This is a genomic window from Photorhabdus hainanensis (assembly GCF_018448965.1).
Lineage (GTDB): Bacteria > Pseudomonadota > Gammaproteobacteria > Enterobacterales > Enterobacteriaceae > Photorhabdus > Photorhabdus akhurstii.
In genome coordinates, this window is record NZ_RCWD01000024.1 from 1 (window position 1) to 57,671 (window position 57,671).

The following is a 57,671-nucleotide window of genomic DNA, read 5'->3' on the forward strand; positions in this document are numbered from 1 at the left end:
TGAATTTCGAGACAACGTCTTCAAATTTTTCACCACAACGCTACCGGATATAGCGGACTCGCTGATGTCTAGAATTAACGACCATTTTCAGGTGCTAAAAACTGCATCTTGAAGTTTCTTGGGTATATATAATAATAGCCTCCCTATTTTCCACTTAAATATAAAGGGTGCCTGAGAACCAAGTCATAACAACATCTCAAAAGGCGGGAGTAAAAACCTCCCGCCGAAGGTTGCCTTACCTGTCGCTGGATTCGTAAGCCATGATTGCCGCAACCTCTGTATTACCTCGTTTGATATGGAGTTTACAGATTGAACCCCTGGTTATCCACGTGAATATAAGTAATGTCACACAAATAATGATCAAACTAAATATTGCGATTTTTTGCGGCTTCATCGCCTTCTCTCCTTGCTTTTTTTCAGGTAAGAGGCTAGCCTTATGTTGTCATGCATAGGAACAGCCTCATTTCGATTTATAGTCGGATGGGGCTTTTCTCTTTCTGCCTGGAACATAATGCTTAAGACAGAAAGTCTCAAGCACCCGGAGGCAGTATACTTTTATTCATCTAAGATGCAAGATATTGAAAATATTTATTATGGTCACGTAATACCTTCGAATTAAATTAGCCAGCTAGTCAAGCTATTAATAAGAAAAGGAAAGAATGGTGGAGGTGGAATATATAGATAAAATTGTTTCTTAATACGTTTAATTAATTGCGTCGATTAAATAGAAACTCTATTTGCATATATAATAATAGCCCCCCTATTTTCCACTTAAATATAAAGGGTGCCTGAGAACCAAGTCATAACAACATCTAAAAGGGCGGGAGTAAAAACCTCCCGCCGAAGGTTGCCTTACCTGTCGCTGGATTCGTAAGCCATGATTGTCGCAACCTCTGTATTACCTCGTTTGATATGGAGTTTACAGATTGAACCCCTGGTTATCCACGTGAATATGAGTAATGTCACACAAATAATGATCAAACTAAATATTGCGATTTTTTGCGGCTTCATCGCCTTCTCTCCTTGCTTTTTACTAGGTAAGAGGCTAGCCTTATGTTGTTGACCATAGGAGTAGCCTCATTTCGATTTATAGTCGGATGGGGCTTTTCTCTTTCTGCCTGAAACATAATTCTTACTTAGAACATAATGCTCAAGACAGAAAGTCTCAAGCACCCGGAGGCAGTATACGTTTATTCGCATGAGAATCAAGATCTTGAAAATATTTATTATGGTCACGTAATACCTTCGAATTAAATTAGCAAGTTAGTAAAATTATTAATAAAAAGGGAATAAATGTTGAAAATGGAATATATAGATAAAATTGTTTTTTAATGCATTTGATTAATTAAATAGAAAATATATAATAACAACCTCTATTTTACATCTCCGGTTAACGATGTTGCACTTATTATGTGAATCCAAGAATGGCAGAGTTTCAGTAGCTTTAATTTATGCTTAATGCCGCTTAAATATGAAGGGTGCCTGAGAACCAAGTCATAACAACATCTAAAAGGGCGGGAGTAAAAACCTCCCGCCGAAGGTTGCCTTACCTGTCGCTGGATTCGTAAGCCATGATTGCCGCAACCTCTGTATTACCTCGTTTGATATGGAGTTTACAGATTGAACCCCTTGTTATCCACGTGAATATGAGTAATGTCACACAAATAATGATCAAACTAAATATTGCGATTTTTTGCGGCTTCATAGCCTTCTCTCCTTGCTTTTTATCAGGTAAGAGGCTAGCCTTACGTTGCTAGGCATAGGAGTAGCCTCATTTCGATTTATAGTCGGATGGGGCTTTTCTCTTTCTGCCTGGAACATAATGCTCAAGACAGAAAGTCTCAAGCACCCGGAGGCAGTATACTTTTATTCATATAAGATGCAAGATATTGAAAATATTTATTATTGTCACGTAATACCTTCAAATTAAATTAGCCAGCCAGTCAAACTATTAATAAAAAGGGAAGAAATGTTGAAAATGGAATATATAGATTAAATTGTTTCTTAATGCGTTTAATTAATTGCGTCGATTAAATAGAAATTTAATTTGCATATACAATAATAGCAATCCCCATTCTTTATCTCCGGTTAACGATGTCAATTTTGTTTGACTGCTATGTCTGACTGCTATTTTCATACCGGTGAAGGAGTCATTCTCCGGTGTGTCTGAAAACTCACATTAAATTGGTATTTCTAATGAACTTTTTGTGCTTTTGTTTTACGCCAATAAGTAAAAGATAGCACAATTGATCAAACTAATAATTTATAGATAAAACAGTAAATTAAAGAGATACCTTCATATGAAATGAACATAAATTATCGTATTCGAATAAAATTTAACCTTGTTAAGGTATATCCTCTTAAAACAAATGGTTGAAGTGATAAAGGTTATCATTACCATTATACGGAAGGAGAGCACTCCGATAACGGCGGCAAAAATAGCTATAGAACAAATGTGAGGCCAACTATGACAAACAGTGTTGAAACCTTTTCTCTAAATGAGACCGCATGGCAAGGAATTACCATCACCACGAGAGCCGCAGCGCAGATCCTAAAGTTGATGCAGCAAAACCCACAAAGCAAAGGATTATATCTGGGGGTTAAGCAGTCAGGATGTGCCGGCTTTGGCTATGTGTTTGAGATGGTTAACGAACCCGCGCCTGATGATCTAAGGTATGAAAATGAAGGCGCGTGTCTATATGTCCCTTTGAAAGCCATGCCCTTTATTGATGGTACTGAAGTGGATTTTGTTCGTGAAGGTTTAAATCAGATATTTAAATTCAATAATCCAAAAGCACAACATGCCTGTGGGTGTGGTGAAAGCTTTGGTATATAAGTGTACCAATATATGTCTCAGAGCAATGTAGAAATCAGCGATGATGTGCAGACTTGGCTTAGCGATCATCGCTATAAAGAAGGCTTCTTCACTCAGGTGGCGACGGATGAGTTGGCTAAAGGTTTGAGTGAAGAAGTTGTGCGGGCTATTTCCGCAAAACGCAATGAACCCGAATGGATGCTGGAATTTCGGTTGGAGGCTTATCGCCATTGGTTAGGAATGGAAGAGCCTCATTGGTTGAAAGCCAATTATCCCAATCTTGACTATCAGGATTACAGTTACTATTCAGCACCTTCATGTGGTGCTTGTGATGATAGTTGCAATTCACAATCTGGTGCTATTCAAGAGGCAGGAGCGGAGCAAGTTAATAGCTATTTAACCGCGGAAATTGAAGAAGCGTTTGGTAAGTTGGGTGTTCCTGTACGGGAAGGTGAAGCGGTTGCGGTAGACGCTATTTTTGACTCCGTTTCTGTTTCAACCACCTATCGGGATAAGTTAGCGAAAGAAGGGATTGTTTTCTGTTCATTTAGTGAAGCGATACAGGAATATCCTGGATTGGTCCGTAAATACCTCGGCAGTGTGGTTGCAAGCCACGATAACTTTTTTGCCGCGTTGAATGCCGCGGTGGCTTCTGATGGTACTTTTGTTTATGTGCCAAAGGGCGTTCGATGCCCAATGGAGTTATCCACCTATTTTCGTATCAACGCTGCGAAAACGGGACAATTTGAGCGCACTATCCTGATTGCTGATGAAGGCAGTTATGTCAGCTATATAGAAGGATGCTCCGCGCCGGTGCGTGATAGTTATCAACTTCATGCCGCTGTTGTCGAAGTGATTATCCATAAAGACGCCGAAGTGAAATATTCCACGGTACAAAACTGGTTCTCAGGTGGCGACAGTACAGGAGGGATTCTCAACTTTGTCACTAAAAGAGCGTTATGCGAAGGCGAAAATGCCAAGATGTCTTGGACGCAATCGGAAACAGGTTCCGCAATTACCTGGAAATATCCCAGTGTGATCTTGAAAGGAGATAACTCGATTGGCGAATTTTTCTCCGTTGCTCTGACTAACGGTACTCAACAGGCAGATACCGGCACCAAGATGATCCACATTGGCCGTAACACTAAATCGACCATCATTTCAAAGGGCATTTCTGCCGGTCGTAGTCAGAATAGTTATCGTGGGCTGGTCAAAATATTACCGGGAGCAGAAAACGCCCGTAACTATACCCAATGTGACTCCATGTTGATTGGTACTGAATGTGGCGCGCATACATTCCCTTATATAGAAGTACAGAACAATACGGCGCAACTGGAGCATGAAGCGACAACCTCTCGCATTGGTGAAGATCAATTGTTCTATTGTTTGCAACGTGGCATCAGTGAAGATGATGCGATTTCCATGATTGTTAATGGATTCTGTAAGGATGTGTTCTCTGAACTTCCCCTTGAATTTGCCGTTGAAGCACAAAAATTGCTGGCGATCAGCCTTGAACACAGCGTCGGATGAGCTTTCCCTGTTTCCCTTTTTTATGACAGAACGTTAAGTCGTTCGAAGGCATGTAATATGTTAAGTATTAAAAATTTACGAGTTAGCGTTGAAGGTAATGAAATCTTAAAAGGATTAAACCTTGAAGTTAAACCGGGTGAAATTCACGCCATTATGGGGCCGAATGGTTCCGGTAAAAGTACATTATCAGCGACGTTAGCTGGCCGTGAAGAGTATGAAATTGATGATGGTGAAATCACCTTTAAAGGTAAAGATTTACTTGGATTTGAACCGGAAGAACGAGCCGGGGAGGGGATTTTCCTGGCTTTTCAATATCCGGTGGAAATTCCGGGCGTCAGTAATCAATTTTTCCTGCAAACCGCAGTGAATGCTGTCCGCCAGTATCGCCGTCAGGAGCCGCTGGATCGCTTTGATTTTGCCGATTTTATCGAAGAAAAAATTGAATTGTTGGATATGCCGCCGGATTTGCTGACTCGTTCAGTCAATGTCGGCTTTTCCGGTGGCGAGAAAAAACGTAATGATATTCTGCAAATGGCCGCGCTGGAGCCGACGCTTTGTATTCTGGATGAGACAGATTCAGGGCTGGATATTGATGCATTGAAAATTGTGGCTAATGGCGTGAACTCTTTACGTGATCCAAACCGCTCATTCATTATTGTGACCCATTACCAACGTATTTTGGATTATGTGACGCCCGATTTTGTGCATGTACTTTATCAAGGACGAATTATTAAATCCGGTGATTTCAGTTTGGCGAAAAAGTTGGAGGAGCAAGGTTATGGCTGGCTTATTGACCAACAGTGAAAAAGCTGAACAGGTGCGGCAGGTTGCAGAACGTAACCAGCAAGCATTAGCACGTTTTGCAAATTTATATCGTTGTCGTCATGGTGAGGATTCATCGCATGCCAGTTTGCATTGGCAACGAGTCGCTCAAACCGGCTTTCCCCAATTCAGGCATGAAGATTGGCGTTATACTCCGCTGGATAAATTGTTAAATCAGCAATACAGCAGCAAAACTTGGGAATTGACAGTAGCACAATGTGAACAACTGGCGATTCCAATGGATTGTTGGCGTGTCGTTATGGTGGATGGTTGTTTTTCACCTTTACTGAGTTCCTGTGAATTTGGACCCTATCAGCTCAATTTACTGGATAATAAAAGTGGGCTTCCGGCACCGGTACAGGGTGAGATTTTTCTGCATTTGACAGAGAGTTTGGCTCAACAGCCTTTGGTTATTACGTTAAAGGCTGGACAAGTGGCAGAAAAACCCTTGTATCTGTTGAATATAACCAGTGGTCATGGTAGCGAAGAATTGAATACCAGTCATTACCGCTACCATATTGCCGTAGGCACGAATGCGAGTGCCAGCGTGATCGAACATTTCGCCAGTATTGATGGACAGCAACCCCATATGACAGGAAGCCGATTAACTGCGGAGGTGGGGGACAATGCTCATTTTTCCCATATAAAATTGGGGGTTGAGAATAGTGCGAGTTATCACTTTGCACATAACGATATTGTGATTGGTCGTGATGCTCAAGTAAAAAGCACCAGCTTTTTATTGGGTTCTGGGCTTGGCCGACACAATACCAGTGTTAAGTTGAATGGCGAAGGGGCCAATCTGTCGTTGAATAGTTTACTGTTGCCACAAGGAAAAGAGGTCGCCGATACTCGTACTTATTTGGAACATAATAAAGGGCATTGTGAAAGTCGTCAGTTGCATAAAACCATTGTGATGGATCAGAGCAAAGCGGTATTTAACGGCATGATCAAAGTGGCGCCTCATGCATTGAAAACTGACGGACAAATGACCAATAACAATTTGTTGCTAGGTAAACAGGCAGAAGTGGATACCAAGCCCCAACTGGAAATTTACGCTGATGATGTGAAATGCAGTCATGGTGCGACCGTTGGTCGGATAGATGAAGAACAACTGTTTTATCTGCAATCACGCGGTATCAACCGACATGATGCAGAGCATATGATGGTATTTGCTTTTGCTGCTGAACTGACTGAATCTATTGCAGATGAATCCCTGAAAAGCGCGGTGATGAAACATATTAAGCACCGCTTAGCGGGGGTGGAAAAATGACTTTTTCTGTAAAAAAGGTGCGACAAGATTTTCCGGTATTAGCTCAACAGGTTAATGGACATCCACTGGTTTATCTTGATAGTGCAGCCAGTGCTCAGAAGCCGGTTTCGGTTATTGAACGAGAAAGTGAATTTTGTTCACACCAGTATGCGTCAGTTCACCGGGGAATTCATACCCTGAGTTCTGCGGCTACTCGGATGGTTGAAAATGTGCGTCGCCAAATGGCGCAATTTATTCATGCTCGAAGTGATGAAGAGATTGTGTTCGTCAAAGGTACGACGGAAGGGATTAACCTGGTTGCTAACAGTTATGGCCGCAAATTTATCAATAGCGGCGATAATATCGTTATTACTGAAATGGAGCATCATGCCAATATCGTTCCGTGGTATATGCTGGCGGAACAGATTGGTTTTGAAATCAGAATATGGCCGTTGAATGAGAATGGCGAATTGGATCAAGCAATTTTAGCCTCTTTGATTGATTCACGTACTAAATTACTCTCTTTCACTCACCTTTCTAATGTGCTTGGCGCCGTGAATCCTGTACGTCAAATCATCAAACAGGCAAGAAAACTGGCTAATGAGCAGGGAAGTCGGTTACATATTTTGGTCGATGGCGCTCAAGCCATTATGCATAAGAAAGTTGATGTGCAGGATCTGGACTGCGATTTTTATGTTTTTTCCAGCCACAAATTATATGGTCCAACAGGCATTGGTGTGCTTTATGGGCGTAAATCCCTGCTGGATGCTATGCCGCCTTGGGAAGGGGGGGGCGCGATGATAAAACAAGTTAGCCTGCAAAAGGGGATAACCTATGCAGAGCCGCCGTGGCGATTTGAGGCGGGAACCCCAAATATTACGGGAATTATTGGGCTTGGCGCTGCTGTCGATTATGTCACTTCACTTGGGTTGGATGAAATTCAGCAATATGAACAGGCACTAATGGATTATGCAATGGCACGGTTGAAAGAGGTCAGAACCCTGAAATTGTATGGTCCTGAGCGACGTCAGGGGGTTATTGCGTTCAACCTTGGTCGGCACCATGCTTATGATGTGGGAAGTTTTCTTGATCAATATGGAATAGCGATCCGTACCGGACATCATTGCGCCCTTCCTTTGATGGAGCATTATCACGTTTCCAGTATGTGTAGGGCGTCATTGGCGATTTATACTACGCAAGAAGATATTGATGCGCTTGTTGTTGCATTGCGGCGAATAGAACAGTTACTGGGTTGACCTGGTATAGATCAAAAGAGTGTAAGGAAAAAGTCATGGCAAGTTTGCCCGACACAAATAAGTTGTTACGTAATTTTTCCCGTTGTCAGAACTGGGAAGAAAGATATCTCTATATGATTGAATTGGGGGCGAGGTTGGCTCCTCTTACTGACGAACAACGCCAACCTGAGAATTTAATCGCAGGTTGTCAGAGTCAGGTGTGGATACTGCTGAGAACGAATCACCAAAACAAAGTGGAATTTATTGGCGACAGTGATGCCGCTATTGTTAAAGGATTGGTTGCGATTGTCTTTATCCTGTTTCAGGATAAAACGCTCCAGGAGATTTTGGCTTTGGATGTGACTGAATATTTTGGAAAATTGTCTTTGGAGCAACATCTGACACCCTCACGCACGCAGGGGCTGCATGCGATGATATGCGCCATCCGAAATAGGGCAAGTAAAATGGTTTAAATACTAGTCTTACGAGTTTCTTTCACTACTGATAACATATACGGCCGATAAGGCTTCAACCTTTTACACTTAAATTTATTCGATAACCATTCAGAAGTCATTCCAGGAAGCAAGCATGAAACGAGTTTTAACGTTTATTGGCGTGTTATTGTTAAGTGGGCTAGCTAACATCGTTAGCGCCACAGAATATACTTTGCCAGCGGCCAATAGCCGTTTAATTGGCGAAAATGCGACATTGGTTGTACCCGATGATGGGCGTTCTTTGGAAGCCATTGCTGCCGAATATGAAATTGGTTTATTGGCAATGCTGGAAGCTAACCCTGGTACCGACCCTTATTTGCCTACTCCGGGTTCTGAACTGATTATTCCGTCACAAATGCTGTTGCCTGATACACCGAGGCAGGGGATTGTGATTAACCTTGCAGAACTCAGACTTTACTACTTCCCTAAAGGAAAAAATAAAGTCATCGTTTATCCGATTGGTATTGGGCAACTTGGTCGTAATACGCCAGTGATGACAACATCTGTCAGCCAGTTAATTAAAGATCCAACTTGGACGCCGACTAAGAATATCCGTAAACATTATGCTGAACAGGGGATTACCTTACCTGCGGTTGTTCCTGCTGGTCCTGAAAACCCAATGGGCTTATTTGCGTTGCGCTTAGCTGCCGGGCGCGGAGAATACTTGATCCACGGCACGAATGCTGATTTTGGTATCGGCATGCGGGTGAGTTCCGGTTGTATCCGTTTACGTCCTGATGATATTGAAACGTTATTCAACACTGTGCCCCGTGGAACGCGAGTACAAATTATCAATGAAGCGGTTAAGTATTCTATAGAACCAAATGGTGAGCGTTATATTGAAGTACACCAGCCGTTGTCTAAGAAAGAGTATGATGATCCACAGACATTACCTATTGTCCGATCAGTTGATTTGAACAAGTTCATTGATAATAGCAAAACGGATAAAAACATTGTTGAACAAGCGATAGTCCGCCGTTCTGGTATGCCGGTATTGGTAAGTAAAGGCATAGAACTTGAAACACAACAGGAGTTGCAGGAAGAGAATATCGTGAGGGTAGAGGATGATGTTAAAGGTGCTGAACAAGCAGTGAATAAAGATATATCTGAATCGTTTAAATTACCACCGTTATATCAGCCTGGGCCTATCTATCGGGAAAATTAATATTTTATTGCGGACAGGGAAGTCAGCAAATATTTATCTGACAGAATCCGATGATAAAAAACGGCGCACAGATAGACTGTGCGCCATTTTTGTACATAATTACAAAAAATTATTTTTTGTAGGAACGAACTTGATTATCCAGACGCTGATTCGCACGAGCTGCATCGTCTTTAGCGGCTTGAATGTCAGTACGTACTGCGTTCACGTCATTGCTCAGTTGATCAACTTTTGCATTCAGAGTCTGAATGTCAGAAGTCAATTGGTCAACTTTAGCAGTGCTTGAACAACCAGCCAACAGAGTAGAAGCCAGAACTACTGCACCCAGTACAATTTTAGTACGATTCATTATAATACCCTCTAGATTTAAGTTAATCTCCAAGTAGCCATGTAAGTATTACACAAAGTTTTTTAGAAAGAGAATAAATTTTTATCATGAAAACCAATTATTTCAATTTTTCTCTTTAACGAGTGGATAATTTTTATCTGAATGTAAAAAAACAAAACCGTTGAGTAACATTTTAATCAAAAAAAGCCTATTCCATGAGGGAATGATATTCTTCGAAATAATTTTAGTTAAAAATTCTTATAAATAAAAAATACAACAACCAGATCATCTTGCATCTATTGAATCATCAGGACATCTCTGTAAGGAAGCCATTTTTTATACATAAATTTAGGGGTTTTCTTAAAACAAATTTGTTAACTGAATCTTACTGTAGATGAACAACTTGACAATGTTCAGGTTGAATCCTAGGCTCAAATGCAAACTGGTAAGAGGAGTTTGTTATGTTAACTGATAAATCTAACGAATATTTTAACATCAACATTGACAACGGAGTCGCTCATTTACAACTCAGTCGTCCCGAAAAGGCAAATAGTTTGGCGCTTGGGTTCTGGAAAAGGTTTCCTGAGGCAATAGAGCAACTTAGTCGTTCAGGTGAAGTTCGGGCAATGGTGATCTCAGCACAAGGAAACACATTTTGTGGTGGGCTTGATCTGCAAATTTTTGCTTCTAGCAAAGAGGCTAATACGGCTAATCCTAATGAGCGGGAATCGATGCAGTTCAGCTTATTACAAATGCAGGAGGCGATAAGCGTATTGGAGCGTGCGCGATTCCCTGTTATTGCCGCGGTGCAAGGCGCCTGTCTTGGCGCAGGTTTTGACTTAATTGCCGCATGCGATTTTTGTTTTGCTGCTGAAAATGCGAAGTTTCGCATAGAAGAAACCAATATCGGTATGATGGCTGACTTAGGTATTCTTCAACGTTTGCAACATTTGATCCCTGGGGGTATGGCCCGCTATCTTGCCCTTACGGGAGATACGCTGAATGCGGCTCAAGCTCATGATTTGGGGCTGGTGGTAAAAGTATTCCCTTCTACAGAGGCATTAATCGAAGGCGCTCTCGCGACTGCCCGGCGTATTGCTGATCGGCCCCCAGTTGCCATTAACGGGATTAAACGAGCTATGATTTACAGCCGTGATCATGGTGTTTATGAATCGCTGCAACAAATAGCACTTTTGCAAGCTTCGATTTTTAGTCGCCAAGATATTCTGTGCTCGATTCAAGCGAAAGCGGCCGGAACAAAAAGTGAGTTCCAGAATTTAAGTGAAGTCGGTAAAGCTTTCGATGAACCATGATTAAGGAAAAGATATTGATGGCATACAAACCGTCGCGATGCATCTTGAAATCCATAGGGTATAGTGCTGTAAAATGCCATCATTGTTGAAGCTTAAGCCATTTTCTGACCGCAAGAAAACAGAGAATGGCAATCATTATCATTTCTGGCGAGGTTATAATTTTTACAAAAAAATCAACAAATTATATATATTAATAATATTCTTATTTATATAATTCTGATTTAAAATATCTAAGGCGTTGATAAAAGATTGTCTTTTTTTCATTTCATTTGACACTCTTAATTAATGTCTGGATTATAGAGATAATAGTTAATGATGAATTTTTTAATAATACTTCATTATAGATTACAATATTAGAAGATATGCTTTTGAGGCGTGAGTTAATATATTTTTCATTTCTATCAACTGAGCTTCTTGCATGTTGCGACTAAAATATGAAAACCAATAAAACTGAAGGATAATCTGTATTTACCGTTAGTTTTATGGATAGAGATCTAGGGTAGCGGCAATGCCAATGATATAAAAGATATCGAAAGAAGGAAGTAAAATAGAGCGTCTTATTATTTCATTTGAGTTAATGGTACTCGTTGTTTTTGAAATATATTTATATATGGTTATATATTCTGCCTGATTATTAAATCTGTTCTATTTAAAATGGGAGTTTTAAAAAATCAGAATTAAAAATGGTGATTTTAAATTTGTGGTTAATGGTAAATAAGATTATTTTGTCACTCATTTAGATAGATAAGATATAAATAAATTAGCAATTATAATTATTGGGAAGATAATTTGGTATTACATCAGTTGATGAAGAAAATCAGATAGTTAATGTTCTGAAATACCGCCATATTTGCGGTATCTCAGAAATAAAACAACTTATTAAATTAAAGTACGTGAACAGACGAGGTGTTGGTTGTGCCGCTTGGAACCAAGGCGCCGGATACCATAACCACGATTTCACCTTTCTCCGCCAGGCCACTGGCTAGTGCTGCTTCTTTACCAATGCGGTAGAAATCGTCGGTAGAGGCGATTTCTTTAACAATTTGGGTAGAAACGCCCTTAACAAGCAGTAATTGGCGGGCAGTCACTTCATTCGTGGTTAGTGCCAAAATAGGGGCGCCGGGGAAATACTTACGAATGGATTTGGCAGACTTACCGCCATAGGTTGCGACCACAATCAAAGGAGCTTCCAGTTTTTCTGCTGTTTCAACGGCGCCACGGCACACCGCTTCGGTTACGCGCAGATTACGGCAATTGACGGCTTCAATACGGCTTGGCATTACGCGGTCTGTACGTTCACAAATCGTTGCCATGATAGTCACTGCTTCTATTGGATATTTACCTTTTGCACTTTCACCAGAAAGCATAACTGCATCAGTACCATCCAAAATAGCGTTAGCGACGTCACCGGCTTCCGCACGGGTAGGGCGCGGGTTTTTAATCATGGAGTCGAGCATTTGAGTTGCAGTGATAACAACTTTGCGAGCGATGTTACATTTTTGAATCATCATCTTCTGGGCGAAGATTACTTCTTCTACCGGGATTTCAACGCCCAGATCACCACGGGCAACCATGATCCCGTCAGAAGCTTCCAGAATTTCATCAAAATTGTTCAGACCTTCCTGATTTTCAATTTTAGAGATGATTTGAATATTTTCACCGCCGTGCGCTTTCAGATGTTCACGGATTTCCAGAACATCGGAGCGTTTGCGGATAAAAGAAGCGGCGACGAAATCAACACTTTGCTGGCAACCAAAGATCAAATCTTGTTTATCTTTTTCAGCTAGGGCAGGCAGACTGATAGAAATACCCGGCAGGTTAACCCCTTTATTTTCACCTAAGTCACCATTGTTCAAAACTTGGCAAATGACCTCTGACTTAGTGACTTCTTTGACTGTCATGCCGATCAAACCGTCATCGACTAGCACGGTATTACCGGGAGCCAGATCCGCAGGGAAACCACTGTAAGTGACAGCTACACGGTCTTTATTACCGATAATGGAAGTGTCAGTGGTAAAAGTGAAGGTCTGACCAGCGGTTAGAGTGACATCATTACCGCCTTCCAGCTTCATGGTTCGAATTTCCGGGCCTTTGGTATCCAGCAAAATAGCGGCTTGTTTGCCTGTCTTAGCCATAACTGAACGGATATTTTGAATACGCTGGCCGTGCTCTTCATAGTCTCCATGTGAAAAGTTAAGGCGCATAACATTCATGCCGGCATTCAACAGTTCGGTCAGTTTTTCTTCGGATTCTGTTTTTGGCCCGATAGTACAAACAATTTTGGTTTTTTTCATGACAATCTATCTACAGGTTTTAATTGGATAAAATAGTGAAACCGCCAACTTTATGGTTTGCGCAGATACCATATAGTGTTGAATGTTGCGCAACATCATTAAGGACAGGTGGCGGGGAAGACATGCGGTGCTTTTTGTGCAAGGTTAGGCACATGTAATTATGTGAGTTTATACATACGATTAATCTATAACTTTTCAGTGTTCGGCAAACTAATGAGCTGAAACCATTCAACTGTAAATTGCGCCGTATTATAGAGACTTATTTCTGTGAAATGAATCGAAAAATGATTATGTGAATTAATTATAACGATAATCTGGAAAAATGGGGCAGATCTTAACAAAGAGGAGTTATGACTCATTGCGGAAACTGCTTGTAAACAGCTAACAGTGTATTTTGACGCAGCAAGCAGATTGAGTACAACCAAGAGATAATAAAAGCAAGAAAAGAGATTTGTAGACTTGGTGCGTCCGAGTGGACTCGAACCACCGACCCCCACCATGTCAAGGTGGTGCTCTAACCAACTGAGCTACGGACGCACTAATAAGATTATGTTATCAACCAAACAATATTAACCAAATAATATTAATCAAATAATTGGTGCGTCCGAGTGGACTCGAACCACCGACCCCCACCATGTCAAGGTGGTGCTCTAACCAACTGAGCTACGGACGCAATCTAAATTGCATTGGCGACAACGGGGACGAATATTAGCGGCGAGTTAGCCTTCTGGCAAGGGAATAATACAAATTATTGTTTAACTGTTCGTATTTGCATCTACATACAGTGAATTTGTCGCTTATTCCACCAATTAAGTATTCGTCCCCGGCTTTATAGAAAATAAATCAGCGAGTTGAGCGTTGTAAAACTATCTCATCTGGCTGTTTTTGTATCCACAAAATGCGGGTAAATACCATCACTGCTGATGCAGTCAGGCCAATAATAAAGCCAATCCAGAACCCTTGCGGCCCCATAGCGGGTACGAAATAGTCAGTTAATCCCAGAATGTAACCGCTTGGCAGCCCCAAAATCCAGTAAGCGATAAAAGTGATATAAAAGATAGAACGCGTATCTTTATATCCACGTAAAACACCAGCCCCTACAACCTGTACGGCATCAGATAATTGATAAAGCGCGGCAAATAACATCAGATTCGATGCCATGATGATAACTTCAGGATTGTCGTTATACATCAAAGCGATCGGCTCTCGCAGAATAATAGAAAAAGCTGCGGTTAAACAAGCAAATACCAAACCAACCATAATTCCGGTATAGGCTGATATCCGGGCGTTATCGGTAGACTTTTGTCCTAAATTGTAGCTCACGCGGATAGTGGTTGCCGCAGCTAAAGATATTGGGAACATAAACATTAATGATCCGAAATTTTGTGCGATTTGATGCCCTGCGACAGCAGTAATGCCTAAAGGAGAGATCAGCAATGCCACTATGGCAAATAGGGTAATTTCAAAAAACATCGCCATCGCAATAGGAAAACCGAGAGCTGAAATACGTTTCAGAGTATGCCAATCTGGTGCGGCAAAACGATGTTTAGGGCGGATATCTTTTTGTGATGACGAATGTTTCACATACCAACGCATGAGTAAGAACATGGCCCAGTAAACACTAGCGGTTGCGACGCCGCAACCAACGCCACCCAAAGCGGGCGCGCCGAATTTACCGTAAATGAGTATGTAGTTAATTGGAATATTAATCAGCAATCCTAAAAAACTAATAACCATGCCTGGTTTGGTTTTCGATAAACCTTCACATTGATTACGCAGCACATGATAAAACAGGAAGCCTGGCGCACCCCACATGATTGCGTGGATAAATCCAACTGCTTTTTCGGCTAAAAGTGGATCTATATTATGTTGCCTGTCAATCAGGAATTTGCTGTTGTATAAAATAGCGATAATGATAATGGAGAGGAAAATCGCTAACCAAAATCCTTGCTGAGTTTGGTTAGCAATGAGATTCCTGCGTCCAGAGCCATTCATTTGCGCAATAATGGGTGTTAAAGCTAATAGTAAGCCGTAACCAAATAAAATAACTGGCAGCCAGATAGAGGTGCCAACGGCAACCGCAGACATATCGGTTGCACTGACGCTACCCGCCATAACGGTATCCACAACTCCCATTGCAGTTTGGGAAAATTGGGCAATAATGACGGGGATCCCTAGAGCGAGCAAACTACGCGCTTCTTTTAAATACTTCTGCACGCATCACACCTTATTTTAAAAGTAGAAAATATTAAGAAAAACGCCTGTATATAAGAAACGATTTTCGAAAAATCAACCGTTTACTAACCGGGGTATTGTATCTATTTGATACTATATTACAACAATCATGCTGAGTTTATATTCAAATGTTTAGGTGGTATTTATCAATGACAACTTGATATAAACTAATTAATAATTATACACAGTCATTAAGAGGTTCTTCTATGTTTACGGGCATCGTTCAGGGAAAGGCACCCTTGGTTGCTATTGATGAAAAGAGCAATTTTCGGACTCATGTTGTTAAATTCCCAGCTGAATTATTGCCAGGTATTGAAACCGGGGCATCGATTGCCAATAACGGTTGTTGTCTGACGGTAACCAAAATAGAAGGCGATAAGATTAGTTTTGACTTAATGAAAGAGACTCTACGTCTGACTAATCTTGGTGATTTGCAGCTAGGGGATTATGTGAACCTGGAGCGGGCGGCTAAATTTGGGGATGAGATTGGCGGGCATTTGATGTCCGGTCATATCATCACGGTTGCTGAGATAGCTAAAATTTTCACTTCAGAAAATAATCATCAAATATGGTTCCGTATCCGTGATAAGCAACTAATGAAATACATTTTACATAAAGGATTTATCGGCATCGATGGAATTAGCCTGACAATTGGCGATGTGGTTAATAATCGTTTTTGCGTTCACCTTATTCCTGAAACATTGGAACGTACAACATTGGGTAAGAAACGTCTTGGTCAGAGAGTAAATATTGAGATTGACTCACAGACTCAAGCGATTGTTGATACTGTGGAGCGCGTTCTTGCCCAGAGAGAGCGGGAACAGGTCCTCTCTCAGCAGCCAGAGACATTGATGGAAGAATGATCAATAAATGAGGAGCGACAGGCGGACCTCCACTTGTCGCTTTCAAACAGAATTAACGGCGTTAAAAAGGAGCATTGAACCAACGACGCTCCTTTTTGTGATTTATATTGCAGTGTCTTGCATATTTTGTTAACTAATATAGTTAATGTTGTTATTATTGTGTTAATGCTCTTTCTCGTAAAGCGCAGACTAATCTCCACGATGATATTTTAGAGGCTACTTTATGGAAAACCCGATTGAGTTAGATGAATGGCTTGAAGAACCTACACACGATGATGCTGTTGAAATGATGAATGCGCAAGCTGTCGTACCTTTTGGTACCGCACTTTGGCCTTAACGGTTTTTTATAATTAAGGTTCGTTATAATACTATATAAGTAAGGGGAGTCTCCCCTTACTTAAAAATAAACAGGATTGTCCTCATGGATAAAAGTCTTGAGAATATGTATCGTTGTTTATCGTATCATCCTGCGATTTCGGATAAAGTAAGAAATGATGAATGTATAAAAATATTTATCGGATCTGATACTGAGCATGGCGATATTGCGCAAAAGATGCATGTGTATAAAAAGCATTTCGATGTGAAATCTGATTTCGCTTTCTTAGAAAAAACGCCGCCAGACGATGTAAAACAAAAAATATCCGATTGTGATTTGTTTATTTTTCTTTACGCGTCATCAACATTAAAGAATGCATCTCCACAAGGGCCAGAATATCTAACCAAAATAAGAAGCTTTATTACTGAATCATGGAAGAAATCTGTACTGTTTAAAGATTATGGTCCGCATTTTATTGAAGCATTTAGTGAGCCGCCAGCATCAATAACAGAAAGGAATCAAAAACTTATTGGATTATCAAGTCGATCACAGAAGATTCAATATACAGATAATAAAGGGAACTCGATTGTAGGTTATTTAGAAAAGGACCATAAATGGACTTCCATTGATGGCAACGGAAATATTGATGTTATTCCTGGGGAAATAGCAAGTCATATAAAGAACCTTAACGGCAGTATTAGCTTTAGTGGTACCTTTTTGAGTACTGCGCCCTTTGCCATAAAGTATGGGGTTGTCAATGATATGATGACTATAAATATAAAAGAGGGTGAAATTATTGGGTTTGATTGTGAGAATGATGAATTTAGTAGAGATTTTAATTTATACCTAAATCATAATCACGGAAATAGAATTGTTGAAGAATTTGGTATTGGTACTAACACTGGAGTGAAAGCGCTTTATGGCAGAAATGCCGGTTTTGAAGAGCGGCATCCTGGCTTACATCTTGGTTTAGGTGGTGGCGTAAAAGGGAGCCATCATTTAGATTTGATATTTTCTGGTGGAAAAATAGCATTTGATCAAACCGTTTTTTTTGATAATGGTTATGTGGGTGATTTCCGTTAGTGAGAAATATACCCGTCATCTTTCAAGTTGCCTCTTTGTTGGCTGCACTCGCTCACCCCGGTCACATAGTTTGCTATGCTCCCGGGGATTCACTCCCTTGCCGTCGCGATGCATCTTGAAATCCATAGGGTATAGATATGTTGCATTGAATAAAAGCTACAGTGGAAACCTGTAGCTTTTGGTTAACTATCGGGCTACCCGTAATCCGCCTTCAATGCCTTTTAGACTGAATATGACTTGCCATAATTGAATATCGCGAGCACGAAACGCACCAGCGCAGGCATTCAGATAATAGCTAAACATGCGTTTAAACGTTGGACTATAGTTATCTTGTATTTCAGGCCAACTGGCGATAAATCTTTCATACCAGGCCATCAGTGTTCGATCATAATCTGCGCCAAAGTTATGCCAATCTTCCATAACAAAACAGTGTTTGCTGGTGTGGGCTATTTGCTCAATCGAAGGCAGGCAGCCATTAGGAAAAATATATTTGCTGATCCACGGGTCAGCGCTGGCTTTAGCTTTGTTGGAACCAATAGTATGTAGCAGGAATAAGCCATCAGGTTTCAAGTTTCTTTGAACAACGTCGAAGTAAGTCGCATAATTTTTAGGTCCAACGTGTTCAAACATACCGACAGAAACAATTCTATCGAACTGCTCATGTAAATCCCGATAGTCTTTCAGAATGATCTTTACATCCAGGTCTGTACATTGATTCTGTGCATATTTCTGTTGTTCGGCTGAAACCGTTATGCCTGTGACGGAAACGCCATAATTCTTAGCGGCATAAGCTGATAGCCCACCCCAACCACATCCAATATCCAGCAGGGTCATACCTGGAGAAAGTTCCAATTTCTCGCAGATGAGTTTCAACTTATCAAGTTGAGCCTGTTCCAGTGTTTTAGCTTGTTTCCAGTATCCGCAGGAATATTGCATATAAGGGTCAAGCATACGGGTAAAAAGATCATTTCCTAAATCATAATGCTGATAACCGACAATCCATGATCTTTTTGGCGTTTGCAGATTACGTAAGCGGGTTGTTGCGATTCTTACTATATCTTTGAGATTATTGGGCATTTTATTTTCTAATCCAGCGCGTAATACGCGATAAAAGAAAATATCTAACCGCTCACAATCCCACCAGCCATCCATATAACTTTCACCTAATCCCATCGAACCTTGTTGTAAAACTCTTTTATAGAAATTAGGATTTTTTATCTGGATATCATAAGGATTGTGACCATTAATTTGAATACCTGCTTCTTCTAGCATCTCATTGGCAATTCTCTGCCAGGAGTTAATGGCTGTTTTCGGGTTTTCAATACAGGATGAACTCATATACTCTCCAACGTTAGGGTGATGGAATACTGAGGAGCTCGTTTTAGCTAACAAAGCAGGATGCGAAGACGCAAAATGCAAAAAATAACAAAGAATCAAAGTAAAAAAATCTTAAAGATGACTAATCCATAAGTTTAATGGGGGCAATCATTGCTCCTCAAAACCTCAAATTCCAGGTTATTTGTAATAAAGATCTTTATTAAGTATAAAAGCGTAAAATTGTTTTATCAATTAATAAATAAAGGCCGCAATTAATTGATAATTAGCAGCCTTTATTGATATAAAAATTTGATTAATATCAGGAATTTTGTTCAACTGTTTGAATACAGCGATCAGCGTTTTTTTTCCACTGTATAAAATATCCTAATGTCATTGGAACAACGGTAGAAACCATGACAGTGGTTGTGGATATAAGTGGATTGCTAATAAATGCTGATACAACCAGACTGGCAATAAAACAGAGTCCTAATTGAAGCGTGTTTTGTAATGCAGTAGCTTTTCCACTGTCTTGTGGATAAGCGGATAAAGCGTTTGCTACTGCAATTGGATATGATGCGCCATTCATTGCAGCCATAAAGCAGAAAGGGATCAAAATAGTGAATAGCGTTGGCTCGCTAAATTTTGCAATCAAATAGAGCGCAATCATGCTGACAGCATAGCCAGCTAACAGATAAGGAAAAATAATCTCACTTTTTATTTTGGTTAAAATACTGCGACATCCATAACCTCCAACGATAAAGGCCAACGTTTGAGGGATATAACTCAGACCGATGTCATCGGGGGTATATCCCATTTCACCGAGAATTGAAGGGGAGCCGGTTAACCAGGCAAAAAAGCCGGCGCTGCATGATGCGAATATCAGAACGTTGCCATTAAACAGTGGTGATTTTAATAGCGTAAGGAAAGAGACATTATTTGTTTGCATTTGAATTTCACGGTTTTTGCGATTTTCTTGCAAAAACAGAGTAAAAAACAACAGTATTAATGTGATTGTCAATAAGACTAGGAAAATTATGCGCCAGCCCCCATGTTGCAACAGCCAGGCTCCCATTAAAGGCGCCAGGGCAGGGGAGAGTGCAACCAATGGCATAATCGTTGCGAAAACACGTTTGGTACGATTGGAATCGTAACGATCAATAACTAATGCTTGCCATGAGACGGCGGCTGAACAAACACCTATGGCTTGGACAAAACGCAAAACTAAAAGTTGAGTGGAGTCTGTTATCCACATCATTCCCAGACAGCCAATAGAAAACAGAGATAGGCCGGTGATAATAATCGGTTTTCTGCCAAAGCGATCTGAAAGAGGCCCCCACAAAAGTTGAGCAAAGGCGAAACCTGCAAGAAAGATGCTTAGGCTGGCGCTAATTGCGTTTGCTGATGTCCCTAATTCTTGTTGCATAGCACCGAATGCTGGCAGATACATATCAATAGCCAGATAGCCGAGCATACTCAAGCCTGCAAGGTAGAACATGAACTGACTTGAGTTTTTCATTTGATTACTCTCTTTGAATGTCATGATTGAAATAGTTTGCAGTGATAGGTAGATAACAATATTGACACATATTCTATACGTCGTGATTTTTACTTGTGAAATGGTAATATTTGCATAGTGCTGTGAAAAAAATTGAAAGGTAAAATTATGTGGTCGGAATACTCACTTGAAGTCGTGGATGCGGTTGCCAGAACAGGCAGTTTTAGTGCCGCGGCATCGGAGCTTCACCGTGTCCCTTCTGCGATCAGTTATACCGTAAGACAATTGGAAGAGTGGCTTGCCGTTTCGTTGTTTGAGCGTCATCATCGGGATGTGGAATTAACTGAGGCAGGCGCTATTTTTATCAAAGAAGCTCGCTCTGTTATCAAAAAAATGATTGATACTCGTCACCAGTGTCAACAAGTTGCAAACGGCTGGCGAGGGCAATTTAATATTGCTATTGATCGCGTTGTCAAACCAGAACGTAGTCGTCAGCTTATTCTTGATTTTTACCACCATTTTCCTGATATAGAACTTTTTATTCATCAGGAAGTGTTTAATGGTGTGTGGGACGCGTTGGTGGATAGTCGAGTTGATGTTGCCATTGGGGCGACCCGGGTAGCTCCAGCCGGGGAAAGATATAGTTTCCGAGATATGGGGTTTATGCCCTGGCTATGTGTGGTTAGCGCAGGTCATGAATTGACTCAGTTGCCGGGGCCGCTATCTGATGACCAAATGCGGCCTTATCCAAGTTTGTGCCTTGAAGATACATCTCGTAATTTACCGAAGCGTGACACCTGGAATCTGGATAACCAGCGCAGGCTGGTAGTTCCTGATTGGGAGTCTGGTCTGTCTTGTTTAAACGAAGGGCTATGTGTGGGAATGGTGCCTAAGCATAGGGTAATGCCGCTTATTCGGCAGAAGAAACTCGCCGTGCTGGAATTGGAACAGCCTTTACCAGACAGTCCATGTTGTTTGGCATGGGTACAAAATAGCCATTCTCCAGCATTAAGTTGGCTGCTTGACTATCTTGGCGATAGTGAAACTCTTAATGCTGAATGGCTTCAAGATGAATAAAGCGGGTTAACGGCGATAGTCGATAAATGGACCATCGACGACAGAGCGTCGTTCAACCAAGCGTGGATGTACTTCAATAGTTTGTGCATCTTCACGTTTGTTGATGATCCTATCCAATAACATAGAAAACGCCATTTGTCCCAGTCGTTCTTTTGGCTGATGAATGGTGGTCAATGCCGGAGAGAAATAACGAGCGTTGCGTATATTGTCATAACCGATGATAGAAATATCTTGCGGGACGCGTAATCCTGATTCATTAGCAGCGCAAATAGCCCCCATAGCCATAACATCTCCGCCGCAGAAAACCGCAGTCGGACGCTGTTTTTGATGCAGAATTTGATGCATGGCTTTATAGCCCGATTCTGGCTCAAAATCCCCCTGAATAATCCACTCTTCTTTGATCGGAATGTTGGCTTCTTTTAGCGCCTTCAAGAATCCTTGATGGCGTCCACCGCCGGTATTTCGCGCTAAGGGGCCAGGGATCGCGCCAATATCACGATGACCACGCTCGATAAGATAACGACCAGCCAGATAACCGCCGTGGAATGCGTTATCAATAATCGTATCGGTGAAGTCGCTTCTGGCTTGACCCCAATCCATGACGACCATTGGAATATTGCGATAATCTTCCAACATTCCCAACAATTGCTCCGGGTATTCTGAACACATAATCAGCAGTCCATCTACACGTTTTTGTGCCAGCATGGCGAGATAGGCTTTCTGTTTATCAATGTTATTGTGTGAGTTACATAAAATCAGCGTATAGCCTTTGCTATAACAACTGTTTTCAACGGCCTCAATGACTTCAGCAAAATAGGGGGCTTCACTGGACGTTGCCAGTAATCCGATCGATTTTGTGTGGTTAACTTTCAGACTGCGAGCGACGGCGCTGGGTGAATAATTCAGAGCCTTAATAGCAGCCCAAACGGCAGCTTTAGTATCTTCAGCGACGAAGCGGGTTTTATTAATAACATGGGATACGGTAGTGGTTGAGACGCTAGCGTGTTTAGCCACATCTTTGATCGTTGCCATGAGGTGAAAGACTCCTGACCTTTTGGTCTAAATTTAAAACGTTTTGTTAATCGCTTGCCAGTCCTTTTACACAGGGGACTGGTAATAAGTTAGCGATAAATTCTGGATTTTGTCTGATCTGGCTCAAAAGTGAAAGCAATAATCAGTGTTATAAAATGAATGGTAATCGCTATTTATGCTTTTCCTTATGTAAGGGCAATTAACCATCTCAATAGACTGGTTTTGTCGTTATAAACTTTTTATTCTGAGGAGGCTCTATGAATACCGATTTGAAACTTGGTTTATTTACTGCTGTTAGCACGTTGGTGATGATTGCCATTTTTGCCGCTCTTTGTTTGATCTTTGCCTGATTTGAGCCGATTATATGGTTTAAAAATTGGACTTTACGTTGAAAGGAAATTGGGCGGATAGTCTCAGTGGTTTATCTGCCCTTCGCCTTTGGGTGTTAAAACAGAGAGTAATGAATTAATCTGATGGTTGTTAAGCCCACCCCAGAACCAAAATCTTTCCCCGCTGTGCCGGTAAATTTCTAGTCATCCTGGCAACTTCTACGATAAATAACAGTGAAAATGGCGCCATCCGCATCAGGATAAGAAAAGATCAGGATACATCTTAGTGAGAGAAAATGGTATTCTCCGTAATATTGTGACGATGTTGGTTATCAACATAGTGTTGGTTTAAAGGAAATAAAAATGACGACTATTGAGAAGATTGAGCGCCAAATTAAAGAAAACCCAATTTTATTGTATATGAAGGGTTCTCCTAAATTACCAAGTTGTGGATTTTCTGCGCAGGCTGTTCAGGCTTTATCTGCATGTGGTGAACGTTTTGCTTACGTAGATATTTTGCAAAATCCAGATATTCGTGCAGAATTGCCAAAATATGCTAATTGGCCAACCTTTCCTCAACTTTGGGTAGCAGGTGAGTTGATAGGTGGATGCGATATTATCATTGAAATGTATCAGCGTGGTGAGTTACAAACATTAATCAAAGAAACTGCTGATAAATATCGTCCCGAGAACGAAGACGCGACAGAGTAATTTTTTAATTACTTACAGACAGATTATTATGCTATCTCCCCATATACTGATATATGGGGGGGTATTATTGCTTAAATTTAGATTTGATTGTATTAATCTGGCTGTTCAGCTAGTTATCCGTTTTTTTCTTCTGTTGCCGTCGTTAATGGCCAGCCACCAAGTTGTTTCCAACGGTTAACCATTTCACAGAATAATTCAGCGGTACGATCAGTATCATATAAAGCGCTGTGAGCCTGATGATTGTCGAATGGGATACCGGCGGTGATGCAGGCTTTTGCTAAGATTGTTTGTCCTAATACCAGACCACCTAAAGCAGCGGTGTCAAAAGTTGCAAACGGATGGAACGGATTTCGCTTTAGTCTGGCGCGTTCCGCGGCAGCCATAACAAAGCTATGATCGAAGCTAGCATTGTGAGCAACGATAATTGCCCGATTACAATGATTATTTTTTATCCCTTTACGAACCATTTTAAAAATAGCGTGTAGAGCTTCATATTCGCTCACTGCTCCACGTAGCGGATTTAATGGATCAATGCCGGTGAACTCCAGGGCTGCTGGTTCAAGATTGGCTCCTTCAAATGGCTCAATATGGAAGTGAAGCGATTCGCTAGGCGTTAGCCAACCTTCACCATCCATTTCCAGTGTAACGGCGGCAATTTCAAGTAATGCGTCTGTTTTGGCATTAAAGCCGCCAGTTTCAACATCAATAACAACAGGGTAATAACCTCGAAAACGCCCACTAAGGACGTTTGGCTCTTTTTTATCAGACATCAGATCGAGTTACCCAGAGCGTTGCTGGCATTTTTATTTTCAATCAGTTCAATTTTGTAACCATCTGGATCTTCAACGAAAGCAATAACGGTTGTACCGCCTTTTACAGGACCTGCTTCACGGGTAATGTTGCCACCGGCTTGGCGAATAGATTCGCAAGTGGCTGCGACATCATCAACACCTAATGCAATGTGACCAAAAGCATTCCCCATTTCGTAATGGTCAACCCCCCAGTTATAGGTTAACTCGATTACGGCTCCTTCGCTTTCGTCAGCGTAGCCAACGAAGGCGAGTGAGTATTTATATTCGATGTTTTCACTGGTGCGTAGCAGGCGCATGCCTAACACTTCAGTGTAAAAATTAACGGAGCGTTGTAGATCGCCAACCCGGATCATAGTATGGAGTAAACGCATAATTACCTCTAATTTAATGGTTTTACCAATATTTTTGTGCGGTAGGTCGCACAAAAACCACTAACTATAACGTGTCTTACGGTTACAGTTCAATTTTCCCATAATTATAATTTATTCTTATCTGGGTTTATAATTAAATATAGTATGTGAATTGTATAGGAAACGGGATGTGATGGCTGAGCAACTGGAGTTTTTTGCTATTCCCAGTCCTTGTCGAGGAATTTGTCAGGCTAATGAGCGAGGTTTTTGTCTGGGGTGTTATCGCAGCCGGGAAGAAAGATTTAATTGGATGAAAATGTCTGATGGGCAAAAGCGTGAAGTATTGCGACTGTGCCGGCAAAGATATTTACGTGCATTGAGAGCACAAAATCAGACAGATGAAGAACCACCTGAGCAGCCATCACTATTTTAATTAGAGATTTTTGAAGTTATTAAAGTTAACAATTCAATGATTTACTTATATAGGGTTATATTTTTGGCTAAGCTATAAATGTTCTACTATAATCTTAAGTATTTTGTTTGTTATTTTTTTATTTTTTACTTAACGAAAAGACTAAGGGAACTTATTTGAGTGTTCTTATAACTTTATGTTTTAAATGGAATTTTAAGCTCAGTTGTGTGATAAATGTAAAATAAAAGCAACATTAATGTAAAAATAGATAGCTTAGCATTTAGATGACAGCTATTCTTATAGTACTTTGAATAAAGTATTGAATGATATTTATTGGTTTCTGTCTGCTTGTATTCATAGTTCTGATAGTTTTTATGGTAAAAATATTGTATGTTAATTGTTTTGTTCTGAGTTTAAATTAAGTTTAGTTGTTCTTGGTTATAGTTACCTGAATTAGTTAGTTGCTAAGAATTTACTGTGATTATGCAGAAGTTATATATACTTTTTTAAGGCTAGTTAGCCTGATTTAGAAAAATTTGGCTGTTATGTTTAGTAGGCTAGTTTATTTAAGGAGGGACAATTGGAATCTACATTGGGATCAGATCTGGCACGGTTAGTTCGTATTTGGCGTGCTTTAATTGACTACCGTTTAAAGCCGTTAGAATTAACTCAGACTCATTGGGTAACGTTATACAATATTAGCCGGTTACCTCAGGAGCAATCTCAGATACAGTTGGCGAAAGCTATCGGTATCGAGCAACCATCTTTGGTCAGGACATTAGATCAGCTTGAGGAAAAAAAACTTATCACCCGGCATACTTGTGCCAATGATCGTCGTGCAAAGAGAATCAAGCTAACTGAAGATTCTGCATCGGTTATTAGGGAGTTGGATGGTGTTATTGAATCCACAAGAAATGAGATTCTGGAGGGTATTTCACGGGAGGAACTTGCTTTTCTTTCCACTTTAGTGCAGAAGTTAGAGCAAAATATTATCCAATTACAGAGTAGATAGTAATTACGATAGCCATGAAATGCTAACCGGATGAAAGAAGACCGCGACTTACAAAATGAAGTCACGGTTTTCTTATTTCTATATCTTATTGTCGAGGTGAAACAGTAATATTACTGCCTTGGCCTGCGATTCTTACTCGTTGACCTTTATGGAAAATAGTTTTACCTTGCTTTTGAACAACAATGATACTTTCACCACTGTCACGACGAATTTCGAGTTCCACACCTTTAGTTGTGTTAAGAGCTCCCTGAACGTTTTGGCCTGCGACACCCCCGGCGATCGCGCCAGCGGCAGTCGCCAATGTATTGCCGCTGCCGCCGCCAATAGTATTACCAACCAAGCCTCCCAGAACCGCGCCGCCAATTGCGCCTAATACATTCTCATCGCTACCCGCCTGAATATTGACAGGACGAACAGAAACAATTGTACCGTAAGAGACCGTCTGGACCTGTTTAGCCTGTCCAGCGGTATAGGTATCACCAGAGAGAGAATCGGTGTTGACACAGCCTGATAATGAAGCGACGGCAACCGCGCTAACTAAAAAGTGCTTAAACATAGTAACTCCTAATTTCGATGCCTGACTGCGGAAATCTGATAGCTTACTGGGCAATCAGGCTAACAACCGGCATTGGCAATAAGTAATAAAAGGTTTATCCAAATAGAATGCCAGTACATTAGCAATCTAGTGCTAAACATATATTAAACGTCAATAGAGATTTTTAAAAGAAATAGCTATTAATGAGAAATTCAGCATTTTTGTGAAGTTGTTTCCAAAACTCAGGTTTTATTCCTTAGTTTGTCTATTAGCCATATACAGCCAAAACCACTGCGCTTTATAGTTATTGGCGTGGTTTCTGATTTTATCAAGACAGATTTTAAGCAGGAAGGCAAATTAAATGGTTATGAAGTCAGGTCGTTATATTGGTGTAATGTCGGGGACAAGTCTGGATGGCGTTGATGTGGTGCTTGCGGCAATCAATGATAAAGTTGTTGCTCAACAAGCCAGTTATTCACATCCATTCCCACACGAATTAAAACAGAAAATTCTTGCGGTCTGCCAAGGGCAGCAAACGACATTATCAGCAATTGGTCGGTTAGATTATGAACTTGGTTCTTTATTCGCTGAAGCAGTGCGAGGCTTACTGATTAAAACAGGGTTAACCACCAGTGACATTATCGCTGTGGGATGTCATGGACAAACCGTTTGGCATGAGCCAGATGGTCACACGCCTTTCACTATGCAACTTGGCGACAATAACCGTATCGCGGCTTTAACTGGGATGACTGTGGTTGGCGATTTTCGTCGGAGAGATATGGCATATGGCGGGCAGGGAGCGCCATTAGTTCCCGCTTTTCATTTCGCCGTCTTAGGGCATCCGACAGAACGCAGGATAATTCTCAATATCGGCGGTATCGCCAATATAACGACGCTATTACCGGGATCGCCGGTCAAAGGTTATGACACCGGTCCGGGTAATATGCTGATGGATAGTTGGGTGTGGCGTCATCAGAAAAAACCTTATGATAAAGATGCGCAATGGGCGCGGGAAGGTGCGGTTAATAACCCGCTACTTAGACAAATGCTTTCTGATCACTATTTTTCACGACCAGCTCCTAAAAGCACAGGCCGGGAGTATTTCAATATGAGTTGGTTGGAGGCGCAATTAGCTAACTTTCCTGACATATCTCCAGTTGATGTCCAGGCGACACTGGCCGAGCTGACGGCAGTGTCTGTGTCACAGCAAATCATGTTGAGTGGTGGATGTGAACGTCTGTTGGTTTGCGGCGGCGGCGCTCGTAACCCACAGATAATGAGTCGACTTTCTGCATTATTACCGGGAACGGAGGTTTGCCCGACAGATAAATATGGCCTAAGCGGCGATGATATGGAAGCCCTGGCGTTTGCCTGGTTGGCATTCCGTACGATGTCAGGCGCGTCAGGGAATTTGCCCTCTGTTACCGGTGCGAGTACTGAAACCATTTTAGGGGCGATTTATCCTGTTAATAATCAATAACAATGATAAGCTGTCTGGTATTTAGTGAGTTATAAACAGAGCTACGTTAATGTCAGAACATAATGAATTTGATGTTGCAGAATTACGCCGTGAATATATTCGTGGTGGGTTAAGACGTAAAGATTTAACTAAAGAACCTATCGAACTTTTTGAGCGCTGGTTTAAGCAAGCATGTGAAGCTAAGTTGAGCGATCCAACTGCGATGTGTATAGCAACGGTTGATGAGAATGGCCAACCGTATCAACGTATTGTGTTATTGAAGCATTTTGATACAAATAGTTTGATTTTTTATACAAATTTAGGCAGCCGGAAAGCAAAACATTTGGCGCACAATAACAAAATCAGCCTCCATTTCCCTTGGTATCCTCTGGAAAGGCAAGTCTCTTTTCTTGGTAAAGCGGAACGTCTTTCTCCTGTTGAAGTGATGAAATATTTCCATAGTCGTCCCAGAGATAGCCAGATTGCTGCATGGGCGTCACAACAATCCTCTCGTATTTCCGCACGCGGTATTTTAGAAGGGAAGTTCCTTGAATTGAAACAGAAATTCTTGAATGGCGAGGTGCCTTTGCCTAGCTTTTGGGGAGGATTCAAAGTGACCTTTGATTCTGTTGAATTTTGGCAAGGTGGCGCGAATCGGCTCCATGACCGGTTTATTTATCAACGGGAAGGCGATAGTTGGCATATTGACAGGCTTGCGCCATAAATCGTGGATTATCATTTTTAATACTAGCACTTATAGTAGTAGCGTTTTATGCTATGCCGCACTCTTTTTAAGTCGCGATTTATACAACAGACAAAATACACAAATTGATGGAGTCATTAATGTCTAGCAATAACCTGATAAAACAACTGCAAGAGCGGGGCCTCATTGCCCAGGTGACGGATGAGAATGCGTTAGCAGAGAGACTGGCGCAGGGTCCTGTCTCCCTCTATTGTGGTTTCGATCCGACCGCTGACAGCTTGCATTTGGGGCATCTGGTTCCCTTGCTGTGTTTAAAACGATTCCAACTGGCCGGGCATAAACCCGTGGCGTTGGTTGGCGGGGCTACGGGTTTGATTGGCGATCCAAGCTTCAAGGCCACTGAACGTAAACTGAATACTGAAGCTACCGTTAAAGAGTGGGTAGAGAAAATCCGTAGACAGGTTTCACCTTTCCTCGATTTTGATTGTGGTGAAAATAGCGCTAAAACAGCCAATAATTATGATTGGTTTGGCAACATGGACGTTCTGACTTTCCTGCGTGACATCGGCAAACATTTCTCAGTTAACCAGATGATTAATAAAGAAGCGGTTAAACAGCGTTTAAACCGTGATGATGTGGGTATCTCTTTCACTGAATTTTCTTATAACCTACTGCAATCCTATGACTTTGCTCGCCTGAATGAAGTACATGGTGTTGAGTTACAGATTGGTGGTTCTGACCAGTGGGGAAATATTACTTCTGGTATTGATCTAACTCGCCGTATCAACCAGAAACAAGTATTTGGCATGACTGTTCCGCTAATCACGAAATCTGATGGCACTAAGTTTGGCAAAACAGAAGGTGGCGCTGTTTGGTTGGATCCGAAGAAAACCAGCCCGTACAAATTCTATCAATTCTGGATTAATACTGCGGATGCCGATGTCTATCGCTTCCTGAAATTCTTTACCTTCATGAGTCTTGAAGATATTGATGCTTTGGAAGAAGAAGATAGAAATAGCGGTAAAGCTCCTCGTGCTCAGTACGTGTTGGCAGAACAAGTTACTGGTATGGTGCATGGTGAAGAAGGGTTGTCAGCCGCTAAACGGATTACAGAAAGTTTATTCTCTGGGGCCGTTGCTGATTTGACCGAAGCGGATTTTGCTCAATTGGCACAGGATGGTATGCCGGTAATTGAGCTGGAAAAAGGTGCGGATTTGCAACAAGCTTTAGTTAATGCTGGATTAGTACCTTCTCGTGGTCAGGCGCGTACTATGATCAGTTCCAACGCTGTCGCAATTAATGGTGAAAAACAATCTGAACCTGAATATCTGTTTACTGACAGTAACCGTCTGTTTGGTCGTTACACCCTGTTGCGTCGTGGTAAAAAACACGATTGTTTGATCTGCTGGAAATAACTGATATTGCATTATAATGGGGCAACACAAATGTTGCCCTTTTTCTTACCATGACTTTAATCTTATAAACAGAAGCCAGAATAAAATATAGGCCGTCATTGTGAAAAATATTCTCTCAATTCAATCCCATGTTGTCTTTGGTCATGCTGGTAACAGTGCTGCGGAATTCCCTATGCGTCGGATGGGGGTGAATGTATGGCCATTGAATACCGTACAGTTTTCAAATCATACCCAATATGCTCAATGGAAAGGGTGTGTTATGCCGGCGAATCATCTTACGGAAATCGTTCAGGGCATTGAAGAAATTGAACAGCTTAAATCTTGTCATGCGGTACTGAGTGGATATATCGGCTCACCGGAACAGGGGAGCCATATTATCGATATAGTGAAACGGGTAAAAGCGGTGAATCCTGATGCTTGGTATTTCTGTGATCCCGTCATGGGGCACCCAGAAAAAGGTTGTATTGTTGCGCCGGGGGTGGCTGAATTTCTGTGTGAAGAAGCTCTGCCTGTAAGTAACATTATTGCACCAAATTTACTGGAGCTTGAAACACTGAGTATGCAGAAAGTGGCTAATGTAGAACAGGCTGTTGTGGCTGCCCGAACATTATGTGAGAAAGGGCCGGATATTGTACTGGTTAAACACCTTAGTCGTGCTGGTTATCGGGCTGATTGTTTTGAAATGTTATTAGTGACTAAAGAGCATAGTTGGCATGTAAGTCGGCCTTTGGTGGATTTTGGCGAACGTCAGCCGGTTGGTGTGGGTGATTTAACCAGTGGCCTGCTATTGGTTAACCTATTAAAAGGCGAGTCTTTACAAACCGCCCTCGAACATGTTGCTGCTGCGGTTTATGAAGTGATGGCAACAACGAAAGATATGGGCGAATACGAACTACAAATTGTGGCTGCGCAGGACAGAATGGTGACTCCTGGCTATAAATTCTGTGCGACACAATTGGATTAAGATATTTAACCGTTCCACTGACATTGTGTGGAATGACATTGTGTGGAACGGTTTTTTACTCTTAAATTAACCCTTCTGCTTTCAGGGCATCATGAACACTTGGACGTTCTGCAATCTTCTTTTGATAAGCTTTAAGATGAACCAGATCAGATAGATCCAATTGCACTAAAGGCGCCCAGCTACTGAGGGTGAATAAATAAGCGTCAGCAACAGTAAAGTGCTCCCCAGCAATGTATGGCTGTTCTGCTAATACCTTATCTATATACTTGAATCTCCTGAGTAGATTATTAATAGCAACAGGACGATAATTTTCTGGTGTTCCCGGGAAAAACAGGGGTGAAAATCCTTTATGGATTTCACTGGAAAGATGGCTGATCCATTCAAGTTGATGATATCGTTCCATCGTTCCGGCTGGTGCGATTAATTTTTTGTCCGGTCTCTGGTCGGCAATATATTGGACAATAACAGCTCCTTCGGTGAGGATCTCATTGTTATCTAGCAGAAGAGTTGGTATCTGGCCTTTTGGATTAATTGCGAAAAAATCGTCGCCGTTCTCCATTTTTTTAGTTTTCAGATCAACTTTAATCATGCTGAAATCAAGTCCTGCTTCACGAAGTATGATGTGAGGTGAGAGAGAACAAGCTCCAGGTTGGTAATAAAGTTTCATGTGCCGCTCCTTAAAAGTTTCCGGTAATAGATATAATAGGACAAAGGAACTCAGTAAGGCATTGCTATAGCCTTGATATATACTATCACGACATGTGGAAATAAATGAATGATTAAATAGATATAAGGTGGTGTGATTGTATCGTGAATAATCCTTTACTGTACTCTGCTATAGAAGTGATTTATTGATTTTTTTATCATTATTTTCAAGTAGATTAGTTGTATTTATCTAGAAATTTAGGAGAAATTTTAGATGAGGTGACTTATCCAAAACTTCCCGTATTTGTGTTATATAGCATATTTTACAATTGGTTATATTATACGAAATAAATAATAGCGATTATTTATAGTTGCAAAAATTTATCTTATATTGGTTATAAGATAATTAATATATTGCTCTTGTTAAATGATTTGTAATCATAGGAAAACAAATTAAATTTATTTGTAAAGTCGTTAAAATAGACCATGCATTGTCTATAGTTTCTTGTAAAAATATCTTTTTTATTCTCTATACTAAAGTTTTCGAATAAATCTTTGTAAATGTCATTAATTGTTTTTATTTGTTCGTTAAGCCTATTGACGGAATTATTTATATTTCTAAGGCTAAATGAAACGTCTGATATATTTAAAGTGATTTCCTCCATCAATAAAGAGACCTTGTATATTTGTTTTTTATCTTCTCCATCAGGAATATTCCTTAATAGTTGTTGTATTTTTATATGTGTTTTTTCTGCGAAGTTTTTCTTACGTTCAAAATCAATTTGAGATATTTCAAAGAGTTGTGGTAATTTTGAGATGAAATCGTTTAACTTACTAAAGTCTGATTCAATTTCTTTCAACGCATGATCGACCCTAGCAATATAACCATGACCTAAATAACCACTGCTAAGTGAACCTAAATAAGTTGTTGCTTTGTGTATATTTTTAATAATTTTATCAATATCTTGTTCATCGGAATTATATGCATATTCATAATCTTCTAATGCTGATGGCCAGCGATATAATGATCCACTAAATTTATTCCAAGAATCGGTAATTTCTTGAGATAGATCATGATTTTTCAGGCATTCTGGCAATTTTATATTGGTAATTAATTTAAACATATTGGATATAATTAGAAAATCATTTTTCATTTTATGCACCTTGCTAAAATAACAAATATCATTAAATTGTATGAAATCGTGAAATATAATATTCAAACTAAAAGATTAAAATAATAACAAAACATTATACTGAAAATATTTAATAGGAAATATTGTACTGATAATCGATTTTATGAAATTAAGTTATTGATTATATTAAAGGACATATTGCTGATTAGTGCAAGGAAATAAGATGATATTTTTTGTTTCAGTAAAATAGTTATAAGGTAATATCGTTTAACTCCCTAATTACAAAGGATTTGATAATTTTCCTCAATGGTTTTTTTATATTTTTATTTAAAATTAATTTTTATCTATCAGTGATAATTTAATGAATTAATTGATTGTTTTATTGATAATAAAAGGCCCGAAAAACTAGCTTTTCGGGCCTTGTTTTGTGAGTTGAAATTTACTGATTATTAATCAGATTATTTCAATTCCAGTTCATTCATTGCGACAATGCTGAAACCACCATCAACATGCAGAATTTCACCGGTAATACCACCGGACAGATCCGAACACAAGAATGCCGCAGCGTTACCAACATCTTCAGTTGTTACAGTGCGGCGAATTGGGTTAACGGTTTCACAGTGAGCCAACATTTTACGGAAATCTTTGATGCCGGACGCAGCCAAAGTGCGGATAGGGCCGGCAGAGATACCGTTAACACGAATACCTTCGGCGCCCATAGCGTTAGCCATATAACGAACGTTAGCTTCCAGAGATGCTTTTGCCAGACCCATTACGTTGTAGTTAGGGATTGAGCGCTCTGCTCCCAGGTAGGTGAGAGTCAGTAAAGCAGAATTTGGGTTCAGCATTTCACGGCAAGTTTTTGCCATAGCGACAAAGCTGTAAGAGCTGATGTCGTGTGCGATTCTGAAACCTTCACGGGTAACGGAACTGACATAGTTACCATCCAGTTGATCAGCCGGTGCAAAGCCGATGGAGTGAACAAAGCCATCGAATTTTGGCCAGACCTTACCCAATTCAGTGAACAGGGCTTCGATGCTTTCATCTTCGACTACATCGCATGGCAGAACGATAGTAGAGTTCAGGGAAGCGGCAAATTCTTCAACACGAGGTTTCAACTTGTCATTTTGATAAGTGAAAGCCAGCTCAGCTCCCTGGTCATGCATTGCTTTTGCAACACCATAAGCGATGGAGAGTTTACTGGCGACGCCAGTGATCAGAATGCGCTTGCCGGTCATAAAACCCATAACAGTATCCTTGTGTGATAACGCCGGTAATGATATTAATGGATTAAAATTGCTCATAGAGACAATATCAATATGACGTTTTATTGTTAATAAACCCAGTAATTCTATCACGCTAGAGAGAAATATGCTGTATTTTGCGTTCTGCTCCGAGCAGTGATTATCGTTTTCTATATGTCAAGGAATATCCTGCCGCCAGGCATCAGCGGTGAGTGGCTCACCAAAATGGCTGGCGATCAGACGGCGAGTCATATCATGCAGAGGAGAAGCCAACACTTCCGCGGTATTCCCCCGTTCAACAACTTCCCCCTGATGCATGACCAGCACCTGATCGCTGATATGTTTCATCATGCCAAGATGCTGGGTGACATAGAGGTAAGAAATACCCTGTTTTTCTTGTAATTCCAACATCAGATTAATGATTTGAGATCGCATAGACATATCGAGTGATGCTAATGCCTCATCAGCAATAATAATCTGCGGTTGTAATATTAATGCGCGCGCCAGTGCTACCCGCTGTTTTTGGCCTGAGGCTAACATATGTGGATAATAATTGGCATGGTCCGGTAACAGGCCAACTTGTCGCAATGTCTGGTTGATCCGTTTTTCTCGCTCCATTGTATTGAGTGCTGTATTAAGCAGAAGGGGAATATCAAGAATTTGTCCAATACGCTGACGAGGATTTAGCGATGTACTTGGGTCCTGAAATATCATGCGAATGCGTTGGCTGCGATAACCGTAATCACCGTAAGTGAGTTTATGGCCTTCTATCATGATTTCGCCGGAAGTTGGTTCAATAACGCCTGAAAGCATTTTTGCCAGTGTTGATTTCCCGGAACCGTTTTCACCAATAATCGCCAGTGTCTGTTTAGCTTTTAAAGTAAAACTAACGGGTTTTACCGCATCAAAATGTTGACGGTGAAAAAAACCGGTTCGATAACGAAAAGTTTTAGCTAAATTCTTGACTTCTAGCAGAGTATTAACCAATTACTGTTCCTCCAGATTCAGTGGAAAGTGGCAGGCAAAAGCATGGTTTTTAATCACCCGCAACCGTGGTGTTTCAATACACGTTTTTTGCGCGTAAGGGCAGCGCGGGCCTAAACGGCAGCCGATGGGTAGATGCTCAAGGGATGGAATAGCGCCGGGTAAGGTGTTTAACCTACTTTTATGGGGCAAAGAGCTGCCAAAATCAGGAATAGCTCGGCTTAACGCTTGTGTGTAGGGGTGATGTGGCGTTATCAGTAATTCATCGGGAACGGCGCTTTCGACCGTTTGACCACAATACAGAACATTAATGCGATCCACCAGTTTGCTCATGACTTGCAAGTCGTGGCTTATCAGTAAAATAGTGGTGTTATTGTTCTGATTCAATCGTGCTAACAGACGGAAAATCTGAGCTTGGGTGGTCGGTTCCATCGCATTGGTTGGTTCATCTGCAATCAGCAGGCGTGGTTGGTTAGCCAATGCGATAGCAATCATAACTTTCTGGCATTCTCCTTCCGTTAATTCGCAAGGGAAGCTATTCATGATGTCTTTATGATCTTTAATTCCCACACGGTGGAGTAATTCAATAGCCCGGCGTTTTCGCCATTTGAAACGTTGCCACCAACGGCCTTTGTAAGTCCAGCCGGGGATGGCTTGAATGAGCTGTCGACCAATATTTTCAGAAGGATCGAGACAGGATTGTGGTTCCTGAAAAATCATTGAGATATTGTGGCCGATCACTTTTCGGCGCTGCCGTGGAGTCAGACGGAGCAGGTCGATATCATCGAAGCGAAAACGGTCAGCCGTCACTTTGAGATTATCTTTAGTGACTCCACTTATTGCTTTGGCGATCAGGCTCTTACCGGAGCCTGATTCGCCAACCAGACCGCGTATTTCGCCTTCTATCAGTGAAATACTGACGCGATCAACCGCTTTCACTGGCCCTTTGGCAGTCATAAATTCAATCGTGAGATTGCGAATGTCAAGTAATGGCATTATTCCACCCCGGAATTAATTGCACGGTGTAATCCATCACCTAATAAATTGACTAACAAGACACTGAACATGATTGCCGCGCCGGGCAACATAACGGTCCAGGGCGCAACATAGATTAGTTCCAGTGAATCGCCCAACATGGCTCCCCATTCGGGTGAGGGAAGTTGGGCGCCAAGATCAAGAAAACCAAGTGAAGCGATATCAAGTATGGCGATAGAAATGGCGCGTGTTAACTCGTTGACCAAGGCGGCGGTAATGTTTGGTAATACGGCATACCATAGAATATGGTAATTAGAGGCGCCATCCAGACGAGCGGCAATAACATATTCTTTATCTAGCTCATCGTGAACGGCGCTGTAAACCGTGCGAACGATACGTGGCAATAGCGCTAACCAAATAGCGATTATTGCGTGTTGCAAACTGGCGCCCACAAAAGCGACGACAATAATTGCCAACAATAGCGATGGGATAGAGAGTAATGTATCGAGAATATGATTGAGTACTGCGGATTTCAGCCCTCGCGTCATGCCTGCCAGACAGCCGATAATCAGACCACATAAAGCGGCCGCTAAAGTGACTAACAGCGCTGAACCGAAGGTGGATGCAGTACCTATTAGCAATCGGCTGAGAATATCGCGCCCAAGATCGTCGGTACCTAGAAAAAATGCGATATTACCGTGATATGACCATGAAGGCGGCAGTAGTTGGTGACCAAGAAATTGTTGATCGAGCTGATAAGGGGCCAGATAGCCGCCAAACAGACTGAGGGCGATCAGAATAAGCACCCCATAAAACCCCATCATTGCCAACATGTCGGAATAGAAAAAGCGCCAGATGACCTTTATCGGTGACGGCATTTTCTTTTCACGATAAAAATTATCTAAGGGCATACCATTCCTTATGCTTCAGAGGGTTAGTTATTGCGCCAATAATATCAGACAGAACATTGACAGAAATCACCAGTGTGCCAATCACCATAACACCGGCAGAAATGGCGGAATAATCTTGCTGACGAATGGCGCTGACTAACCAATGGCCAAGTCCCGGCCAGTTAAATACGAGTTCTGTCATCATTGCCAGTGTCAGCATGGTGGAAAATTGTAATCCTAGTTTCGGAATGATAGGGGGCAACGCATTGTGTAACACATGACGACGGATAATTGTCAGCCTTGATAAACCACGGGTTGCGGCGGCCTTGATATAGTTTTCACCAAAAACCTCTTCTGTACTGTTTCTCATCAACCGAATAACTTCGGTTGTCGGTGCAACCGCGAGGGTAATAACGGGTAGCAGTAAGTGTTGCATGGCGCTAATGATCATCTCATTACGATAGGGTGATTTTGATAACCAGGCATCAATTAATGAGAAACCTGTCACAGGTTCAATCTGATATAGCAGATTAAAGCGCCCTGAGACCGGTAGCCAGCCGAGATAAAGAGAAAAAAATAGGGTGAGTAATAGCGCTAGCCAAAAAATCGGGATGGAAAATCCGACTAAGGCAATGGAGGTGATAACCGTATCCGCTGGTTTGTTACGCCATACTCCCGCAATAATCCCGAGTGGGATGCCGATTAGCAAGGCGGCAGAGAAAGCCAGAGTACAAAGCTCCATTGTGGCGGGGAACACTTCCCATAGTTGTTCGCTGATAAGTTCGCCGTTGACGCTGGATACGCCAAAATCCCAAAGCAATAAGCTGTGGAAAAAGAATATATAAGCATCAAACAGGGATGCTCCGCTGAGAGGAGCATTAGGGGTGAAGTAGCTGAGACTAAAGCTTATCAGCGACAGGAAAAACAGGGTGATAATCAGCAAAAGCAGACGACGGAGAGTGTAAATAATCATTTGCCACCTTTCTGAGTCATTTGATCAGTCTCTTTTTCCCGATAAACACCGGCGAAAGAGGTATTACCAAATGGACTGAGTATTAACCCTTTAATATCGTAACGGTAAGCCTGTAAATGCAGAGAATAGGCTAATGGTAACACAGGTAATTGCTGTTCAAGGATTTGTTGAGCCGCATGGTAATACTTAATTCGGGATAATAATTGCTGGTTAATCAAAGCTTCCCGTAAAATTTTATCAAATTCTGGATCACACCAATGGCTGAAATTGGTCTGTGAAGCAATAGCGGCACAACTTAACAGCGGCCGGAAAAAGCTGTCTGGGTCATTACTATCGGTCGACCAGCCTGATAAGGTCATATCGTGAGATTTATCCATCAGTTTGGTTTCCTGAAAGCGGCCCTCAACAGGTTTAATACTCATGGTAATGCCAACTTGTGCTAAATCGGCCTGAATCAGCTCTGCCATTTTGAGTGGACTTGGATTATATGATTGAGAGGCGGAAGGTACCCATAAGCTCAATTGCAAGCCGTTTAATCCAAGATCATTAAGCATTTTGCGGGATTTTTCTGGGTTGTATTCCGTAATCTCAGTTTGATTATCATAAGCCCATGACGCCCGAGGTAAAATTGATGAGGCTGTTTCCGCCGTACCATAATAGATGGATTGCATCAGCCGTTGGTTATTAATAGCGTAGGCAATGGCTTGGCGAACCTGTAATTTATCAAGTGGCGGCTTGCTGGTATTGAAAGCCAGATAAGCGATATTCATTCCTGGGCGTAAAGTCAGACGCAGGCGGGGGTCATCTCGTAAAACTGTCAGTTGGCTGGCGGCGGGATACGCTAATACATCACATTCACCGGTTAAAAGCTTAGACATCCTGCCGGTGCCGCCGGCGCCGACATCAATAACTATTTGCCGCATTTGTGGTTTGCCTTTCCGGTATTTATCATGGCGAACCAGACGGATAAATTGTCTGGTCCGATGATCTTTCAACATAAACGGGCCGGTGCCGACAGGTTTCCAGTCAATTTGCTCATGGCGATTCATTTGATGCAATTGTTGCCCATATTCTTGTGAAAGTATTGGGGCATAGTGGGTTGCCAAATGCCAAAGAAAAGAGGCGTCTGGTTCGTTTAAGCGAAATTCCACCGTATATTCATTAATTTTACGGATACTTTGAATAGAGTCGGCCAATTGGAGACTGTCAAAATAGGGATAATGCCCGCCATTGACGTTATGATAATAGTGCTGCTTATCAAACAGACGCTTAAAGCTGAAGATGACGTCATCAGCATTCATTGTACGGGTCGGAATAAACCAGTCTGTTGATTGAAATGAGACATGATGACGCAAATAAAAGCGGTAAGTAGCGCCGTTATCCAGTATCTCCCAATGGGAGGCTAACTCAGGGAGCAAACGGTAAGTATAAGGATCAACGTCTAATAGACGCTCGTAGAGCTGGGCGGCCAGTGTATCGACAGTTAAGCCGCTACTGGCCAGTTGGGGATTAAAGGTATTCAGATTGCCATTAACGCAATAAATAAACCCGTGTTGCTGAATGTCAGTCGGAACGTGGTGCTGTTTTTCAGGCGCAGCCATTGTTTCTGCAATAGCTGGGACTGAAAGGGATAATATGATCCAATAAATCAAACTGCGCATATAAGGCATCTGTTATTAATTAGAATTGACACATTGTATCTCAAGTAGCGCTTGAACCCAAAAAAACGCGGTGGTGATGATAATGAGAAAAATTCTCAATAAAGTGCTTTACAAATCGTATTGAGAACCATTATCATCTATACCGCGCTTCTTGGGAACAGTCTTTATGCCCCAGGAAGGGCACGACATTGCTCACATTGCTTCCAGTGTTTTTTTAGCCAGCTCGGGTGCTGGCTTTTTTTTATCTGTCATTCGGATCGCTTAATTGCCGACGTTGACATCATGTTTCTTCATTAAGCCTCGTAATTGATAATAGGTCAGTCTTAGTTTCTCCGCCGCTTTTCTTTGGTTAAATCTGCTCTCTTTTAACGATAACTCTATGAGTTGTCGTTCGCTGTCATGTTGCCACTGTTTCAAATTAACAGGCAGTGAAGGCAGAAGTTGTGGAGATAAATCATTATTATCATCAACATTACTATCATCAGCATTGGCTATAAAATGCGGTGTGGAGGCGAATGGGTTAATAATAATATTATCAAGTTGATCAGAGTTCTCGCCGTGGCGATAAATTGATCGTTCCACAACATTTTTCAATTCACGGATATTACCGGGCCAAGTGTAATTCTGTAACTGCTGTTTTGCCTGATCAGTGAAACCGGGAAATAGCGGCAAATCAAGTTCCCGGCACATCTGAATAGCAAAGTGTTGCGCTAGCAACATGATATCCTGTTGTCGCTGGCGCAATGGAGGGATCTTGACCACATCGAAAGCCAGTCTATCGAGCAAATCAGCGCGGAATTGCCCCTGAGCGGCCATTGCGGGCAGATCATCATTGGTTGCGCATATTAATCGAACATCGACCTGTAATGGTTGGCTGCCGCCAACGCGTTCGAGATGCCCATATTCAATGACGCGCAATAGCTTTTCCTGAACTTGCATTGGCGCGGTTGCCAGTTCATCAAGAAATAGCGTTCCCCCATCGGCACGTTCAAATCTGCCTTGGTGCTTTTTTTGTGCGCCGGTAAATGCGCCAGCCTCATGACCAAATAACTCTGAATCCAATAGATTTTCGTTCAAAGCCGCGCAGTTTAGAGAGATAAATGGCCCTTGCCAGCGGGGGGATAAATAATGCAAACGGCGGGCAATCAGCTCCTTGCCGGTTCCTCGTTCCCCAATAACGATAACGGGTTTGTTTAATTTTGCTAGTGTGGATACCTGTTCCAAGATTTCGACAAAGCTGTTTGCTTCACCTAATAGATTTTCTGTGGCGTCATTCATGGTTATTTTCACCAATAGTTGGTTATTTATACCACTTTATTTTGTTGTGATAAAAAGTCAAATAAAAAATTCTCTTTGTATTTCATGAAAATAGAGTAAATAAAAAGTTGGCACGATTCTTGATAATAAATTTAGGAGTGACATGAATAGTATTAACTAACCTTAACCAAAGAGGATAATTTATTATGGGTATTTTCTCTCGTTTTGCCGATATCGTGAATGCCAATATCTCTTCATTACTGGATAAAGCGGAAGATCCGCAGAAAATGATTCGTCTGATGATTCAGGAAATGGAAGATACTTTAGTTGAAATTCGCTCAACTTCCGCCCGTGCTCTGGCAGAGAAAAAGCAGTTGTCTCGTCGTATTGCCGCAGGTGAACAACAAATGCACGATTGGCAGGAAAAAGCGGAACTGGCGTTGAATAAAGAGAGAGAAGATTTGGCGCGAGCAGCGCTGATCGAAAAACAGAAAGCGGCTGCTTTAGTGGATACATTGAAGCATGAATTAACCATATTGGAAGAGACGCTTGAGCGGATGAAAGGGGAGGTTGTCGAGCTTGAAAATAAATTGAGTGAAACCCGAGCAAGACAACAAGCGTTGGCTTTGCGTCATCAGGCGGCGGCCTCTTCCCGACAAGTTCGTCATCATTTAGACAGCGGTAAAATTGATCAGGCAATGGCTCGCTTCGAGCAATTTGAGCGGCGTATCGATCATATGGAAGCGGAAACAGAAGCTGTGGGCATGGGAAAACAAAAATCTCTGGATCAACAGTTTGCTGAATTAAAAGCAGACGATGAAATCAGTGCGCAGTTAGCGGCAATGAAGGCTAAAATAGATGCTAATAAAGAACAACATTAAGTGTTGATGCACTCAACTAACCGTTTAAGGAAAAGTGATGGGCTCGATATTTCTCGGCATTCCACTGACTATCTTTGTACTTTTTGTGTTACCCATCTGGTTGTGGTTGCATTATAACAGCCGGAATTCCAATCAAAGCCAGTTGGATCAGCATGAAATTCAGCATTTGGCAGAGCGTGTACAACATATGCAGACACGAATCAAAACATTGGAAGATATTTTGGATGCAGAACATCCTGATTGGAGGCAATCATAATGTCGAATAGTAACCGTAGGAAACTGTATCGAATGCCCGAAAAGGGCAAAATTAAAGGTGTTTGTGCCGGGCTGGCCGATTATTTTGATGTGCCGGTGCGCTTGATTCGTGTCATCGCGGTATTGTCACTCTTTTTTGGACTGTTTGGTTTTGCGGTTGTTGCTTATATTGTACTGGTTTTCGTCCTTGACCCGGCACCGCCGGGTTATACTCAAGAAGATCATTTTTTAGCACAAAACTTGCTGAATGAAATTGATTATCAATTGAAATCGGGAGAGATTCGTCTGCGCCAAATGGAACGTTATGTTACCTCAGAAACGTTCAGCGTCCGCAGTCGTTTCAGGCAGCTTTGATAATAATTTAGGAATGCCTTGGGCTAGTTGTGGAGTCATTAATGTTGAAACGAACTCATAAAACGGCGGAACGCGATAATTGGTTCCGGGAACAAGTGAAACAAGGTCTCAATGTGACCGATTATCCTAACACGGTTTGGGTTTCTCATAAGTTGACCAAACAAGAGATGCAATATCAGCGTGAAGCCCTGCAAGCACTAGTTGCAGGAAAAGTTAAATGATGCAACTGGTAACTGGTATTGCCTGATCGTCATATTTATCACAGGAGAGACATGAAACGGCTGCAAAATGAATTAACTGCGTTGGTTAATCGTGGGATGGATCGCCATTTACGGTTAGCGGTGACAGGATTAAGTCGTAGTGGGAAAACAGCATTTATCACATCTCTGGTTAATCAGCTACTTAACCTCCATAGCGGCGCCCGGTTGCCGCTATTTTCTGCTGTACGTGATGGTCGCTTGTTGGGGGTAAAACGGGTTCCTCAACGCGATTTAGGCGTTCCTCGTTTTACTTATGATGAAGGATTGACCGCGCTTTACAGCACACCACCTTCATGGCCGACCCCGACAAGGGGTGTCAGTGAAATCCGTCTGGCGCTTCGTTACCGTTCTGAGGGTTCTCTGCTGCGTCATTTTAAAGAAACAGCCACGTTATATCTGGAAATCGTGGATTACCCCGGTGAATGGCTGTTAGATCTACCGATGTTGGCACAAAGTTATTTAACATGGTCACATCAGATGAATAGCTTATTGCAGGGACAAAGAGCTGAATGGGCAAAGCCTTGGCTGGAACTTTGCAAACAGTGCGATCCGCTGGCCCCCGCGGATGAGAATCTATTGGCTGCTATTGCTCAGGTCTATACGGAATATTTGATTAAATGCAAAGAGCAAGGGTTGCATTTTATTCAGCCGGGGAGATTCGTTCTGCCCGGTGATATGATGGGCGCTCCGGCTTTACAATTTTTCCCGTGGCCGGATATCAACCCTATCACTGAATCACAATTTGTTCAGGCAGATCAACACACCAATATCGGTATGTTGCGTCAGCGCTTTGAATATTACTGCCAGTCGGTTGTGAAAGGGTTTTATAAAGCACATTTTCTACGTTTTGATCGGCAGATTGTGTTGATAGATTGTTTACAGCCATTGAATAGTGGGCCACAAGCCTTTAATGATATGCGTTTGGCGCTGACCCAATTAATGCAGAGTTTTCATTATGGTAAACGCACTCTCTTCCGCCGTCTGTTTTCCCCTTGTATAGATAAATTAATGTTTGCTGCCAGTAAGGCGGATCATGTTACCGCGGATCAACATGCTAATTTGGTGTCTTTACTCCAACAATTGGTTCAGGAAGCCAGACAAAATGCGGCTTTTGAAGGTATCAGCATGGATTGTGTCGGCCTGGCGTCGGTACGGGCGACAGAAAGCGGCATGATTGAACATCATGGTGAAAAGATTCCGGCGTTGAAAGGATATCGACTTACAGATGGTAAATCACTGACATTTTTTCCCGGTGAAGTGCCGCGGCGTTTACCTGATGATAATTTCTGGCAAAAACAGGGTTTCTCTTTCGAGGAGTTTGGTCCTTGTCCGGTAGATACTGATACCCCATTGCCTCATATTCGGTTAGATACTGTGCTGGAATTTTTAGTGGGAGATAAAGTGAGATGACGGAACCTTTGAAGCCGAGAATTGACTTTGAAGAACCCTTATCAGGGCCGCGAGAGCCGGTTTTAAAACCCGCTCAGATTTTCGATGAAAAAGATATGGTCAATTTCTATTCTGTATCGCCAGAGCTTGAGACGGAAGAGCGCGAAGGTCAGGTAGAAGGGATAGTTAACGCGGCGCTGAAACCTAAGCGTAGTTGCTGGCGTAAAATGGTATATGGCGCTCTGACTTTACTGGGTGTGAGTGTTGTTGCTCAGTTTGTGCAGTGGATTTATCAATCATGGCAGCAACAGGACTGGAGCGCATTAGGTGTCGCGGCGGCAGGAGGCATGATTGTCTTCGCCGGTATAGGTTCTCTTGCCAGTGAGTGGCGTCGTCTTTACCGATTAAGAATGAGGTCTGAAGAACGCGATACGGCTAAGGCGTTATTACAGCATCATGGTGTGGGTAAAGGGCGAGAATTTTGTGAGAGATTGGCAAGTCAAGCGGGTATCGAACAGCATAACCCTGCGTTACAGCGCTGGCGGGCCGCTTTACATGATACACATAACGATCGTGAAGTGGTGTTGTTGTACAGTAAATGGGTTCAACCTGTTTTGGATGCTCAAGCCAGAACGGAAATCAGCCGCTATGCTGCGGAATCGGCATTAATGATAGCTGTTAGCCCGTTGGCGGTTGTCGATATGGCATTTATTGCCTGGCGTAATATCCGGTTAATTAATCGAATTGCGGCTTTATATGGTATTGAACTGGGATATTTCAGTCGTATTCGGCTTTTCCGCCTTGTTCTGCTGAATATTATTTTTTCTGGTGTGTCAGAAATGGTGCGGGAAGTGGGTATGGATTGGTTATCGCAGGATATCACCGCGCGTCTTTCCGCCAGAGCCGCCCAAGGGATCGGTGTAGGTTTACTGACCGCCCGGTTGGGTATTAAAGCGATGGAATTATGCAGACCATTACCTTGGATAGAAGGTGATAAACCTAAATTAGGAGATTTCCGTCGTCAGCTAATCACTCAACTTAAGAATATCCTGCCAAATAAATCTAAGAATATAGTTGATTAAATGATATATGCTTTAATTCTATATGAAGGCACAAAATATCCAGATAACGAAAACGTTTTACGTTATTTTATTAATCTGTTTTATAATCAATAGTAGAATTTGTTTATTTTAGTGAAAGTTTCAAATGCTATGTTATTTACGACATTGAAAAAACCGGAGTCTGGTCAATTTTTACTGACAGAATGCTTCATATGAATAATCGTAGAGAGTAGTATTTTAAAAAATTATATGTATTAGTGTAAATAAGGTCAAAACAGATGCGCTTAGAAGTTATTTGCCATGATCGAATTGGGCTTACCCGTGAATTACTCGATCTACTGGTATTAGAAAATATTGATTTAAAAGGGATAGAAATATCCCAAATCGGCCGGATTTACCTTAATTTTTCACCTGTTGATTTCAATGTATTTCGTAAATTGATGGCGGAAATTCGCCGTATTAATGGTGTTATTGATGTTCGTACCGTCTCTTTTATGCCTTCGGAAAGAGAACACAAAGCGATGTGCGCACTGTTGGAGTCCTTGCCTGAACCTGTTTTTTCAGTTGATCTGAAAGGAAATATTGAGCTTGCCAACTCTGCGGTGTTTAAGTTGTTTGGGGTGAGCGAGGAGCAAGCTTATCAAAAACCTATCGGGCAGTTTATCAGCGGTTATAACTTCTCACGCTGGTTTGAAAATAAAAATATCCAACAACGAGTGGAAAGGATAACTCTCAAAGGCTTGGACTACCTGATGGATATTACTCCCATCCAACTGATGGATGAGAAGCAGAAAATGCAGTGTGTTGGCACAGTGATTATGCTCAAATCTGCTGCCCGAATAGGGAATCAACTAAAAAAACTGACTGTTAATGACGGGAGTGAGTTTAAGAAAATTATCGCTGTTAGCCCAAAAATGAATCAAATCATTGAACAGGCTCGTAAAATGGCGATGCTGGATGCGCCGCTGTTGCTGATTGGCGAGACAGGAACGGGCAAAGATATTCTGGCAAAAGCCTGTCATTTGCACAGCTTACGCGGAAAACAACCCTTCTTGGGGTTGAACTGCGCGTCAATGCCGGATGATGTAGTAGAAAGTGAGCTGTTTGGTTATGCTGCCGGCGCTTATCCTAATGCGATTGAAGGAAAGAAAGGTTTCTTCGAACAGGCTAATGGCGGCACTGTTTTGCTGGATGAAATTGGTGAAATGTCGCCGCAGATGCAAATTAAGCTACTGCGTTTTCTGAATGATGGGACTTTTCGTCGAGTAGGGGAAGAAAACGAAGTCAAAGTGAATGTCAGAGTTATCTGTGCTACGCAAAAAAATCTGGTTGAATTAGTCCAACGGGGGGAATTTCGCGAAGATCTCTATTATCGCCTTAATGTGTTGGCGATTACACTTCCTCCGTTGCGTGATCGTAAAGCGGATATTATGCCGCTGGTGGAGTATTTTATTGAGCGTTTTGCTGAAGAGCAGGGGGTGCTGAAACCTAAACTGTCCCCGGAACTTCCCCATTTCCTCAACAGTTACAGTTGGCCCGGTAACGTAAGGCAGTTACAAAATGCCATCTATCGGGCATTGACTCAGCTCGAAAATATGGAGCTGACGCCGCGGGATATACAACTGCCGGAGTTTGAAACAGAGGTGTCTTTTAGTGAAGATGTGTTCAACGGTTCTCTGGATGAAATTAGTAAACGTTTTGAACGCTCAGTATTGACGCGTCTTTATCGGCACTATCCAAGCACGCGTAAATTGGCTAAACGTCTTGGGGTATCGCATACTGCGATCGCCAATAAATTGAGAGAATATGGTCTGAGTAGCAGGAAACATGCTACTGAATATGAACCGGATGATGACGAGTAAATTAATGCCCACCGGAAGTGGGCATTATATAAATCACGGGATCTATTTCAGTACGGCCAGTGCGCTATCGTAATCTGGCTCATTGGTGATTTCATCAACCAGTTGGCTATAAATCACGTTATCGCTTTCATCAAGCACAATGACGGCACGGGCTGTGAGACCACTCAGAGGACTGTTGCTGATGGCGACGCCATAATCTTCACTGAAAGTACCGCCACGCAGGGTAGAGAGCGTGACGACATTTGATAACCCTTCCGCGCCACAGAAACGGGATTGAGCGAAAGGCAGATCGGCGGAAATGCACAATACGACGGTATTTTCCAAATCATTCGCTACCTGATTGAATTTACGTACTGACGCCGCGCAAACACCGGTATCGATACTTGGGAAAATATTCAGCACTTTACGCTTTCCGGCATAGTGGCTAAGAGAGACATCGGAGAGATCTTTGGCTGTCAGAGTAAAATCTTGCGCTCTCTCCCCTGATTTTGGGAACTGGCCGCTTACGGAGATATCATTGCCTTGAAATTTTACTGTTTGTGTCATCGTTTTCTTCCTCTGATAAATGAACCACGATTGCCCAGTGTAGAAGAATATTCGGCTCTTGCCCATCAAAAATAGTACTTGTGAGAGTAAAATTGTCTGATTGTGTCATTTCGACAATGGCTTATAATTTAACAACGGGATATTTATTTTATAACAGGGCAGATTATTACCTTATGCGTTATTTCAATCTGATTTCTTGTGCACTACTTATCAAGAGTTCTCTTATCATCAGTAGTTCTCTTATCACTGTTTCTGCTTTTGCTGCGGAAATTCCTCCTGGCGCTCAGCTTAACGACAAACAGGAACTGGTGCGTCACCTAAAAGACGAACCGGCGTCCTTAGATCCGATTAATGCGGTGGGCCTGACAGAAGCGCAGGTTCAGCGTGATCTGTTTGAAGGGTTGGTGAATCAGGATGCGTATGGCAAGGCCATTCCCGGCGTCGCAACAGCGTGGAAAACCGTGGACAACAAAACTTGGTTTTTTACATTGCGTTCTGATGCCCGTTGGTCGAATGGCGAACCGGTTACTGCGACAGATTTTGTGTATAGTTGGCAGCGGTTGGTCACTCCGGCTAATACCTCTTCTTTTGCTTGGTTTGCCTCGCTCGCGGGTATTGAAAATGCCCAGGAAATTATTGACGGCAAACTGCCGCCGACAAAACTGGGTGTTGAGGCTATTGATAAGTACACATTAAAAGTGACGTTAAACCGGCCTGTGCCTTATTTTCCCAACCTGACGGCGAATTTCAGTCTCTATCCGGTAAATAAGAAAGTAGTAGAGAAATATGGGAAAGAGTGGATCAAGGTTGGTCATTTGGTGGGAAATGGCGCTTTCAAATTACAGGATCGAATTGTTAATGAGAAAATTGTTCTGACACCAAACCCTTATTATTGGGATCATAAAAAAACCGTCCTAACCAAAGTCACATTTGTACCCATTAATCAGGAATCACATGCGACTAAACGCTATCTGGCTGATGATTTGGATATCACCGAATCCTTCCCGAAAAATATGTATAAGAAATTGCGGCATGAATTACCTGGGCAAGTCTATACGCCGGATCAGTTAGGAACCTATTATTACGCTTTTAACACCCAACGCGCGCCCACTAATGATGTCAGAGTGCGTAAAGCGCTTTCTATGGCAATTGACCGTAAAATCATTGCGGAAAAAGTTTTGGGGACAGGAGAGAAACCAGCCTGGCATTTTACGCCGGATGTGACGGCGGGTTTTCATCCTGCGCTCAGTGACATGGAACAACACACACAGGCAGAACTGGACCAACAGGCTAAAGTTTTGTTACACGCGGCTGGTTATGGGCCGAACAATCCACTGAAACTTTCTCTGCTCTATAATAATTCTGAAAACCACCAGAAAATTGCGATTGCTATTGCCTCTATGTGGAAGAAAAAACTGGGGGTGCAAGTAAGTTTGATGAATCAGGAATGGAAAACTTATATTGATAGCCGTAATACGGGTAATTTTGATGTTATTCGTGCATCTTGGGTGGGTGATTATAACGAACCCTCTACATTTCTAAGCCTGTTAACATCAACGCATAGTGGCAATATTGCTAAATTCCATCAAGCAAATTATGACAAACTGCTACAATCTGCTAGCTTGCGAACAGATGATGGCTTAAGAAACGATGACTATAACAAAGCGGAGCAAATGATTGCTGAACAGGCGCCTATCGCGCCGATTTATCAATACACTAACGGCAGATTGATAAAACCTTGGTTAAAAGGATACCCGATCACCAATCCAGAAGACGTGGCATATAGTCACACTATGTACATAATTAAGCACTAAGGGTAAGGAGCTGGATGTGGAAACCATTTATGGTTCATCATTGCAAGAGGCTGATGCAGTCTATGCTTGTCAGTTTGATGGTCAAGGCGGTATGACGCCGATTGATGTGAATAGATTAGCCACACCAGCTCAACCTTTCTGGCAACATCTGGATTACCACAATCCCAAAAGTTATCGCTGGATAATGGACACTGATTTGTTGCCGGAAACAGTCAAAAAGGGGCTGGCCGGAGAGAGTTTCAGGCCGAAAATAGTTCGTACCGGAGATGGTACGATGATTACGCTGCGAACAATTAATAGCAATAAAAGCGAACGTCCCGATCAACTGGTCACGTTCCGTATTTATATTAATTCTGAAATTATCGTTTCCAGTCGCCATCGTAAAGTTCATTCACTTGAACAGGTACTGAGTGATTTACAGAATGGGATAGGCGCGAAAACGACCGGGCACTGGTTGGTTGAAATGGCTGATGCAATAACCGATGAAGTGGGTAATTTTATTGAAGATCTGCATGACAACCTTATTGAGCTTGAGAATATGATTCTTGAGCAACGGATACCGGGGCGGGGTGGATTAGCTTTACTGCGCAAACAATTGATTATTCTGCGCCGTTATATGGCGCCTCAAAGAGATGTATTTTCTCGTCTCGCCAATGAAAGATTACTCTGGATGAGTGATGAAGATCGTCATCGAATGCAGGAAATATCTGACCGCTTGGGAAGGGAATTGGATGATTTGGATGGTTGTATTGCTCGCACAGCGATTATTTCAGATGAAATTACATCCATGATGGCGGATGCGATGAACCGTCGTACTTATACTATGTCATTATTTGCCATGATTTTTTTACCGACAACATTCCTGACTGGATTATTTGGTGTCAACCTTGGTGGTATTCCTGGTAATGAAAACCATCTGGGTTTTAGTATTTTTTGTTTGCTGTTATTGGGATTGATTATATTTGTTGCCTGGTGGTTAAAAAGAAGTAAATGGCTATGAAAATTAAATAGTTATTTAGGGAGATGAAACACGGCTGTGAGAAAGTGTTACAAAAATCGGTTCTTAATTTGAGATATATCAATATTCACCAAGCCTCATTGAGGCATGATAACTCTCGCAGGTGAAAACAACGTTAAGCGATGAACGTTGTTCTCCGTAATTGTAGTTTTTCTCACATAAGTCTTTATACAGAATAATTGCCCATTCTTGTGCCGATGTTAATTTCTAATGTCGGCTTTTTTTTATTTTTCATTTTCGTGGAGGAAAATAAATAAAAATCAAGGCGAAAGAGCAGAAGAAATTAACGCTCTGAAATATATCCAGAGCGGTATGATTAAGATCCTGCTATTGGGATAGGCAGTAAGAATAACTATTTGACTTCAATCACATCCAGTCGTTCTGATTGATAATCGGGTTGATCTTCTATATCACTGACGGGTTGTATGGGTAATTCTTCGCGGTCAAAAGCGAGATCGCCACCATCAATCACTTCGCTGTCGTGAGTGATATTTTTAAAATCGAATAGATTAAAATCGCTGAGATGCGATGGAACGACATTTTGTACCGCACGAAACATAGTTTCAATTCTGCCGGGATAACGCTTATCCCATTCCCGTAACATATCCTTGATAACCTGACGTTGCAGATTGGGTTGTGAACCACAGAGATTACAAGGAATGATTGGGAATGCTTTAGCGGTTGCATAGCGCTCAATATCTTTCTCGCGGCAATAAGCGAGAGGGCGAATAACAACATGTTTACCATCATCGCTCATCAATTTTGGCGGCATACCTTTTAGTTTGCCGCCATAAAACATGTTGAGAAATAAGGTTTGCAAAATATCATCACGGTGATGGCCTAATGCAATTTTCGTGGCGCCCAACTCAGTGGCTGTACGATATAAGATGCCACGGCGCAGGCGGGAGCAGAGAGAACAAGTTGTTTTACCTTCGGGTATCTTCTCTTTCACTATGCCATAAGTGTTTTCTTCGACAATTTTATATTCGACACCTAGTTCATCCAGATAAGCGGGCAGGATATGCTCAGGAAAACCGGGTTGTTTCTGATCCAGATTAACTGCAACAAGTGAGAAATTAACCGGAGCGCTTTTTTGCAGATTTTGCAGGATGGACAGCAGGGTATAGCTGTCTTTACCACCAGAAAGGCAGACCATAATGCGATCGCCTTCCTCAATCATATTGAAATCAGCGATTGCCTGACCGACATCACGGCGTAAACGTTTCTGTAATTTGTTCAGGTTATATTGTTGTTTCTGATCCACCACGGACGCTCTGTAAATAATGTTTAAATGGGATTTAGGCGGTGGAGTATACCATTTTTGTTACCTTAACACCTTAAAGAGTTTGTGATAGCTTCCGCCCGTTTTTACCTGTTAATGCGGATGGACTGACAGTTTTTTCTGTATGGGAGATGAGGATTGCCTATATTCTAGATGCAAAACGTCATTAAACCTTCACCATTGTTAATGATAGCGGATGCTAACACGTGAAAAACTGGAACTGACATTTGATGTTTATTGAGCCTCTTAAATAGATTTAACACGATGAATAATGTTTTTGAATTAAGGTTATTATTGTTGATATGAGAATCAATGCTGCACCTATATAAGTGGTAATGATACATATTTTCATCCAATGAGTTAAACTGGAGGGTGGATTTTGAATAAAGTAATAAAATTCTTGGTGCATATATTTACTATCAGGCTGATTTGTCTTCATTCTTTTTTCGATTAACAGCATGTAGAAGAACAAAATGACGTAAACCTGATCACGCATCCTTCCGAAGCGTTCTATCGTTATTCCTATTGGTAAATAAAACCCTTCTTCTATATATAATTCAATAATTTGATCCATGTTTTTCTGATTTATTTTGCAAATGGCTATTGATATAATAATAAAAATAGTGAATGAAATAAATAAGATGATATATGTGACTCTGTTTATATTAATATTCAATTGAATGTTGAATATAAATTTATAGTCTATTTGATATATTTGAAATATAAAACAAATATCATTCCGATAGAGAAAGATAATATACTGATGGAGGTGGTTAAAATATATGATTTTAACCACCTTGTCATATTTTTCGGTAATCTCTGGATAAAGTCGTAGGACTCTTTATACATATATTTACTATCCTTTTCATTGATTCTTATTCTCTTTCCAATGAGTAATTGGTAAAAAAACATAGCAACTTGAAATTGACCATAAACACCCAAAAAACGGCCCAGCTTTACTCCTGCTGATAAATAAAATCCTTTTCCTATATATGATTCAATAATTTCACCCATCTTACTCTGATTTATTTTGTAAATAATGATTGATACAACTAAAAAAACAACAAATAAAATATAAAGGATAGTCATAATGATAAGAGTTAATCTGTTCATGTTAATTTCCTATTTGTGTTTTAATCAATAAGGTGTGTTTTATGTATTCGTTAAATACTTGTATAACAAGAGAAGTAGACAGCTTAAAATGAATAAGAATATAGAGACAGAGAACAAATAATAATAGATAATCATTATTGACGCAAGTTTTTTAGGTATACTCTTTGCGAACTCATATGCTTCTTGCGGTATGGAATTACCTATAAAAGCACGAGATATTATAGTCTTTCTTCTAGTTATTATCTGGTGGAAGAAACATGATAGATAATAACTCCCATAGAAGCCAGAAAACGATATTACATATATAATTTGTGGTATAAAAAACCCATTTTTTATATATTCGTCTCTGGTTTCTATGAAGGATTTTTTATTTATTCCATAAAAAACGAATAAAGATAGTAACAAAAAAATACTAACTAAAAATAAAGAAATCATGATAAATTTAACTGTATTAATTAAGATGTTCATGTTATTCACTTACTATTTTATCAATTAAAAAATCTCCTGCTGTGCTTCCGGCAACTCCACCTACTACACTACCGACAGCTACGCATATCCATTTAGCACAATTAATAATGTAAGACTATTATTGTTGATGTAAAAAATAATGCTCCACCTATATAAGTGATAATGATGCATGTTTTCATCCAATGCGTTAAACTGGAGGGTAGATTTTGAATAAAGTTATAAGATTCTTGGTGCATATATTTACTATCAGGCTGATTTATCTTCATTTTTTTTCCAGTTAACAGCCTGTAGAAGAACAAAACGACGTGAATCTGATCACGCATCCTTCCGAAGCGTTGTATTATTATGCCTGTTGGTAAATAAAGTCCTTCTTCTATATATAATTCAATAATTTTATCCATCTTTTTTTGATTTATTTTATAAATGGCTATTGATATAACGAGAAGAAGAATAGAGGAGATATAAATTATAATTAAAATGATAAGAGTAATTTTGTTCATATTAAAATCCCATTGAGTATTTAGTATAGCTAAGCGTATTTTTCAAATAGGCATATTGCCATTGATATAATAAAAAATGCAACACTTATATTGATGGTAATGTAACATGTTTTTATCCAGTGAGTTAAATTGGGGGGTAAATTTTGAATGAAATCGTAAGACTCTTGTGGCATATATTTACTATTAGGTTTATTTATTCTTATTTTTTTTCCTGTCAATAATTTATAGAAAAATGCGGCAGTATAAAATTGACCGTGAATACCCATAAAATGACCAATGTATGCTCCTGATGATAAACAAAATCCTTTTTCCATATATAAATCAATAATTTTATCCATCTTTTTTTGATTTATTTTGTAAATAGCTGCTGATATAATGAAAAAACCAATAAAAGAAGCACAAGAAATAACCAAGATGATGAAAGTGATTCTGTTCATATAAAAGCCCATTGAGTATTCAGTATAATTAAGCGTATTTTTCAAATAGGTATATTGCCATTGATATAGATAAGGATACAAGGCTTATATTGATAGTGATGAAATATATTTTTATCCAGTGGGTCAAATTGGAGGGTAAGTTTTGAATGAAATCATAAGATTCTTGTGGCATATATTTACTACCAGGCTCATTTATCCTTATTCTTTTTCCTGTTAATAACTTATAGAAAAATACGGCAGGATGAATCTGACCATGAATACCCATAGAATGACCAATGTATGCTGCTGTTGATAAGCAAAAACCTTTTTCCATATATAAATCAATAATTTTATCCATCTTTTTTTGATTTATTTTGTAAATGACTATTGATATAATGAGAAAAAGGTTGAAAAAGATATAATAAATAACCAAGATGATAAAAGTTATTCTATTCATATTAAAGTCCCATTGAATGTCCAGTATAGTTAATAATATTCTCTAAATAGAAATGTTATCATTGTTATGAAGAAAAATGCACCACTTATATTAAAGGTGATGAAATATATTTTTATCCAGTGAGTTAAGCTGGAGGGTAGGTTTTGAATAAAGTTATAAGATTCTTGATACATATATTTGCTATCCTTTTCATTGATTCTCATTCTTTTACCAGTGAGTAGCATATAGAAAAATACCGCAACCTGATACTGACCATAAACACCCAAAAAACGGCTCATTTTTGCTCCTGCTAACATATAAAGTCCAGCCTCTGTATATAATTCAATGATTTTATTGATGTTGCGCTGATTTATCTTGTAAATAGCTACTGATATTAGGTTTAGCACGATGAATAATATTTTTGAATTAATATTATTATTGTTAATATGAGAGCAAATGCTACACCTATATAAGTGATAATGATGCATGTTTTCATCCAATGCGTTAAACTGGAGGGTAGATTTTGAATAAAGTAATAAGATTCTTGGTGCATGTATTTACTATCAGGCTGATTTATCTTCATTTTTTTTCCAGTTAACAGCATGTAGAAGAACAAAACGACGTGAATCTGATCACGCATCCTTCCGAAGCGTTTTATTATTATGCCTGTTGGTAAATAAAGTCCTTCTTCTATATATAATTCAATAATTTTATCCATCTTTTTTTTGTTTATTTTGTAAATGGCTATTGATATAACCAAAAATAAAATAGATAAGAAAAAACATATGGTCATTATCAAATCCAATATGCACATAGTCAATTTCCAATAAACGAATCTACAACGAATTCAGCAGCCTTTTCGCCACCTTTACTTCCAACATAGCCTCCTGCTAAACCGCCACCAACCATGCAAAGTCCGGCAACTAAACCTCCTGTTGCAGCTCCAAGAGCAACACATGCTGCTCCTGCTGCCATAGTGCCACCATATCCTATGGCCATCCCGCCTACCGTTCTACCGGAAAATTTACTATATTCCTTGATAGCCACTTTTTCACATTTTCCTGTTTGTCCATAATTACAGGCATCAATAACCTGCCCGGTGGTATCGATAAAATCCAGACCAATAGCAACTCGGCCGCCATATTTCATCCATTTAACCATTTTAGCACTGCGGGTGATTATATGATTATATCCCTTTATCGCGCCAATCCCTGCTTTATCCCATTGGTGAGCAATGGCTTTGGTTGATAACTTTAACGCATGTTTTAAATTAGGATGTTGGTCGATTTTCAAAGAGAGTCTGCTAAATTTATTTAATAATCCCTTTAAGTTACCCATAATCAGTTGTCTTTCTACATAAAACTCGGTACTGATAAATTTTCGGTTTAGCCCATTTAACCGATATTCTTTTTCATAAAGCTTTTGTAACTTTGACAGATTTTTTTTGATTTGGGAGAAATAAGTGTCACCCATTGATGATGCGGTGCCAACTAAGGTTCCTCCTTGATCCAGTACATAGTGAAACAGACCAAAATGACGATGCAAAAATGCTGCGGATTCACCAGGCAGAGCTGAAACAGATTGGTTGACTTCATACTGAGATTGTTTCAATAGCTGTATGAGATGCGGGGGATTATAGGAATCTGGATCTGCCACCAGCAGGATTTGCCCCGGTTTCAGGAATCGGTAATTTGAATTTAACTCCATAAAATAGCGGGCCGCTTCGCTATTTGAATGGCTGAATAACAGACTTGCTTGAAAACTCAATCCTCCGGGTTGCTGTACAACACAGAAACCGGGTTGTATGTTTCTTTTCATATACCCTATTTGTTCCGTTAGTGGTTTTTAACATGCTGGCTCAATGTTAGATAACATCACTTAATCAGATAATCGGATTATCTTCAACATATAGTAAACGGGTCTATAATCTTTACAGAGTGAGAATTCATAGGGGGTTAGGTGATGGATAAATTCAATCTGATGCTGTCCGTTGATATTGATTAATTTACGGTTTTTTCTATGCTAAAGGATAGAAATAGTGAAAGAAGTTCGTTTGTATATTTGTCCTGACTACAAGCCTGCAATATTTACATTTATATAAGATAACTAACGATTCATTACAATTCTCTTCTTGAAATCAAAGGAAAATAATTCAGAATGCGAACTCGAACATAAGGTAAACTAAGTAGGTAAAGCTATGGCAAATATGATTTATGTGACGATAAAAGGTGAATCTCAGGGGCTTATTTCTCAAGGATGTTCAACTTTGGATTCTATTGGTAACCGATATCAGAATGGACATGGAAATCAAATTATGGTGTTGCAATTCAATCATGGTTTGACTGTCGCTCAACATGTTAATTATCAGCCGGTAACTTTTATTAAGTTATTAGATAAATCTTCTCCATTGCTCATGATCGCGGCAGCTAATCGTGAAAAACTGGAATTGACGTTTGATATTTATCGGACTTCTCAAATAGGTTCACAGGAACTTTTTTATTCCATTTTGCTCACTGGAGCAAAAATTTGCGATTTAAATGTTAATTATCCGCATGTTATTAATGATAATAACGGTCAACCGGAGGAAGTTGTTTCAGTTCAGTATGTCAATATTACTTGTCGGCATCATATGGCGGGAACATCAGGATATTGTATCTGGGATGAGATGGTTTATTGATAAATGCAGTTTATACCCGTCATCTTTCAAGTTGCCTCTTTGTTGGCTGCACTCACTCACCCCGGTCACATAGTTTTCTATGCTCCCGGGGATTCGCTCCCTGGCCGTCGCGATGCATCTTGAAATCCATAGGGTATATACGCTTAGTTTTCATTTAATAGCTAAGCGTATTTTTAATAGTAAATACATTGCCATTGATATCAAGCATAATATAA

The 57,671-nt window shown here is 40.8% G+C and carries 57 protein-coding genes, 2 tRNA genes and 1 pseudogene; 29 read left to right on the plus strand and 31 right to left on the minus strand.

The features are described from left to right. Positions 1 to 112, plus strand: a pseudogene (locus tag EAE92_RS15065) (IS630 family transposase); the annotation flags it as partial. A gap of 123 nt (positions 113 to 235) precedes the next feature. Here EAE92_RS15065 and EAE92_RS15070 read toward each other — a convergent pair. The 3 genes from EAE92_RS15070 to EAE92_RS15080 form a co-directional block, all read right to left on the minus strand. Further along, complete coding sequence (locus EAE92_RS15070; protein WP_071824117.1) at positions 236 to 394, minus strand: Hok/Gef family protein; 159 nt, start codon at positions 392 to 394, stop codon at positions 236 to 238. A 458-nt stretch (positions 395 to 852) separates the two neighbouring features. Further along, on the minus strand, positions 853 to 1,011 hold the full coding sequence (locus EAE92_RS15075) for a Hok/Gef family protein (RefSeq protein ID WP_214068647.1): 159 nt from the start codon (positions 1,009 to 1,011) through the stop codon (positions 853 to 855). Between the two features lie 535 nt (positions 1,012 to 1,546). After that, positions 1,547 to 1,705 carry a Hok/Gef family protein gene (locus EAE92_RS15080; protein ID WP_071824117.1) on the minus strand — a complete coding sequence of 53 codons (159 nt, stop codon included), beginning with the start codon at positions 1,703 to 1,705 and terminating at the stop codon, positions 1,547 to 1,549. Positions 1,706 to 2,467: 762 nt separating this feature from the next. Here EAE92_RS15080 and sufA point away from each other — a divergent pair. From sufA to EAE92_RS15115, 7 genes are all read left to right on the plus strand, one after another. Next, positions 2,468 to 2,836, plus strand: coding sequence for a Fe-S cluster assembly scaffold SufA (gene sufA, locus EAE92_RS15085; protein ID WP_214068648.1), 369 nt, complete (start codon positions 2,468 to 2,470; stop codon positions 2,834 to 2,836). A 12-nt stretch (positions 2,837 to 2,848) separates the two neighbouring features. Continuing rightward, on the plus strand, positions 2,849 to 4,345 hold the full coding sequence (gene sufB / locus EAE92_RS15090; RefSeq protein WP_214068649.1) for a Fe-S cluster assembly protein SufB: 1,497 nt from the start codon (positions 2,849 to 2,851) through the stop codon (positions 4,343 to 4,345). A gap of 57 nt (positions 4,346 to 4,402) precedes the next feature. Continuing rightward, a complete protein-coding gene (gene sufC, locus EAE92_RS15095; RefSeq protein ID WP_214068650.1) occupies positions 4,403 to 5,149 on the plus strand; it encodes a Fe-S cluster assembly ATPase SufC in 747 nt (248 codons plus the stop codon). Further along, a complete protein-coding gene (gene sufD, locus EAE92_RS15100; protein WP_214068651.1) occupies positions 5,124 to 6,437 on the plus strand; it encodes a Fe-S cluster assembly protein SufD in 1,314 nt (437 codons plus the stop codon). The genes sufC and sufD overlap by 26 nt, the downstream gene beginning before the upstream one ends. Continuing rightward, complete coding sequence (gene sufS, locus EAE92_RS15105; protein WP_214068652.1) at positions 6,434 to 7,672, plus strand: cysteine desulfurase SufS; 1,239 nt, start codon at positions 6,434 to 6,436, stop codon at positions 7,670 to 7,672. The genes sufD and sufS overlap by 4 nt, the downstream gene beginning before the upstream one ends. Before the next feature lie 35 nt (positions 7,673 to 7,707). Next, a complete protein-coding gene (sufE, locus tag EAE92_RS15110; protein WP_214068653.1) occupies positions 7,708 to 8,124 on the plus strand; it encodes a cysteine desulfuration protein SufE in 417 nt (138 codons plus the stop codon). Between the two features lie 115 nt (positions 8,125 to 8,239). Further along, positions 8,240 to 9,310: a L,D-transpeptidase family protein gene (locus tag EAE92_RS15115; protein ID WP_214068654.1), complete on the plus strand. Its 1,071-nt coding sequence runs from the start codon at positions 8,240 to 8,242 to the stop codon at positions 9,308 to 9,310. A 109-nt stretch (positions 9,311 to 9,419) separates the two neighbouring features. Here the strand turns inward: EAE92_RS15115 and EAE92_RS15120 are convergent, their stop codons facing one another. After that, positions 9,420 to 9,656, minus strand: a complete 237-nt coding sequence (locus tag EAE92_RS15120) for a major outer membrane lipoprotein (RefSeq protein WP_036805405.1) — start codon at positions 9,654 to 9,656, stop codon at positions 9,420 to 9,422. A 440-nt stretch (positions 9,657 to 10,096) separates the two neighbouring features. Between EAE92_RS15120 and EAE92_RS15125 the strand changes: the two genes are divergently transcribed. Beyond that, a complete protein-coding gene (locus tag EAE92_RS15125; protein WP_214068655.1) occupies positions 10,097 to 10,948 on the plus strand; it encodes an enoyl-CoA hydratase-related protein in 852 nt (283 codons plus the stop codon). An 884-nt stretch (positions 10,949 to 11,832) separates the two neighbouring features. Here EAE92_RS15125 and pykF read toward each other — a convergent pair. The 4 genes from pykF to EAE92_RS15145 form a co-directional block, all read right to left on the minus strand. Further along, entirely contained in the window at positions 11,833 to 13,242 is a 1,410-nt protein-coding gene (gene pykF / locus EAE92_RS15130) for a pyruvate kinase PykF (protein ID WP_214068656.1), read from the minus strand. Positions 13,243 to 13,702: 460 nt separating this feature from the next. Next, positions 13,703 to 13,779 (minus strand) — tRNA-Val (locus tag EAE92_RS15135). A gap of 59 nt (positions 13,780 to 13,838) precedes the next feature. Beyond that, positions 13,839 to 13,915 (minus strand) — tRNA-Val (locus EAE92_RS15140). A gap of 170 nt (positions 13,916 to 14,085) precedes the next feature. Then, positions 14,086 to 15,459: an MATE family efflux transporter gene (locus EAE92_RS15145; protein ID WP_214068657.1), complete on the minus strand. Its 1,374-nt coding sequence runs from the start codon at positions 15,457 to 15,459 to the stop codon at positions 14,086 to 14,088. Between the two features lie 224 nt (positions 15,460 to 15,683). On the opposite strand from EAE92_RS15145, the gene EAE92_RS15150 reads away from it, so the two are divergent. Together EAE92_RS15150 and EAE92_RS15155 are read left to right on the plus strand one after the other, a co-directional pair. Continuing rightward, a complete protein-coding gene (locus tag EAE92_RS15150; RefSeq protein WP_214068658.1) occupies positions 15,684 to 16,340 on the plus strand; it encodes a riboflavin synthase subunit alpha in 657 nt (218 codons plus the stop codon). A 421-nt stretch (positions 16,341 to 16,761) separates the two neighbouring features. Continuing rightward, positions 16,762 to 17,739 (plus strand): CgnE/CgnB domain-containing protein, encoded by a 978-nt coding sequence (locus EAE92_RS15155; protein WP_214068659.1) that lies wholly within the window; start codon positions 16,762 to 16,764, stop codon positions 17,737 to 17,739. A 186-nt stretch (positions 17,740 to 17,925) separates the two neighbouring features. On the opposite strand, the gene cfa is transcribed toward EAE92_RS15155, so the two are convergent. Both cfa and punC read right to left on the minus strand, forming a co-directional pair. Then, positions 17,926 to 19,077, minus strand: a complete 1,152-nt coding sequence (gene cfa, locus EAE92_RS15160) for a cyclopropane fatty acyl phospholipid synthase (protein ID WP_214068660.1) — start codon at positions 19,075 to 19,077, stop codon at positions 17,926 to 17,928. Between the two features lie 298 nt (positions 19,078 to 19,375). After that, positions 19,376 to 20,572: a purine nucleoside transporter PunC gene (gene punC, locus EAE92_RS15165; RefSeq protein ID WP_246545233.1), complete on the minus strand. Its 1,197-nt coding sequence runs from the start codon at positions 20,570 to 20,572 to the stop codon at positions 19,376 to 19,378. A 147-nt stretch (positions 20,573 to 20,719) separates the two neighbouring features. Between punC and punR the strand changes: the two genes are divergently transcribed. Further along, complete coding sequence (gene punR / locus EAE92_RS15170) at positions 20,720 to 21,628, plus strand: DNA-binding transcriptional activator PunR (RefSeq protein WP_214068662.1); 909 nt, start codon at positions 20,720 to 20,722, stop codon at positions 21,626 to 21,628. Positions 21,629 to 21,634: 6 nt separating this feature from the next. Here punR and purR read toward each other — a convergent pair whose 3' ends face one another. Next, positions 21,635 to 22,660, minus strand: a complete 1,026-nt coding sequence (gene purR, locus EAE92_RS15175) for an HTH-type transcriptional repressor PurR (protein WP_214068663.1) — start codon at positions 22,658 to 22,660, stop codon at positions 21,635 to 21,637. 692 nt (positions 22,661 to 23,352) lie between these two features. Here purR and EAE92_RS15180 point away from each other — a divergent pair. Then, positions 23,353 to 23,700 (plus strand): Grx4 family monothiol glutaredoxin, encoded by a 348-nt coding sequence (locus tag EAE92_RS15180; RefSeq protein WP_214068664.1) that lies wholly within the window; start codon positions 23,353 to 23,355, stop codon positions 23,698 to 23,700. A 113-nt stretch (positions 23,701 to 23,813) separates the two neighbouring features. Here EAE92_RS15180 and rnt read toward each other — a convergent pair whose 3' ends face one another. Continuing rightward, positions 23,814 to 24,470, minus strand: a complete 657-nt coding sequence (rnt, locus tag EAE92_RS15185) for a ribonuclease T (RefSeq protein WP_214068665.1) — start codon at positions 24,468 to 24,470, stop codon at positions 23,814 to 23,816. Then, positions 24,470 to 24,883, minus strand: coding sequence for a lactoylglutathione lyase (gloA, locus tag EAE92_RS15190; protein ID WP_040149886.1), 414 nt, complete (start codon positions 24,881 to 24,883; stop codon positions 24,470 to 24,472). The genes rnt and gloA overlap by 1 nt, the downstream gene beginning before the upstream one ends. Positions 24,884 to 25,055: 172 nt before the next feature. Here gloA and EAE92_RS15195 point away from each other — a divergent pair, with 172 nt between their 5' ends. Both EAE92_RS15195 and slyA read left to right on the plus strand, forming a co-directional pair. Next, complete coding sequence (locus EAE92_RS15195) at positions 25,056 to 25,295, plus strand: DUF1289 domain-containing protein (protein WP_036805434.1); 240 nt, start codon at positions 25,056 to 25,058, stop codon at positions 25,293 to 25,295. A gap of 559 nt (positions 25,296 to 25,854) precedes the next feature. Next, positions 25,855 to 26,286: a transcriptional regulator SlyA gene (gene slyA, locus EAE92_RS15200; protein ID WP_036805437.1), complete on the plus strand. Its 432-nt coding sequence runs from the start codon at positions 25,855 to 25,857 to the stop codon at positions 26,284 to 26,286. Between the two features lie 85 nt (positions 26,287 to 26,371). Here slyA and EAE92_RS15205 read toward each other — a convergent pair whose 3' ends face one another. Continuing rightward, a complete protein-coding gene (locus tag EAE92_RS15205) occupies positions 26,372 to 26,842 on the minus strand; it encodes an outer membrane lipoprotein (RefSeq protein WP_214068666.1) in 471 nt (156 codons plus the stop codon). A gap of 346 nt (positions 26,843 to 27,188) precedes the next feature. Between EAE92_RS15205 and anmK the strand changes: the two genes are divergently transcribed. The 4 genes from anmK (at position 27,189) to pdxY (ending at position 31,362) form a co-directional block, all read left to right on the plus strand. Beyond that, the gene (gene anmK, locus EAE92_RS15210) at positions 27,189 to 28,301 is read left to right on the plus strand and encodes an anhydro-N-acetylmuramic acid kinase (RefSeq protein WP_214068712.1); all 1,113 of its coding nucleotides are present in this window, start codon (positions 27,189 to 27,191) and stop codon (positions 28,299 to 28,301) included. Positions 28,302 to 28,350: 49 nt separating this feature from the next. Then, positions 28,351 to 29,004, plus strand: coding sequence for a pyridoxamine 5'-phosphate oxidase (gene pdxH / locus EAE92_RS15215; protein ID WP_214068667.1), 654 nt, complete (start codon positions 28,351 to 28,353; stop codon positions 29,002 to 29,004). A 119-nt stretch (positions 29,005 to 29,123) separates the two neighbouring features. Then, positions 29,124 to 30,398, plus strand: a complete 1,275-nt coding sequence (tyrS, locus tag EAE92_RS15220; protein ID WP_105395163.1) for a tyrosine--tRNA ligase — start codon at positions 29,124 to 29,126, stop codon at positions 30,396 to 30,398. 100 nt (positions 30,399 to 30,498) lie between these two features. Continuing rightward, positions 30,499 to 31,362, plus strand: coding sequence for a pyridoxal kinase PdxY (pdxY, locus tag EAE92_RS15225; RefSeq protein ID WP_110091277.1), 864 nt, complete (start codon positions 30,499 to 30,501; stop codon positions 31,360 to 31,362). 61 nt (positions 31,363 to 31,423) lie between these two features. Here pdxY and gstA read toward each other — a convergent pair whose 3' ends face one another. The 9 genes from gstA to pspF all read right to left on the minus strand — a co-directional run bounded on the left by gstA (position 31,424) and on the right by pspF (position 41,145). Further along, positions 31,424 to 32,029 carry a glutathione transferase GstA gene (gstA, locus tag EAE92_RS15230; RefSeq protein WP_214068668.1) on the minus strand — a complete coding sequence of 202 codons (606 nt, stop codon included), beginning with the start codon at positions 32,027 to 32,029 and terminating at the stop codon, positions 31,424 to 31,426. A 373-nt stretch (positions 32,030 to 32,402) separates the two neighbouring features. After that, positions 32,403 to 33,161: a hypothetical protein gene (locus tag EAE92_RS15235; protein WP_214068669.1), complete on the minus strand. Its 759-nt coding sequence runs from the start codon at positions 33,159 to 33,161 to the stop codon at positions 32,403 to 32,405. Between the two features lie 437 nt (positions 33,162 to 33,598). Beyond that, the gene (gene fabI, locus EAE92_RS15240; RefSeq protein ID WP_046396879.1) at positions 33,599 to 34,387 is read right to left on the minus strand and encodes an enoyl-ACP reductase FabI; all 789 of its coding nucleotides are present in this window, start codon (positions 34,385 to 34,387) and stop codon (positions 33,599 to 33,601) included. Positions 34,388 to 34,561: 174 nt separating this feature from the next. Then, a complete protein-coding gene (sapF, locus tag EAE92_RS15245) occupies positions 34,562 to 35,371 on the minus strand; it encodes a putrescine export ABC transporter ATP-binding protein SapF (protein WP_214068670.1) in 810 nt (269 codons plus the stop codon). After that, positions 35,372 to 36,364, minus strand: a complete 993-nt coding sequence (gene sapD, locus EAE92_RS15250; RefSeq protein ID WP_214068671.1) for a putrescine export ABC transporter ATP-binding protein SapD — start codon at positions 36,362 to 36,364, stop codon at positions 35,372 to 35,374. It abuts the gene before it with no gap. Beyond that, complete coding sequence (sapC, locus tag EAE92_RS15255) at positions 36,364 to 37,254, minus strand: putrescine export ABC transporter permease SapC (protein ID WP_036805457.1); 891 nt, start codon at positions 37,252 to 37,254, stop codon at positions 36,364 to 36,366. Before sapC ends, sapD begins: the two co-directional genes overlap by 1 nt. Beyond that, positions 37,241 to 38,206 (minus strand): putrescine export ABC transporter permease SapB, encoded by a 966-nt coding sequence (gene sapB, locus EAE92_RS15260; RefSeq protein WP_214068672.1) that lies wholly within the window; start codon positions 38,204 to 38,206, stop codon positions 37,241 to 37,243. The genes sapC and sapB overlap by 14 nt, the downstream gene beginning before the upstream one ends. Continuing rightward, positions 38,203 to 39,867 (minus strand): ABC transporter substrate-binding protein SapA, encoded by a 1,665-nt coding sequence (sapA, locus tag EAE92_RS15265; protein ID WP_214068673.1) that lies wholly within the window; start codon positions 39,865 to 39,867, stop codon positions 38,203 to 38,205. The genes sapB and sapA overlap by 4 nt, the downstream gene beginning before the upstream one ends. 261 nt (positions 39,868 to 40,128) lie before the next feature. Next, positions 40,129 to 41,145 (minus strand): phage shock protein operon transcriptional activator, encoded by a 1,017-nt coding sequence (gene pspF / locus EAE92_RS15270; protein WP_214068674.1) that lies wholly within the window; start codon positions 41,143 to 41,145, stop codon positions 40,129 to 40,131. Positions 41,146 to 41,330: 185 nt separating this feature from the next. Between pspF and pspA the strand changes: the two genes are divergently transcribed. From pspA to tyrR, 7 genes are all read left to right on the plus strand, one after another. Then, on the plus strand, positions 41,331 to 42,005 hold the full coding sequence (pspA, locus tag EAE92_RS15275) for a phage shock protein PspA (protein WP_214068675.1): 675 nt from the start codon (positions 41,331 to 41,333) through the stop codon (positions 42,003 to 42,005). 37 nt (positions 42,006 to 42,042) lie between these two features. Continuing rightward, complete coding sequence (gene pspB / locus EAE92_RS15280; RefSeq protein ID WP_214068676.1) at positions 42,043 to 42,261, plus strand: envelope stress response membrane protein PspB; 219 nt, start codon at positions 42,043 to 42,045, stop codon at positions 42,259 to 42,261. After that, entirely contained in the window at positions 42,261 to 42,614 is a 354-nt protein-coding gene (gene pspC / locus EAE92_RS15285; RefSeq protein ID WP_214068677.1) for an envelope stress response membrane protein PspC, read from the plus strand. The genes pspB and pspC overlap by 1 nt, the downstream gene beginning before the upstream one ends. A gap of 41 nt (positions 42,615 to 42,655) precedes the next feature. Next, positions 42,656 to 42,835 (plus strand): hypothetical protein, encoded by a 180-nt coding sequence (locus EAE92_RS15290; protein ID WP_214068678.1) that lies wholly within the window; start codon positions 42,656 to 42,658, stop codon positions 42,833 to 42,835. Between the two features lie 51 nt (positions 42,836 to 42,886). Continuing rightward, positions 42,887 to 44,284, plus strand: coding sequence for a YcjX family GTP-binding protein (locus tag EAE92_RS15295; RefSeq protein ID WP_214068679.1), 1,398 nt, complete (start codon positions 42,887 to 42,889; stop codon positions 44,282 to 44,284). After that, positions 44,281 to 45,345, plus strand: a complete 1,065-nt coding sequence (locus EAE92_RS15300; protein WP_214068680.1) for a YcjF family protein — start codon at positions 44,281 to 44,283, stop codon at positions 45,343 to 45,345. Before EAE92_RS15295 ends, EAE92_RS15300 begins: the two co-directional genes overlap by 4 nt. A gap of 257 nt (positions 45,346 to 45,602) precedes the next feature. After that, positions 45,603 to 47,186 (plus strand): transcriptional regulator TyrR, encoded by a 1,584-nt coding sequence (gene tyrR / locus EAE92_RS15305; protein WP_214068681.1) that lies wholly within the window; start codon positions 45,603 to 45,605, stop codon positions 47,184 to 47,186. Positions 47,187 to 47,228: 42 nt separating this feature from the next. Here the strand turns inward: tyrR and tpx are convergent, their stop codons facing one another. Then, the gene (gene tpx, locus EAE92_RS15310) at positions 47,229 to 47,732 is read right to left on the minus strand and encodes a thiol peroxidase (RefSeq protein WP_214068682.1); all 504 of its coding nucleotides are present in this window, start codon (positions 47,730 to 47,732) and stop codon (positions 47,229 to 47,231) included. Positions 47,733 to 47,905: 173 nt separating this feature from the next. On the opposite strand from tpx, the gene EAE92_RS15315 reads away from it, so the two are divergent. Continuing rightward, the gene (locus EAE92_RS15315) at positions 47,906 to 49,546 is read left to right on the plus strand and encodes a peptide ABC transporter substrate-binding protein (protein ID WP_214068683.1); all 1,641 of its coding nucleotides are present in this window, start codon (positions 47,906 to 47,908) and stop codon (positions 49,544 to 49,546) included. A 16-nt stretch (positions 49,547 to 49,562) separates the two neighbouring features. After that, a complete protein-coding gene (gene zntB, locus EAE92_RS15320) occupies positions 49,563 to 50,546 on the plus strand; it encodes a zinc transporter ZntB (RefSeq protein WP_214068684.1) in 984 nt (327 codons plus the stop codon). A 370-nt stretch (positions 50,547 to 50,916) separates the two neighbouring features. Here zntB and ttcA read toward each other — a convergent pair whose 3' ends face one another. From ttcA to EAE92_RS15355, 7 genes are all read right to left on the minus strand, one after another. Then, on the minus strand, positions 50,917 to 51,846 hold the full coding sequence (ttcA, locus tag EAE92_RS15325) for a tRNA 2-thiocytidine(32) synthetase TtcA (protein ID WP_214068713.1): 930 nt from the start codon (positions 51,844 to 51,846) through the stop codon (positions 50,917 to 50,919). A gap of 702 nt (positions 51,847 to 52,548) precedes the next feature. Further along, complete coding sequence (locus EAE92_RS15330) at positions 52,549 to 52,959, minus strand: hypothetical protein (RefSeq protein WP_214068685.1); 411 nt, start codon at positions 52,957 to 52,959, stop codon at positions 52,549 to 52,551. Positions 52,960 to 53,528: 569 nt separating this feature from the next. Continuing rightward, a complete protein-coding gene (locus EAE92_RS15335; protein WP_110087339.1) occupies positions 53,529 to 53,927 on the minus strand; it encodes a hypothetical protein in 399 nt (132 codons plus the stop codon). Between the two features lie 29 nt (positions 53,928 to 53,956). After that, positions 53,957 to 54,364, minus strand: a complete 408-nt coding sequence (locus EAE92_RS15340; protein WP_214068686.1) for a hypothetical protein — start codon at positions 54,362 to 54,364, stop codon at positions 53,957 to 53,959. Between the two features lie 28 nt (positions 54,365 to 54,392). After that, positions 54,393 to 54,800: a hypothetical protein gene (locus tag EAE92_RS15345; RefSeq protein ID WP_214068687.1), complete on the minus strand. Its 408-nt coding sequence runs from the start codon at positions 54,798 to 54,800 to the stop codon at positions 54,393 to 54,395. Positions 54,801 to 54,829: 29 nt separating this feature from the next. Further along, on the minus strand, positions 54,830 to 55,096 hold the full coding sequence (locus EAE92_RS15350) for a hypothetical protein (protein WP_246545234.1): 267 nt from the start codon (positions 55,094 to 55,096) through the stop codon (positions 54,830 to 54,832). Positions 55,097 to 55,595: 499 nt separating this feature from the next. After that, complete coding sequence (locus EAE92_RS15355; protein ID WP_214068688.1) at positions 55,596 to 56,546, minus strand: hypothetical protein; 951 nt, start codon at positions 56,544 to 56,546, stop codon at positions 55,596 to 55,598. Between the two features lie 430 nt (positions 56,547 to 56,976). On the opposite strand from EAE92_RS15355, the gene EAE92_RS15360 reads away from it, so the two are divergent. After that, positions 56,977 to 57,456 (plus strand): Hcp family type VI secretion system effector, encoded by a 480-nt coding sequence (locus tag EAE92_RS15360; protein WP_214068689.1) that lies wholly within the window; start codon positions 56,977 to 56,979, stop codon positions 57,454 to 57,456. Positions 57,457 to 57,671 lie beyond the last annotated feature (215 nt).

Excerpts from the sequence above, each read along its gene's own strand:
- EAE92_RS15070 (WP_071824117.1), bottom strand. The coding sequence starts at position 394 with ATGAAGCCGCAAAAAATCGCAATATTTAGTTTGATCATTATTTGTGTG.
- EAE92_RS15075 (WP_214068647.1), bottom strand. The coding sequence starts at position 1,011 with ATGAAGCCGCAAAAAATCGCAATATTTAGTTTGATCATTATTTGTGTG.
- EAE92_RS15080 (WP_071824117.1), bottom strand. The coding sequence starts at position 1,705 with ATGAAGCCGCAAAAAATCGCAATATTTAGTTTGATCATTATTTGTGTG.
- sufA (WP_214068648.1), top strand. The coding sequence starts at position 2,468 with ATGACAAACAGTGTTGAAACCTTTTCTCTAAATGAGACCGCATGGCAA.
- sufB (WP_214068649.1), top strand. The coding sequence starts at position 2,849 with ATGTCTCAGAGCAATGTAGAAATCAGCGATGATGTGCAGACTTGGCTT.
- sufC (WP_214068650.1), top strand. The coding sequence starts at position 4,403 with ATGTTAAGTATTAAAAATTTACGAGTTAGCGTTGAAGGTAATGAAATC.
- sufD (WP_214068651.1), top strand. The coding sequence starts at position 5,124 with ATGGCTGGCTTATTGACCAACAGTGAAAAAGCTGAACAGGTGCGGCAG.
- sufS (WP_214068652.1), top strand. The coding sequence starts at position 6,434 with ATGACTTTTTCTGTAAAAAAGGTGCGACAAGATTTTCCGGTATTAGCT.
- sufE (WP_214068653.1), top strand. The coding sequence starts at position 7,708 with ATGGCAAGTTTGCCCGACACAAATAAGTTGTTACGTAATTTTTCCCGT.
- EAE92_RS15115 (WP_214068654.1), top strand. The coding sequence starts at position 8,240 with ATGAAACGAGTTTTAACGTTTATTGGCGTGTTATTGTTAAGTGGGCTA.
- EAE92_RS15120 (WP_036805405.1), bottom strand. The coding sequence starts at position 9,656 with ATGAATCGTACTAAAATTGTACTGGGTGCAGTAGTTCTGGCTTCTACT.
- EAE92_RS15125 (WP_214068655.1), top strand. The coding sequence starts at position 10,097 with ATGTTAACTGATAAATCTAACGAATATTTTAACATCAACATTGACAAC.
- pykF (WP_214068656.1), bottom strand. The coding sequence starts at position 13,242 with ATGAAAAAAACCAAAATTGTTTGTACTATCGGGCCAAAAACAGAATCC.
- EAE92_RS15150 (WP_214068658.1), top strand. The coding sequence starts at position 15,684 with ATGTTTACGGGCATCGTTCAGGGAAAGGCACCCTTGGTTGCTATTGAT.
- EAE92_RS15155 (WP_214068659.1), top strand. The coding sequence starts at position 16,762 with ATGGATAAAAGTCTTGAGAATATGTATCGTTGTTTATCGTATCATCCT.
- cfa (WP_214068660.1), bottom strand. The coding sequence starts at position 19,077 with ATGAGTTCATCCTGTATTGAAAACCCGAAAACAGCCATTAACTCCTGG.
- punC (WP_246545233.1), bottom strand. The coding sequence starts at position 20,572 with ATGAAAAACTCAAGTCAGTTCATGTTCTACCTTGCAGGCTTGAGTATG.
- punR (WP_214068662.1), top strand. The coding sequence starts at position 20,720 with ATGTGGTCGGAATACTCACTTGAAGTCGTGGATGCGGTTGCCAGAACA.
- purR (WP_214068663.1), bottom strand. The coding sequence starts at position 22,660 with ATGGCAACGATCAAAGATGTGGCTAAACACGCTAGCGTCTCAACCACT.
- EAE92_RS15180 (WP_214068664.1), top strand. The coding sequence starts at position 23,353 with ATGACGACTATTGAGAAGATTGAGCGCCAAATTAAAGAAAACCCAATT.
- rnt (WP_214068665.1), bottom strand. The coding sequence starts at position 24,470 with ATGTCTGATAAAAAAGAGCCAAACGTCCTTAGTGGGCGTTTTCGAGGT.
- gloA (WP_040149886.1), bottom strand. The coding sequence starts at position 24,883 with ATGCGTTTACTCCATACTATGATCCGGGTTGGCGATCTACAACGCTCC.
- EAE92_RS15195 (WP_036805434.1), top strand. The coding sequence starts at position 25,056 with ATGGCTGAGCAACTGGAGTTTTTTGCTATTCCCAGTCCTTGTCGAGGA.
- EAE92_RS15205 (WP_214068666.1), bottom strand. The coding sequence starts at position 26,842 with ATGTTTAAGCACTTTTTAGTTAGCGCGGTTGCCGTCGCTTCATTATCA.
- anmK (WP_214068712.1), top strand. The coding sequence starts at position 27,189 with ATGAAGTCAGGTCGTTATATTGGTGTAATGTCGGGGACAAGTCTGGAT.
- pdxH (WP_214068667.1), top strand. The coding sequence starts at position 28,351 with ATGTCAGAACATAATGAATTTGATGTTGCAGAATTACGCCGTGAATAT.
- tyrS (WP_105395163.1), top strand. The coding sequence starts at position 29,124 with ATGTCTAGCAATAACCTGATAAAACAACTGCAAGAGCGGGGCCTCATT.
- gstA (WP_214068668.1), bottom strand. The coding sequence starts at position 32,029 with ATGAAACTTTATTACCAACCTGGAGCTTGTTCTCTCTCACCTCACATC.
- EAE92_RS15235 (WP_214068669.1), bottom strand. The coding sequence starts at position 33,161 with ATGAAAAATGATTTTCTAATTATATCCAATATGTTTAAATTAATTACC.
- fabI (WP_046396879.1), bottom strand. The coding sequence starts at position 34,387 with ATGGGTTTTATGACCGGCAAGCGCATTCTGATCACTGGCGTCGCCAGT.
- sapD (WP_214068671.1), bottom strand. The coding sequence starts at position 36,364 with ATGCCATTACTTGACATTCGCAATCTCACGATTGAATTTATGACTGCC.
- sapC (WP_036805457.1), bottom strand. The coding sequence starts at position 37,254 with ATGCCCTTAGATAATTTTTATCGTGAAAAGAAAATGCCGTCACCGATA.
- sapB (WP_214068672.1), bottom strand. The coding sequence starts at position 38,206 with ATGATTATTTACACTCTCCGTCGTCTGCTTTTGCTGATTATCACCCTG.
- sapA (WP_214068673.1), bottom strand. The coding sequence starts at position 39,867 with ATGCGCAGTTTGATTTATTGGATCATATTATCCCTTTCAGTCCCAGCT.
- pspF (WP_214068674.1), bottom strand. The coding sequence starts at position 41,145 with ATGAATGACGCCACAGAAAATCTATTAGGTGAAGCAAACAGCTTTGTC.
- pspA (WP_214068675.1), top strand. The coding sequence starts at position 41,331 with ATGGGTATTTTCTCTCGTTTTGCCGATATCGTGAATGCCAATATCTCT.
- pspB (WP_214068676.1), top strand. The coding sequence starts at position 42,043 with ATGGGCTCGATATTTCTCGGCATTCCACTGACTATCTTTGTACTTTTT.
- pspC (WP_214068677.1), top strand. The coding sequence starts at position 42,261 with ATGTCGAATAGTAACCGTAGGAAACTGTATCGAATGCCCGAAAAGGGC.
- EAE92_RS15290 (WP_214068678.1), top strand. The coding sequence starts at position 42,656 with ATGTTGAAACGAACTCATAAAACGGCGGAACGCGATAATTGGTTCCGG.
- EAE92_RS15295 (WP_214068679.1), top strand. The coding sequence starts at position 42,887 with ATGAAACGGCTGCAAAATGAATTAACTGCGTTGGTTAATCGTGGGATG.
- EAE92_RS15300 (WP_214068680.1), top strand. The coding sequence starts at position 44,281 with ATGACGGAACCTTTGAAGCCGAGAATTGACTTTGAAGAACCCTTATCA.
- tyrR (WP_214068681.1), top strand. The coding sequence starts at position 45,603 with ATGCGCTTAGAAGTTATTTGCCATGATCGAATTGGGCTTACCCGTGAA.
- tpx (WP_214068682.1), bottom strand. The coding sequence starts at position 47,732 with ATGACACAAACAGTAAAATTTCAAGGCAATGATATCTCCGTAAGCGGC.
- EAE92_RS15315 (WP_214068683.1), top strand. The coding sequence starts at position 47,906 with ATGCGTTATTTCAATCTGATTTCTTGTGCACTACTTATCAAGAGTTCT.
- EAE92_RS15330 (WP_214068685.1), bottom strand. The coding sequence starts at position 52,959 with ATGAACAGATTAACTCTTATCATTATGACTATCCTTTATATTTTATTT.
- EAE92_RS15335 (WP_110087339.1), bottom strand. The coding sequence starts at position 53,927 with ATGAACAAAATTACTCTTATCATTTTAATTATAATTTATATCTCCTCT.
- EAE92_RS15340 (WP_214068686.1), bottom strand. The coding sequence starts at position 54,364 with ATGAACAGAATCACTTTCATCATCTTGGTTATTTCTTGTGCTTCTTTT.
- EAE92_RS15345 (WP_214068687.1), bottom strand. The coding sequence starts at position 54,800 with ATGAATAGAATAACTTTTATCATCTTGGTTATTTATTATATCTTTTTC.
- EAE92_RS15350 (WP_246545234.1), bottom strand. The coding sequence starts at position 55,096 with ATGTTAGCAGGAGCAAAAATGAGCCGTTTTTTGGGTGTTTATGGTCAG.
- EAE92_RS15360 (WP_214068689.1), top strand. The coding sequence starts at position 56,977 with ATGGCAAATATGATTTATGTGACGATAAAAGGTGAATCTCAGGGGCTT.